This window comes from Paenibacillus xylanivorans (genome assembly GCF_001280595.1).
GTDB classification, from domain to species: domain Bacteria; phylum Bacillota; class Bacilli; order Paenibacillales; family Paenibacillaceae; genus Paenibacillus; species Paenibacillus xylanivorans.
In genome coordinates, this window is sequence record NZ_LITU01000068.1 from 60,055 (window position 1) to 117,725 (window position 57,671).

Sequence of the window (57,671 nt, forward strand, 5' to 3'; positions counted from 1 at the left end):
AGCGGCTGTTTTGGCATAATCCAGCATCGGGATATGAACCGGCAGATCACACCAGAGGAACAGCCCTCCATCGGGATGGGTAAAGGTGATGGACTCACCCATATGCTCCTGCAATTTGTCAATCATCAAGGCAGACTTCCTGCGATAAATTTCACGGATACTGCTAATATGCTCTGCATAGTTATACTCAGTCATGAACTTGTATGCCAGAATCTGCGGCAGCATGGCTGTATGTACATCCTCTCCCTGTTTGGCAACAACCATCTTCTGAAGAACCTCGGAAGGAGCCAGAACATAACCAACACGCAGGCCAGCGGACAGAATCTTGGAGAAAGAGCCTACGTAAATAACCAGACCTTCATCATCCATCGATTTGATCGTAGCTACATCTTCTCCGCGAAACCGAAGTTCTCCATATGGGTTATCTTCCAGAATCATGACACCATACTTCTTGGCAAGATCATAAATCGCCTTGCGCTTCTCCAAGCTTGTGGTAATGCCTGTAGGGTTTTGGAAACTCGGAATCACATAGATCAGCTTTACATTCTGCTCGGTTTGCAGAGCATGCTCCAGCTTCCCGATATCCATACCGTCCGTCTCCATCGGAACACCAACAAGGTTGGCGCCTGAAGCCCGGAAAGAGTTCAGTGAACCGATAAAGCTTGGGCTTTCACAAATAATCGTATCCCCTTCATTACAGAATACTTTACAAGCGAGTTCAATTCCCTGCTGTGCTCCAGATACGATGAACAGTTCATCCGAGGCTTTGCCCGTGTCAAAGCCTGACTTCAGGTGTGTAGTCAATGTATCCCGCAGCGGGGCATAGCCTTCGGTAATTCCGTATTGCAGTGCTGTTACCGGGTCCTGTTCCAAAATCGATTGGGTGAATGTCCGAATCGCCTCAATAGGAAAAGTTTCCGGAGCGGGATTACCCGCAGAGAACGGAATTACATTTTGACCCGAAGAAGCCTTCAGGATCTCACGAATAATGGATGGCTGCAATGCAGCAATCCGGTTGGAAAATGAATAGTTCATCTTAGAATAATGCCTCCCGAATTCAAGTCTGACTCTTGTCTCTATAACCACAATTAGATTCTATTATACGAGTATTTGGCAGATTTCTAAACGGTCTCGTTAAAATTGGCAGAGAACAACAAAAAGAGGCTGACATAAGCCGCCCCATGTTCTTATGGATTTCACCTTCCTGCCATCTATGATCGATGGACCAGATTGATTTCTGATAACCGTGTTGCCTTCACCAAATAAGTTGCCAGACCTGGGACCATCCGGGCCAAACCAGGATAGAATTTGTTCGTTTTGGCAAAAGCCAGCTTTTGAATTCTCCGTGCCCTCCAGAGCAGTCGCGTGAATTCGCGATTAGCTTCCTTCGAATATTCGTGCTGCCACTGCGTGAAGCTGATCTTCCCTTGAAGATATCTGTCAGTCCATTCAGCGCATAACAGAGCGGAACGAAGGGCAATGGACATTCCATCACCACACAAGGGAGGTATCATTAGCATGGCATCACCAATATGAGGATATTGGGACCATGGTTCAGGAACATTGGATAGATGAAGTGGTGCAATCGAGACCTGTGTTCCTGGGACTGGGCTTCCCTCAACAAGCCTCGCCGCCAATCTTTCGTTGGTCAGGGATGCAGCCTGCAAAATATCCTTTACAGACTTACCGCTTCCCCGCACCGTATCAAGTGTTAGCAATGCAGCGACATTTGCGATACCATCCTCAATCGACGAAATGCCGACATAGCCTCCCTTGCAAAAATACAACTCTACCCGTGGCGGAATGGTGATCCCACGATAGTGCGATTTAACACCAACATATGCTGTTTTATCCCGCAGCTGGGCTGACGAGGTCATCCCGCGCGGCTTTTTGGAGCCATGGGCTCCAATAACGGTTTTGGCTCTATACTTAATCCGGTCATTTCCTTGTTTGGCTTCGACTACATAGCTGAGATCATCTAACTGCTGAATGTTGGTTATCGTTGCTCTCGTAACGATTTCAACGCCTGCGGCTGTGGCCTGCTCGTGTAAAATCCGATCCAGCTCATATCGGCTAATGCCATAGGCCAATCCCGGCAAAGGCGCCTCGATCTCCCCGCCCTGAGGCATAATGATCTTGGCATGATCCATGGTACTTGGTTTTACCTCTTGATCACCAAGGTGGATACCCAGATAATCCAGCATCTCCTTTGTCTCAGGCGACATAAATTCACCGCATGTTTTGTGACGTGGAAACTCCTGCCGATCCAGGAGTAGTGTCCGATGCCCTTGCTTGGCAAGCTGCATCGCAAAGGTACTGCCGGCAATACCCGCTCCGATGACTATGGCATCTATTGGTTTAGACACGTAAGAACACCCGCCTTTCATTGTCCACTATGATAACAGCCTATTGATGTAACGAGCTATGATAGTGTCCCAACATGGGGAATCACAACGGAATAGCGGAATAAAGGCTTCCATTCATAAGTCATCGTGTCATGATTCAACTGCTGTTTCAAATCCCGCCAATCCTTTCCCGTGAAGCCTTTTGCAACAGACAGCGGTCCATCATGACGAATATACCGATTGCGTGAGATCATTCGAGTGGTAATCCAGACGGCCGCATAAGATACAGGATGCCGATGGATATCGTTAATGACAACGCCATATTTGGAGGCACGCAGCATATGAGAGACCATATCAATCAGTTGCTTTCCCTCGAAATGATGGACAAATTGCGAGCCGGTCACGATGTCTGCTGAGGCATCTGGCAATTCCCTGACATCGATACGCCGAACCTTGATTCTGGGTTCATTTCGGAAGAGATTTCTCGCTTCCTCACATGCCTCCTCTGTCAGGTCGACCAGAGTAATCTCAAGCTTAATTCCTTTTTGCTCCGCCCAATGCAATAGCTTCTGGTTTACATCCCCTGAACCTGCTCCCACATCAAGAAGAGTCAGCGTAGAAGGACTCCCAATCGCTCTCCATAACTTCTCCACCCCTGCACGGGTTGGACCGGGAGCAGCGAATATTTTGTTCAGCCGTCTCAAATGTTTGAGCGCTTCGCTCAATTCTTTTCCACCCGTGGAGAAATCGTCCATCAACTCGTCTTCCCTTGCCCGTACGGATAGTGTTCTAAAGAAGGACATGATTCCGCTCCTTTACAGCTATTTATTGTGAGTGATTCTATCCAATTAACAATTATCCCCTCTAACGAAGCCTTACAATCGTAAGAGCGGAGATATGTTATTTTACGAAGATATCCCAGATCTCAGAATCCTTAATTCAATGACACTCTAGAATGAACAACCCCAAGGCTGTATCACTGGATAAAAATATAAACAAGTCGCCAAAATTGGCGACCTCATGGGTTAGAGTTATTTCTTGATCATTTGTCCCTGATTCTCATTATCGTTGGCACTTTCTTTAAAATAGATTTCGTTCAGAATGTTGACACGAACGTTAATCTTCTGCTCCAGCTTCGGAAACCACTTGGTTTTCCATTTCTTTAAATTTTCCTCCGTCAGTTGGGGTCGAAATATCATCCCTATGCCGAGTACATCCGATTTTAAGGATTGAATCTTTCTCACGGTTCTATTGAATTGTTGGCTCAACTGCTCCTGCATTTCTTTTTCAATTACTCCATTGCCTTTTCCTTCAGGGCTTTCCGTAATGACCACATCAAGAACAACATTCGTCTGAATAGACGGGCCTTTCTCCGACCACTGGGTCTGATGTTTAATATGCGCGTCCTGAATAAGAACACTTGTGTTCTGTGCCACTTCAATCGTTCCCCCCGAATATTTCCCTTTGAACAAATTAAACAAAAGCGTCTCTTCCTTACTCAGCGTTCCTACCATGCGGTCATCCCGCATGACAGCCGTGCCTTTGAAGGTAAACAAGGTTCGCTCGCCGTTTTTGAGCATGGGAATGGCCATGTCTTCCGTATATGAGTTTTGGTTTTGATAAGCTTCCCATATTCGAACAATAGATTGATTGGGCGTCCATCCGGCATCCTGGCTAAAAAAGTCGTAGGAAGAAATTTCAGGTGTTGGTGAGATCTGATGATACATCGTCTTCTCAAAATCACCATCAATTACCCCTACCAAGCCTTTGATCGATATATCGTTCGCTCTTACAGCAAAATTGATGATGTTAACAATCCCCTGCTCTGCGACCTGTCTGTCGATTAACAACAACCTTAGATGTACCAATTCGATGCTTTTTTCAGAATCGGTTCGTATCAAATCGATAGCTTTACTGATGGATTTCGACTCTTTTTCAAGAATTTGGGTCCTACCTGACGCATCCGGTATTTGGAGAATGACCTTGTATTTTTCAGTACTGCCTTTACCCACTCCCATGACAACAGGAAGATATTGTTTATTAATATCCTTTGTATCCCAACATCCTGGAAGCAACAAGAGCATAGCTAGGGTTACAAACCATGTCTTTGCACTACGCATGTTCATGTACCCACCTTCTTCCGCTGCCATTGCGCCGCCAGGAATACAATGATCGGAAAACCTAAAACGCTATAAACGCAAAAGTAAGAATTCAGATACAGGTATGAATTCAATGCGTTCATATCCGGTATCCACAGACTAATCAGGTACAAGGAGACGCACGCTAGGGAGAGAATCCATAGTCTGTTGATCTTCGGCATAAATAGCTGTTGCAGTATGAATACCAGAATCCAGAGTAAAACGGAAACCTTCAAAACACCCAACGCACTGGAGGCCACCACGTAAAAGCTGGGGAGCCAATCAAATACAACCCATTCCAGATCAATGGTATCCGACGCCATAAGCATGGGATATTGCAAATGGACTACCGTTTCCTGTCCAAATACAAGAAGCGGAACATACACAGACCCCAAAGCGAATACAAAAATGACACCGACGGCAGCAGCAGCCTTACCAAAGCTAATGCGTTGCTTCGAGGGAATCATGCCCAGGAACAGGAATCCAGCTGAAATGACCGTACATACATAGAAGTCAGAATTAGAAAAAAATGTCATCTCGCTATCCCAAATCGGAAAAATATAGCTAATCCTAAAATTTTGGATACTGATTAGCATAGAAAAAAAGATGAATGGCATCAAAAGGATACACAATCCTATGCTCGCCCGGATGATTACATTAAGTCCCTTCCAAACGGCATAGAAACATATCACGATGAATAGAGCCCCTGTCGCTGCTGGCGGTGTTCTCTGTAACAGTACAGCTTTAATTTCACCCGCCTGGAAATACATAAGCAAAAACAACTCGATATATAGAAAGATGAGCAAAGGCAAAACGATTAGCCTCGTTCCCCAATTACCCAGTGAATCTTTACAGATGTCTACCACTGTTCTTCCTGGGAACTGGGACAATGCTTTCAAGTAGAGCCACAGAACCAGCAGCTCAGCCAGAAAAAGGATTGTAATGGGAATCCAGTGCCCTTTTGAAGTCGCAGAGATGATGCGTTCGGGGAAGATAGCAAAGATCGAAGCGAGATGAAGCAGAACAAACAGAGTCAAAATCTGAGCTTTATTCATCTGAAGCTTTTCCTTTCACACTTAAACTTAAGTAAGGAACGGAGCAAGTGCTCAACGAGGCAAAATACAAGATAATCCAAATCATTGCCGCCTCAAGACCCCATATCCCAAAAAAGGAACTGATGAGCATGACAATGTATTTATACATTCGTATACCCGTCGTATTCATGTAACCTGCCAGCACAAAATTAGCAATCGCAGAGGCAACAAGGATAATAATCAATAGATTACTGACAAGTTTAGCCTGAACAATCGCTTGTCCTAACAGAATACCGCCAATCATCGTTATCGTAGGACCAATGTTTTTGGGAAGTCGAATCGTAGCCTCAATAATCATCTCCAGCAGCAGCATAACCAGGAGCATTTCGATCAACGAAGGATACGGAACCCCTTCTCTGCTCTTGGCTACCGTTATGGCGAGTTGTATTCGCAACAATTCCGGATTCACCGAATTCAGCACAATATATAGACCTGGAAGCATGACAGCCAAAAGTGCGCCAATCGCCCGTACGGTTCGTAAAAACACCTGAAACAGATATGGATAGTTAACGTCCAGCGTTGTTGACCACAAATCCGTTATGATCACCGGGAAAGCAAAAGCAAACGAAAACTGGTCAATCAATATGACCACTTTTCCGTTCATCAAATTCTGTACCATCTCTCCTGGCAACTCCGAAGAGACGTACGTTGGTGTTAATGAGAATTTCGGATGCCCCAATATACTCATCAGGTCCCTTACCGTAGTCAATTCCTTGTCCTTATTTTGATCCAGCTTATCCCGGATAGACGCAATGACCTTAGCTTGAGCAACACCCTCCAGGTATACCATGGCAATTTTCTTGGTAGACCGCGTTCCTGTTTCTCGTCGTTCAATAACCAAATCATCGGAGATCATCTTTTTCCGCAGCAAACCGATGTTTTTATTAATATCTTCTGTAAAAGCATCGTACGCAGATTGAAGGGGATTCTCACTCTCCGGTGCACTGACAGATCGCGAAATGTCAGTATGCTCCGGTTCCATGACAGCTGCCATTCCTTCTGTGCTGAACAGAACAAGCTTTCCATGCAAAATATGGTCGGATATCTCATCCATTGACATGGAGGCCTCTTCTTCAAACGGACTGAACATATTTTGAAATGATCCGTTCTCATTGCCACTCGCCGCCTGGTTAATTGCAGACAAAGTTGTCGGAAAATCGACAAGGGTCTCCATGTAATACGCTCTGAATTCCTGATCGGCGATAACCACGTTCTTGCTTAAGAAATCCGAGCTCTTTTTGAAATGTTCAGAGAGTTGCTTTTCTATATCGTGAAGATCTTGTTCATGGATTCGCTGCAAATTTTACCACCTCTTTTGAAGTAGTATGTCGTTCAGAAAAAAGTTTATTCAGAAAGGCACCTTGATTTATGCAGTAGTCAGAAAGGCTTTTGTACTGGAAACCAAAATTTAATATAATGTTATAATGCACCAACGGGTGGGAGGATAAGATATGAACAAAGAAGAACAGGTCTCAGTGGGTTTCAGGGACTTATATAACAAGATCGTTCGGCTTAATAAGGATAAGATGGAAGACAGTCTTAAGGGTTATAAGCCCTCTGAAGTGCATTGCATCGAATACATTGAAAAAAATGTAGATTCCAATGTGACTAGACTTGCGGAGTCCTTTTATATGACTCGCGGTGCCATAAGTAAATTAACAAAGAAGCTCATACAAAAAGACCTTATCGAAAGCTACCAGAAGTCGGATAACAAGAAAGAAATCTATTTTAGGTTGACGGAGCAAGGGAAAGCCATTTATCAAATCCATGAGGATCTACACAGCGAGTTTCAACAGCGAGATAAAGCCGTGTTTGAGCAGGTAACCGAGGAACAATTCGACACTATGCTTAAATTCGTGGACAAGTATAATCGGCATTTGGATGCAGAGATCAAGAAATTGGGTGTAGATATCAAGTCGGAATAAATCTGAATAATGAAAGTAAAACTAATAGCAGCCGGACTCTGTGGAGAGAAGGCTGCCTTTTTTATCGTTATTTTTTTGTTGACAAGGAAACAAAGTAGAGATACGATGATAATGTTTCCAAGGAAATAAAACCACGGATTTTGAGGGGAGAATTTAATGTTCAAATTACGATCAACCCATAAAGAAAACGCAGAACAAACCATAGACAAACATGCTTTACTATTTGGTCTTATCTCTGTATTTCTTTGCGGAATAGGTTTCAGTATCATAGCACCTGTCGTCCCATTCTTAGTACATCCTTATATAAGCAGTCCGGGTGAGCAAGCGATCGTTGTTACGCTGTTGACCTCTGTTTATGCCTTCTGCGTGTTTTTTGCGGCCCCCGTACTTGGTGCTCTGAGCGACAAATATGGCCGTCGTCCATTGCTCTTGGTATGTCTTTTGGGTTCTGCAATCGGGTACTTGGTTTTTGGCATAGGAGGTGCTCTATGGGTACTATTTGCGGGACGCATCATTGAGGGGATAACAGGCGGGAGCATAGGTACGATCTTCGCATATTTTGCAGATATCATTCCTCCAGAACAGAGAACCAAATACTTTGGATGGGTGAGCGCAGTTGTAGGTGTAGGCACCGTTATTGGTCCGACTGTAGGCGGATTACTGGCGAAGATTGATTATTCCGCACCCATGTATTTTGGAGCAGTCATCACTTTAGTGAATGTTATATATGGATTCTTTTTTATGCCTGAGAGCCTTGACAAGAAAAATAGATTAAAAGAAATTACTTTTGTAAGACTTAATCCATTCATACAGCTTGCAAACCTGCTTTCCATGAAAAATTTAAACAGGCTACTCATCTCAGCGTTCTTACTTTGGATACCCAACGGATCATTACAGGCCGTTTTTTCTCAATTTACAATAGATACTTTCAGTTGGAAGCCCGCACTAATTGGACTTATGTTCTCGATTATGGGTGTCCAGGACATCATCTCACAAGGGTTCATCATGCCAAAGCTGCTGAGAAAACGTAGTGATAAACAAATAGCCATTCTTGGAATGATTGCAGAGATTATAGGTTACAGTCTTATTGCGCTATCTACTTTGTTCTCCTTCTATCCTCTTTTTATCGCTGGCATGTTTATATTTGGTTTTGGCGATTCAATCTTCGGGCCTTCATTCAACGGGATGCTCTCGAAGTCCGTTGATTCCAGTGAACAAGGAAGGGTTCAAGGAGGTAGCCAATCCATTCAGGCTTTAGCAAGAATGATTGGTCCTCTCATTGGAGGTCAAATCTATGTATCACTTGGTCATGCCGCACCCGCTGTCATGGGTGTGATCCTTATAGCAGCAGCAATACCTGTTTTGTATAAAAGAACGCTTGTAAATATTTAAAATGCCTATTTTCATTAGGCAAGTAACTTATTGATCTGGTGGTCGAGACACCATCTAGAACATACCATAGGGTTTCAGAACTTAGGTACAAGTTCTGAAACCCTATTTGTCTACAATCCGTCACATCCTTTCATCAGCTAGTCTGCCTTTCCAAACTCGAGTACATAGATGGATGAAGGACGTAATACATAACCACGCTGCCAATCCTCGGTCAAAACAATACGTTCTGTGCACTTGATATGATCTGGTTGAAACACGGAGTTGATATTATTGTACGAATCGCTGGTAATCTCATATAAGTTCGCATCTTCTCTTACATCGAAAGCTTGTAGATCCAGCTTACACCGTATCTCCTCCAAGCTTCGGTTCACAATAAACAGGGTGACCAAGCTACGATCATCATTCGTTCCGGCTACAATGTCCAGATCGGGAAGTGCGTCTAGATCTACAGGCGTTTTTTTGTTTGAAGCTACAGAGAATGTTCCACATTCGGTCTCCACGGGTAGAATATGATGAATATCCCGATTCGCGTAAAGCTTTAATACTTCATAGGTTGGAGTTCCATAGATCGTAAGCGGACTTCCACTCCACCCAGCCTTCTTACCACAATATTGATCGGCATAGAAATCCCCGACACGAATGCACCCCCCAAGCCAACCATTGACCAGATCGGAGAAACTTCCGATATGCACGCTATCGCTGCAACGAATCATTTCATTCAGATTGGCCGCATTTGCCACGGCGGCGCCAAGGGTGTGTTCGTCTGGCAATCCTTTTCTCACAGTATTTGGATAATACATCGTGTTATATTCGGTGATCGCCAGCTTCACATGTTGATGTTTGATATCGGAATGGATGACCTCCGTTGTCTGGTGGATATAGTGCCTGGTCCACTCGGGATAACTCGCCATCGCTTTATACCGATCCTCAGCCGGCGTATCCCGATTCATGCCAAAGGGACCGTAGCCATGATACAAATGTAACGTTAAATAATCGATATGTTCACCTGCCAGAGCAAGCACGGTTTTATTCCAATCCTGCTCGTAATGTCCACAGGCCAGCAACACAATGGAAGCATCTACCTCCTTCATCGCCTTTGCAAACTGTACGGTCCGCTCCGCAAATTGTTCGGCAGAGCAAGCACCCACTTGCCATTGCCCCCAAACCTCGTTGCCGATCTCCCAGTACTTGACGTGATACGGCTCAGGTGATCCATTCTTCGCCCGAAGAGCCCCCATCGGCGTATCCACACTTCCATTACAATATTCAATCCATTGGGCGGCCTCTTCAGGTGTACCCGAGCCATCGTTCACACAAATCAGAGGTTCTACTTGCAGTTCTTGGCAAAATCGAATAAATTCATCCGTTCCGAAATATTTACTGGTCCATCCTCCCCATGCCTCGTTGTACATAACGGGTCTCTCCAGCACCGGACCGATGCCATGCTCCCAGTGATAGGCGCTAATGTAGTTACCTGCGAGTCTCATCATGCCTGCGTTTAGTGCTCTGGTCATCTCTACCACTTCATGTTTCACTAGGGCAATATGATCGACAGGCAATAGAGACACATGATCAAGCCAGAGCATTCCAGTAGAGACGTGATCGACCCATCTTGGATGCTCTGCCGGAATATAGACCCGAATCTCTGCATCAGGACAAGCGCGCACGATCGTCAGCCTTCCTTCATAATCCCGCCAGTTATGGCTGTCCAATTCGACTTTCACCTGACCAAGCACTTCTTCCGTATGCCTATCGACCGCTTCAACTATCAAGTATTGTAGTTCGATGGAAGCTCGCGCAACAATATGGACGGTGTAATCCATCGGCCCTTTCAATGCGGACCTCTGGGCAATCCCCGCATACGCTTCATCATCACTTAAGATCCGAATACGCTGAGCGCGACCCGAATGTCTGAGCGCCGGGGCTTCCATCGCAAATTGGGTATTTCTCCCGTTCGTGTAAGCCTGCCAGCTCCCCGATACAGAAGTTCTTGATTCAGCTTCGCTTTCAAAGTCCATATCCTTCAATGGAAATGCAAGCATCGCCTCCATATGGTCCCGAATGTCTTCCACAAAATGTCCAAACAAATAAGGGTTGACCGTATGCTCGCTTACGCGACTACAATCTATATTAATTCTGGCGTTTGATTTCAACATAACTCCTCCATCATTGTGGTTGATATGGATTTAGCCTTTAATCGATCCAATCATGACCCCTTTCACAAAATGCCGCTGTACGAAAGGATACATCAGCAGTACAGGCAAACTGGAGACGATAATTACTGCATACTTGATGCTCTCCGCGAGCAGGATTTTGTCCTCCAGTCCAATATTGCCGTCCACGGCATCGGATTGGCTGATCAGCAGAATTTCGCGTAGTACCAATTGAAGTGGATGAAGATTTTCGTTACGAATATAGATGAGTGCGTTAAAAAATGAATTCCAGTGTCCTACAGCATAAAACAGTACCATCACGGCCAGAATCGGCTTGGACAGGGGCAGAATAATGCTCAGAAGCAGCCGCCAATTGGAGCACCCATCCATGTGGGCAGCTTCCTGAAGTTCCCAGGGTATACTCGACTGGAAATACGTTCTCATCACGATCAAATTGTACGTGGCGATCGCGCCGGGAACAATCAGTGCCCACATCGTATCCACCATGCCCAAATTTTTGATCAATAGATATGTTGGAATTAACCCGCCACTGAAAAACATCGTTAGCGTGATAAACACCATGATTATATTACGCCCAGGAAGGTCAGGTCTCGAAAGGGGGTATGCGGCCAACACAGTCATGATAATGTTAATCACGGTGCCCACGACCGTATAAAATATCGTATTGCGGTACCCCATCCAAATCTTCTCGTTGTGCAAAATGTTTGTGTAGGCGTCCAAAGTCAGTCCTTTGGGCAACAACCAGACTTCTCCGTTCAATACTTTTGTGGGATCACTGAACGAAGCGCTAACGATAAAAATCAGCGGGTACAGCACAGCGATGATAATGACTGAGGCTATGATGTATACGATTACATCGAAAATTTTTTCATTTGAACTGGATTGTAATGTCGCCTGCTTGGACATGGGACCTTGCCCTCCTTTACCATAAGCTCGTCTCAGACGTCTTGCGCGCAATCCGATTGACCAGTAAAAGCAACAACAGATTAATGATTGAATTAAAAAGCCCGATAGCAGCTGTATAGCTGTATTCTCCCTTAAGGATCCCTGTCGTATAGACAAACGTTGAAATGACATCACTCGATTCCAGATTAAGATTGTTTTGCATCAGCAAAATTTTCTCAAACCCAACGTTCATGAAATGACCGATATCCAAAATGAGCAAAATGATGACAACAGGAGCAATGCCGGGTAGCGATATATGCCATATACGCCGCAGTCTTGACGCTCCATCCATCTTGGCAGCTTCATACAGATGCGGGTTCACACCGCTCAAGGCTGCAATATAGATGATGGATTGCCAGCCCATGTTCTGCCATATATTCGAACTGATAAAAATGGTCTTGAACCAACCCGCTTCCTCTAGAAAACGGATCGGTGTACCTCCGAATGCCTCAATGAGCAGGTTGACTGGACCTGTATGGGGCGAGAGAAACACATTCAGTATACCAACGATAACGACTACTGAAATAAAGTGAGGAATGTACGTTATATTTTGCAGCCACTTGCTGAAGGTTTTATTGCGAATTTCATTAATGATCAGTGCCAGCAGGATTGGAATCGGAAAGGCAAGCAACAAGGAGAACAGGTTAATGGAAAGCGTGTTCCATAGAAGCCTCCAGAAATAATATGAATTGAAAAATCGTTCGAAGTGACTGAAGCCTTCCCAGCTGCTGCCCAAAATCCCTTTGGCCGGATTGAAATTTTTGAACGCAATTTGCAGTCCATACAACGGGGCATAGTGAAATACCAAATACCACGTGACAGGAAGAAGCAGCATAAGGTATAGATCCAATCTTTTGCCCATTTGCCTTAGCAGGCCTGAACTCTTTTTCGAATGGCTTCGTGGCATCGTAATCGTTGTATCCGTTTTGACGCTTTTCATGGGCATCTGCTCCTCATCCATGATGTTTCAGCATTATTTCTGCATCTTGTCATAGGCATCCTGATACAACTTCTCCAGCTCCTCGATTCTCATCTTTTTGAGCGTGGACTGGAATTGCTCCCATTTGTCGAAGCCAAGCGCACCCACGATAAATTTAGTACTTTGTTCTTCGTAATATTTGTCGATATCATTTCGCAAAATATTGACTTCCTGGGCGGTTTCCTCATCAAACATTGGAGCCGCATAACGAACTTTTGGCATGAACGGATCAAGCTTTTGCTGCGCCTCCTGCACCTGCGGTGGATTAATAAAAGAGGCAACCTGTTCGCTGATGAGATGTGGCGCGCCTCCTCCTGCGTAAGGCGTGATTTTGGCCTGATTGCTGATATCCTTCAAGAAGTCCTCTGTATAGTAGGGAATACCATCTTTAATTTCATAATGCTCGCCTTCTCTTCCGAATCTCAACAGCGTAGAACCCTCATCACTGTAGAAATAATCAATCCAACGCATCGTGACTTCCGGATATGGATTGACGGATGTGATCGCAAAGGCTCCAAAATCCCTGGCAATGGGCAAAGCCTGACTCTGCAATCGGTCACCCTGCGGACCTTCCAGTGGGGCGATACCGGTATATTGGTCTTTTATCGACAAAAAGTTATTGTTTGTCTGGTCAAAGAAAAATCCTGTATTTCCTGATCCCTGCTTGGCCAGGTATTGTGCTTCCGTGTGTGAAAATATTTCCTGATCCAGCAGCTTCTCCTTATACAGCTTGTTTAAATACATCAGCATTTCTTTATTCTGGTCACTACCCATCCAGATGCTTACCTTGTCATTTTCAATATTGATGTTATATCCAAGCTGTGAATCCAAACCGAATGATCCGCTCATCGCGCTCACAACAGCCAAACCTACACGGGCTGTCATCGGGAGTTCATCCTGTTTGCCGTTCCCATTCGGGTCACCGTCACGGAAGGCAAGCAGTACGTTGTACAGTTCTTCGGTCGTCTCCGGCACTTCCAGATTAAGCTTGTCAAGCCACATCTGATTAATCCATTTCTTATCCGTCCTCGCCGCACTGAGCGTAACAATCCCCGGAATCGTATAAATGTGACCTTCCGGTGTGGTGATGCCTGCACGAATCTCGGGGTATTCTTCCATTAATTTTTTCAAATTCGGAGCGTACTCGTCGATAAGTTCTTCCAACGGAATTAACTGGCCCCCAGAACCGTAGCGGATGGCTTCAAGCGGGGAAAGACCTGAACGGAACAAGGCATCAGGTAGCTCATTTGATGCAAACAACAGATTTTTTTTCTCTTGAAAACCATCTGTTGGCGCTTCAATGAATTCCACTTTCACATGGCTCAATTTCTCGTAATCCTGGAAAACTGGCATCTCCTTGAAAGGGCCATTTACGGGTGCGATTCGGGTAAACATCTTGAGGTTTACCGGTTGGTCCACAATCGGAAACCCGGTCGTATGAACGTCGTTTTTCGATACCTCTGGTGCAGATTCGTTAGTTGTTCCACCGGAACTGCATCCAGCCAGCATCAAACTGGAAGCGATCATCGTCATAATCACATTTCTTCCCCAGCGTTTACGCATAAAGTTGCGCCCCCCAATTCTTTATCACCAAATGTAATTTGTAAGCGTTTGCCTTTGGTGTGTGCTCATTATAATTCACCAGGCATGGGAGGTAATTACAATAATATGACCCTTTACTCCACATATTTTACAAGTTTTGAGTTTTGTTCATATCGGCATCGTTTCCCGAGTGTAAATCCGGGAGCTTTATATTGTTCTTCCTTTTTCCCGGATTGCTCAAATACGCTTGCGGTGTCAGTCCCGTTATTTCTTTGAACACTTTAAAAAAATAGTTGTGCGTCGTAAATCCCACTTGTATGCTTATTTCTTTGATCGAGTATCGACCGCTTTCCAGCAGCTTGCACCCTTCATCAATCCGGACACGATTCAGATATTCCGAAAAAGTTCGCTGCGTCTCCTCCTTGAATATTCTGCTTAAGTAGGAGGCATTCAGACCAATGACATTTGCAGCAAGCTCCAATGTAACATAACCCGGATACTTCTCCAGGATGAAATGGATAGCCTGCGTGACATGCCGAGAATATGACCCAACCACACGATGTTGATTCAGCAAATGAAACAAGCTGGAGAAGAAGGATTGCAGGCCTTGCTCTAGCTCTCTCATATTTCTCATTCGACCAAGCTCGCTTCTTGAAGGAAGATTAGCTACCGCTGGATCTGTGGAAGGCAAGCAGCTCTTCCATGCTTTATCCCCCGTTTGCATGAGCTCACTGACAATCATCTGAACCGTATGTGAATGAATAGGCAGGTGTTCTATCGAAGCAATAATGGAGGAAATCAATTGGTGCACGCCTTGCTTGTCAAACCTTTCTATGGACATCAGAAGCTGCTTGTGCTCCTCGATTGTCAGAGAAACACGCTGACGTTGATGGAATTCATCTGAACGCTTGTCTGATGAATGTTTGTCCAAACATGGGCTTTCTTCTGGGACGGTATAGCTACTGAACGTTTTCGACGAAGATCCATCGAGTGCGCTTTCGGCTGAGCAGTAGCTGGATGCCAACTGGGACAGACTGGTGCATACATGTCCCACAGCGGTTACACATTGCAGATTCAGGAACAGTTCCAATACATGCTGAATCTTCCGCAATTGTCCGTCTATCTCACGCTGCATGATCTGCTCGCTTCGTTCCCTGAAAGAAAATACGATAACATATCGCCCTTCCTCTACGTACACCGCTGTCCGCTCATGAATATCACCCAGGCCCTGCTGCATCATTTCGACGACTTGCTGAACCAGTCCATTGGTTTGTACGTCACTGAATGACTCTGTCAGCAGTAGAAACGGAACAATCTGTAAAGCTGTTGCTACATATCTAGACGCATGCGCATATAGATTGTCTTTCTGGGAAAAATCTTCAGATCCGTACGTTTCCTTCATCCGCCTTTTGAGTAAATACAGCAAATAATGGCGGATAACCTCCGGATTCAATTTCTCTGCTTCCGCCCTCTCGGCGACGTGTTTCTCTCGCAACCGATCTTCCTGCTGCAATTCCAATACGGCTTTATTCAAGATGTTGAGCAGCGTCGAATCGTCCAATCGATGCTTGAGCAAATAATCAATGGAGCCGTTGTTCAGGCAATCCCGCACGTAGTCATAATCATCATAACTGCTGAGCATTATGGTCTTAATCCACGGAAAACGTTTCTTGATTTCCCGATTGAGCTCTACACCGTTCATTTCAGGCATATCTACATCAATAATCACAATATGCGGTGGCGACTGCTCAATCATCGTTAAAGCAATTAACCCATTATGCGCCTGACCGCATAATTCGAATCCATAGTCAGCCCAGTCCAATAACGTCCATAGATTATGGCGTACCAAGGGTTCATCATCGACGAGTAGCACCTGAAACATGGCTTATATCACCTCTCGTTTGGTATTTCTAATACTTTTCTCCAGTTTGGGGAGCCGAATCTCAGCTTTGGTGTACAGCCCCGGTTCACTGCACAAATGAACACCATACGAGTCGCCGTACGTGCGAACAATTCGTTCGTGTACATTACGTACTCCCATTCCACTAAAACGTGATGTCTCGCCGTTAGTACCTGTACCTTCCAGTAAATACTCCTGTTGCTCCTCCGTGATCCCCTTTCCGTTATCCACCACATCAATATTGAGATGGTTTGCATCTTCATATACCCGTATCAACACGAATCCATCCTGTTCGAGCGGTCCAATACCATGAATAATTGCGTTTTCGACCAAGGGTTGCAGCATCAACTTCAACACCCGGCAATCCAGCAATGCGTCATCCTCAATTTCGGTAATCAGTCGAATCGGCTTCATATATCTGTACTTCATGATGGAGACGTAGTGCTCAACATATGCCAATTCTTCTCGTAGTGTAAGAAATTCGCTTGAATTTCCGAGGACACTTCGCATGAGCTCAATCAACGATCCCGACACCTCTTCAATGTTTGGCACTCCATTCAGCCTGGCCAAATACTTGATTGTATTGAGCGAGTTGTACAAAAAGTGAGGATGGATTTGTGCTTGAAGCGCAGTCAGTTCAGCTTCCCGCTTTTCTTTCTCGCTGAGGTGGATTCCTTCGAGCAGTCGTTTCAATTCTTCCACCATGCTGATAAAGACAAGGTATAGTTGTCCCGTCTCGTCTTCGCTTTTGATCTCTTTTTGGGGTAGTGTAAAATTGCCATCCTTCACAAACATCATCAGCGATTTTAGTTTCCGAATATTCAGGGTAATTCGGGAAGAAACTTGCAGTGAAACAATCAGAACAACGACAAACACGATAATGGACACCTCTGCCAGCAGTTTGCGCAGCCTTACAGATTCGGTCAAAAGGGAATCCATCGGAATTAATGCAATAGTACTCCACCCAGTATAGTCGGATTGACGGCTGACAACGATATATTCTTTTCCATCAATGTATTGCCTGACCCCTTCACCATTTGTAGTGAATTGCTGATGAATCTTCTTAATTTCCTGGTATGAAGGAGCAAAAGATAAGTCAGCTTGGGTTTCATAGACGAATTCATCTTCCTTATCCAGTACATAGATCATGCTATCTGTAGTCGGCCTCACGTCATATGTTTTCTGGATAAACTCATAATTCAGGTCCACCATGACTACCCCAATGGGTGCCCGATCATAACGGATCTCCCGGCCAATGGTGATGGCATCTGACACTCCTGTCTGCTTGAAATATGCGTGCCTCGATCCATTTTGCAGCATATAATCCATCATTCGTGTTCCCAAAATCGTCCTGTCCAGCCAAGGCCCACCCGAGAAGAACACCTTCCCGTTCAGGCCCACAACAGCTATCCTTGAAATGTAAGCCTTATAATCAATCAGGGACGATAAAAATTCATCTATTCGCTTCTGCTCCTGGAACCACTCGTAACTGATCTCCTCATTCGGACTGAGTAAGGTGTCAATAACCGTGTTTTTGTTAGTTACCACGACGGTGTTCAGACGATCGATCTCCTCCAGCATCATGTTCAATGATTCATCTGCTTGCCTTATGCTGTCCGAAACTGACGTGATGGCATTTTGCATGATTGTCTCACGCATGCTCATATAAACAATGACCGTAATCGAAATGATGGATACAAGCGTAACGGCAATAAAAGCGATGAAAATTTTTCCCTGAATGCTGCGTTTCGGTGAAATCCATCTCTGCATTGTAGAGAGCTTCATTGTGGGAGTCTCCTTTTTCAAAATCAAAACAAAATAAGTAAGCGTTCTCCAAACTGGACATCGGTATGTTCAGGATCAGCTTGAGGTTCTCCGCATCATGATTGGAGGAACTTTATAATAGATTTTGAATGCTCTTGTAAATGAATATAAATTCGGATAACCCAGCGACAAAGCAATCTCCGTAATGGATGCATCTGTATCCTTTAGAAGCTGTTTGGCCTTATCCATTCGTATTCGCTGCATGAATTTTAACGGGGGCAGACCGACCTGACTGGTGAACATGTTGGAGAAGTACGAACGATGCACCCCCGCGAAGTCGGCCACCTGCTGCACGGAAATGCCCTCTGTTGCATGTAATTCCATGTAATCCATGCATTCATGTATCCAGCCCGCCAGTTCTGTAGGTTGTGCGTAATTGGTGTCTGGAACAAGACTGGCCAATAAGCCATATACCAGCCCGTGCAACTCCAGGGATACTGCTGGCTTCCATCGTTCCACACATGCCAATGCATGAATCAGACGTTCGGACGTTTCCTGAACCTGCGTAGAAAACATCTCTTTGCCGAACGGACTTTCTGGAGTCAAGCCAGCGAGCTCGAGTAATGGTTTGACTTTAGCCCCATCCAATGCCAGCCAGTTCATTTGCAGCGGAGATTCCGAGGGAAGCATGTGATAATAATAGGTTCTGCCGGGAAACAGACAAAAGAGATCATTCTTCTGCAGGTCCACCCGCTTGCCATCAAACTCAAACCTGACCATACCCTCATGCACAAAATGAAGACTATAACACTCGATACGTTTGGGACCAACTCGGTAGTTGGATTTGGCTATACTTCTCCCTGCCCTGACTGGCCAAATGTGTTCCTCTTTATCCAAATAACCCGGCTTATAGTAGATGAATTCCGCATACTCGTACTCATATTCCTGCATCTTGGCGAGTCCCCTCCTTTTCCTATTTTGTTTGATAATAACAAAATGACAACAAAAATATAACACCGGGCTATTTTTATAACTCGCTTTTTTCAATATTATCTTACTAGGAGGCGATTACACTTGTCGAGAACACCTAACATTTTGCTAATCACTAGCGACCAGCAGCACTGGAACACGATCGGAGCTTTTCAGTCTGAAATTTCCACACCCAATCTAGATCGGCTCGCCCGGCAAGGAACAACGTTTGATCGGGCATATTGCCCAAACCCTACCTGCACCCCTAGCCGTGCTTCCATGATTACAGGCATGTATCCCAGTCAGCATGGGGCCTGGACGTTGGGCACAAAACTGCTTGAAGACCGTCATACCGTCGGGGAAAGTTTCAGTGAGGCAGGATACCGCACCGCACTCGTAGGTAAAGCACATTTTCAACCTTTGAAATCCACTGAAGCCTACCCGTCGGTCGAAGCATATCCCATCCTGCAGGATTTGGAGTACTGGAGACATTTCCACGGACCGTTTTACGGTTTTGACCATGTTGAACTGACCCGTAATCATACGAATGAAGCGCATGTCGGTCAGCATTACGCGCTATGGCTGGAAGAACAGGGATGTACCAACTGGAGAGATTACTTCCTTCCCCCAACAGGAACGATGGATCCTTCCGTAACGTATACGTGGCCTATTCCTGAGAAATATCACTACAACACCTGGATCGCCGAGCGAACCAACTCCCTGCTGCAGCAATATACCAATGCCGATGATCCCTTCTTTCTATGGGCCAGCTTTTTCGACCCGCATCCGGAATATCTGGTACCGGAACCTTGGGATTCGATGTATGACCCGGATGACCTTACGATCCCCTCCATAACACCCGGAGAGCATGATCGTAATCCACCCCACTTTCAAATGACCCAGGAAGAGAATCCGAATTTTGAACATCTGGTTGAAACCGGCTTCGGCATTCACGGATACCGCTCGCATCATTATTATGAATATGGCGACAAGTCCCGGTTAACGGAGTATGACAAGAAAAAACTGGTCGGCGTGTATTACGGGATGATCAGTATGATGGATAAATATATTGGCAAAATTCTCGATAAGCTGGATGAGTTGGGCATTGCAGATGATACTATCGTCGTTTTCACAACCGATCATGGCCATTTCTTCGGGCAGCATGGTCTTCAGGCCAAGGGTGGATTTCATTACGAGGATCTTATCAAAATCCCATTTATCGTAAGATATCCAGGTGAGGTGCCTGCTGCGAGAAAATCAAATGCCATACAATCGCTGGTCGATCTGGCTCCCACCTTTTTGTCCCTTTGCAACATTGCCATACCCCATGCCATGACGGGCATTGATCAAAAGAAAGTGTGGCTTGGCGCCGAGGAAGCTGTTCGTAATCATGCTCTCTGCGAATTTCGACACGAACCCACGACGATTCATCAAAAAACGTATATCGAACAGCGTTATAAGATCACCGTCTATTACAATCAAACCTATGGTGAACTTTTCGATCTCGAAAAAGATCCCGATGAACGATTCAACCTGTGGAATGAACCTGAGTACACCCATCTTAAGGCAAATCTGCTGCTCAAGTATATCTGGGCTGAGCTTGGCAAGGAGTCCATGCCGATGCCTCGAATTCATCATGCCTGATGGAAAGGATGAGGGTAGCATCAAGAACCTGAAAGAACAATTTATGGTACTGACACAGCTTTTTTGGATTTTCTTCCGCATCGGTCCTTCCACCTTTGGAGGCGGATATGCGATGCTGCCCATTATTGAACGCGAAGTGGTGAACAAGAAAAAATGGATGCAAGAGGACGAGATCGGTGAGCTTATATCGCTTGCCGGCGCGGCTCCCGGAGGTGTGGGCGTCAATGCCGCTGCGATAATCGGACATCGCCAGGCAGGCATCGCGGGAGCTGTTTCGGCCGTCATCGGCGTGACATGTCCCACGTTTTTGATTGTGATCCTGATCAGCGTATTCGCCGTATTATTTCGTAACCAACTCAAAGTTGAAGCCGCTTTAAAAGGAATGAACGGTGGCATTATTGCCCTAATTAGCATGGCAGCTTATCGGACGGCCAAGTATTCCATCTTAGATACAACAACAGCGATAGCTGCCATTGTGACCGTAGCTGTGCTGTTGTTTGCAGGTATCCATCCCCTCTACCTTATTGTTTCGGGATTGATATGTGGTATGGCCGTAATTCGGATTAAGAAGCGATTGGGTCTTCAAGTAAAAATGGAAAAGGAATCTGTAACAGGAAGCTACCCGGAACTGGAATATTACATTTAAGAAAGACGAATCGGAGCGATTGACATGTACTGGGACCTGTTCAAGATGTTTATACGTGTAGGCCTCGTTTCATTTGGTGGAGGTTATGCCGTTATCCCGATCATTCAACACGAGGTCACGGAAAAAGGTTGGCTGACAAGCGCAGAATTCCAGCAAACCGTAGCGCTGGCCGGTATGGCGCCCGGCTCGATTGCAACCAATGCCGCGACGTTGATTGGCTATAAAACGGCAGGTTATATCGGAGCCACTGTCTCTACTGCAGGAATGATATTGCCCTCACTCGTCGTAATTGTACTACTTTCTGCCTTATTTTATCGGATGCATGACAATTCATGGGTCAAGTCATCTTTATATGGCTTGCGCCCAGTGACGACAGGACTCATTATCTATGCTGCCATTCATTTTGGTTATCCAAGTGAAGACGCAGGCATAAGCTGGGTATGGATTGCGACACTGCTTATTAGTGGATTTTGTTTGTTTCTCCTGTTCAAGTACAAGCTTCATCCCCTTCTGATTCTCATTGTTGCCGGAGCCGCTGGCATTATTTTATTTTAAAACCAGCATGGGGCCCAAGGAAGATTCTCCACCAACAAATGTCGGTTGCTACCCTTTTTTTTCAAACAGGATACTTCCTTTATTGGTTTTAAAAGGAGCAGCGCGATCACAGCATTAGCTGTCCTGGCTGCTCCCCTTCATTTTTTATTTTTACGATTGACGCAGATATAATCTGCTCGTTTCCTCCCAAATCTCTCCCGGCTCCAGACTAAATAATCCAGCTTCCTCAACCTGCATATCCAGATTCGGTGCATTCACGAGATTGATCTGGGGTTCGGGACAGAAAAAGCCTTCTTCCGCATTATTGTTCCAGATCATCCATTGTTTATAGGAGGTTCCCACATCGTAGATCAGTGTCATTCCACTCTTCGTATCCTGAAGCTCCATCCGGTTCCTTCCGTTTTGCGGTACAGCAGTGTAATGGTTATCCATTTCTGCAAAGAACGGATATACCCCGGAGTCACGCATCAGCTCTTCCTCCTGAAGCAGGGGCTGGAAACGTGTCGTTGGCAGCATACGTTGATCCAATTCCCATCTGTCTCCGATGGTCAGCTTGAGCTTGTAATCAGAAGCCGATCCTCCCGTATTAAACGGTGCATTGATTGAGGTATGAAAAGCGATTAGGCAAGGCATGCAGGAGTTTCCATGATTGCGAATCCTGACATGCTGCATAAGTCCATCACTGCTCAGCGAGTAGCGCAATGTAATACTGAATTGAAAAGGAAAGGTCACATACACGGGATGAGTTTCATCTACGGTAATAGACACCGACACATGGCTTTCCTTCTCGGTATGTCCATACTCATCTACAACCCAGGGCGTATTATACAAAAATCCGTGCAAATGATTTCCTGTTGCTTCCTCATTGACCGGGAACTGAAGTGTCTCTCCGTTCCAGGCAAACCGCCCGTCCTCATAGCGATTCGGGGGAAACAGGACGGGGATCCCATGAATCATCGGTCTTGTCTTGAATGATTCCATTTCTTCGGGTGACGGCTCATGAAGGAAGCGAAGCCCTCGCTCAAGATCACGAAAAGCGACCAGATTACCACCTATCTCCGGCAACATTACAGCCTCACTGGAACCAAAACGTAGGTAAATGGCCTTTTCCCCTTGAAAATCGCCTTCCCAGGAATTACTTGTCTCCCTTGTGTTCAACATGCGTTCCCCTCCTTATTCACCAGCGGACGATGGATATTGCCCTTCTATAATGGCACGGATCTGTTCCATCGGCATCTTGGGCTGTCTGTCATACGTCAGCAGACCGTTAATCTCCTGTTCTACATCCGTCAGCTGTGTGTAACAAAATCCTTCGACGACCGGAGAATTCAATAACGGCTGTACTACGGCATGCAACCGCCGGGCAAAATCCTCGTCATTTTCCGCTCCGGAGTAACCCCAGCCTTCCCAGTCACTTTTCTTATAACCGATTCCACCGAATTCGGTAATTAAGATAGGCTGTCCTTCATAATGGTAGCCACCCACGCTCAGATTCCGACTGCCCGGAAGGGCGCTTACCGCGTTTTCACGACTGCGATAGCGTTCCTCCAGAACTTCCCTTCTCCATTCATAATCATGAATGTTATACAAGTCGGTCTGTACCATCTCCCAGCCATCATTGGAAATGACCGGACGAGTGGAATCCAGCGATTTGGTCAAATAATACATAGACAAGGCGTGATACTGCTGCTCCTTGCTGGTCAGGATATGGGGAACGCCCCAGCTTTCATTAAGAGGTACCCAGACCACAACACATGGATGATTGTAGTCCCTTTCCAGCGCCTCCTGCCATTCGCGTGTTACCTGGGCAACATACTGTTCGGAGAAATCGTACGCATTCGCCATCTCTCCCCACACCAGCAGCCCCAGCTGATCACACCAGTACAGATATCTTGGATCTTCAATCTTCTGGTGTTTTCTGGCGCCGTTAAATCCCATTTCCTTCGTTAATTCCACATCACGCCGGATAGCCTCGTCACTCGGCGGGGTCAGATTTCCATCCGGAAAGTACCCTTGATCCAGAACGAGCTTCATATAATATGGACGGTTATTCAGAAACAGCTTGCCTTGTTCAATGGAGATCTTGCGCATGCCGAAGTAACTGTCGACCTCATCGACTGGTACACCGTCCACCAACACAGTGAAATGAATGTCATACAGATTGGGATGCTCTGGGGACCACAGCCTGCCAAGACCATGCTCGTTAAAGGTATGAAGACCGATGGTACGGGTCTCTGTCCTCCCGCCAATTCGATATTCATCCTCAGACAGCTGCTCCCCCTGATAAGCAATGTGCACACGCAGTCTAACATCCTGAGCGTCCCAATCCCTTGGATCAGTTTGTTCCCTTTGAAGATGAGCCGTAACTTTGATTTCGTTGCGATCGATATCGGGAGTCAGGCGCACCTTCTGCAGATGAACGGGTGCAACAGCTTCGAGCCACACCGATTGCCATATTCCAGTAGTGCGGGTATAGAAAATTTGGGCAGATTGCTCCTGCCAGAACTGCTTCCCACGCGGTAGCGTTACATCCCTGCTATAATCGATCGCTTGTACGGTCAGCACATTGCTTCCTTCCAGCAGAGCATCCGTAATATCGGCATGAAATGGCGTGTGTCCGCCCTCATGCCGAACCACCAGTTTCCCGTTTACCCATACAGAGGCTTCATAGTCCACGGCTCCGAAGTGCAGCAGCAGCCGTTTACCGGTGAAGTTCTCTGGAATGTCAAAAGTCCGTTTGTACCAGACATTATCGTGAAAATTGGAATCTGCTATCCCGCTCAGCTGACTTTGAAAAGCAAATGGCACCTGGATTCGGCGGCTGAATGCTTGTTTGCCTTCATTCCAATTTTCCGAACGTCCCTTGTTATGATCATCGAATTCAAATTCCCATTCCCCGTTCAAACTCATCCAATCCTTCCGCACAAATTGCGGCCTTGGATAATCCTGTCGCAGCATGATGTTCAGCTCTCCTGTTCTAAGTTGATCTCTAGCATATAGTCCAGACTTCATCCCAGATTGATTTTACGAATCTCTTCCAGTGGAACCTTCGGTTTACGGTCTTCCGTCAACAGGCCATTGATCTCCTGCTGCACATCCGTAAGCTGTGTGTAACAATAGCCAGAGATATAGGGAATGGATTGAATTGCCCCGGTGATGGAACGGAAACGTTCGAGGAAAGCTTCAACCGAATCCACTTGGTTTCCGTATCCCCAGCCTTTATCCGATTGGAAAGCAATACCGCCGAATTCACTAATGATGATGGGTTGGCCCTTGTACGTATATCCTTCAGCAAAAGCAAATTTCCATCGGTTAGATGCGATCTGGTTCGTTACAATCATATCCTTATCCTGATAGCGCTCCAGAAAAGCGTCTCCCGTCTCCACATAATCATGGAGGGTCAAAATATCTGATACCGTATGCTCCCATCCGTCGTTGGTAATGACCGGACGATACGGATCAATGGCCTTGGTCAGATGGTAAATGGATTGCGTAAATTGCTGCTGCCTTACCTCGTGACCAATGGTCGGTATACCCCATGATTCATTGAATGGAACCCAGGTAATTACGCATGGATGATTATATTGCTGAGGTACAATTTCCAGCCACTCTTTGGTGAAGCGGGTCACAGCCTCGTCATTGAATTCGAAGGTCGCCGCCATCTCTGACCAGACCAGCATGCCTTTCACATCACACCAATACAAAAAGCGTGGATCTTCCAGTTTCATATGTTTACGGATTCCGTTATATCCCATCTCGGCAATTTTATCGATATCCTCAATCAGTGCTTCCACTGAAGGTGGGGTCAAATGGCTATCCGTCCAATAGCCCTGATCCAGAATCATTCTTTGGTACAATGGAGCGTTATTCAGCAGAATCTGCCCGTTTTCAATCGATATCTTTCGCATGCCAAAATAGGACTGAACCCGGTCGCTTTCCTTCTCGTCCTCGTACAAAACAAACTCAATATCGTATAGGTTCGGTGATCCCGGTGACCACAACGACTGTTTCCACGGACCGCCAGCCTCGTGTTTCACGCTGGCCTCTATCGTCATCCAGGGTCTGTCGGGAGACAGGCTGATGGTTTGTACATGCTGTCCATTAAGCTCAATGCGTGTCTCCAGACGCAGGTTGTTCCTGCCTTCAATTCCATGCAGCTGAAAGTCCAATCGAATCATATGTCGATCGATATCCGGTGTCATTTTGACCGCATCAATTCTTGCCTCATTCACATATTCCAGCCATACACTTTTCCAGATCCCGGTGCTCTGTACATAAAAGCATTCAAAATTTTGATCCACCCAGCGTTGTTTTCCCCGAGGCTGCACTGCACTCTGGCTGTCCTCTATTTCAAGCACGATATTGTTCTCTGAACCATACGTAATATAAGGCGTAATGTCGAAGGAAAAGGCAGCATAGCCACCTTCATGCTCTCCGACAACAGTCCCGTTAACCCAGCATTTTGCTTTGTAATCCACACCCTGAAAATGAAGGATCGTCCTTTTTCCTCTGGCCTCCTGCGGGATCAACACATTTCTTCGGTACCAGACCCGTGGATGGAACGTCTCGATCCCGATTCCACTTGCTTTGGTTTCATAGGTAAAAGGAACAATGATTTGGGTCCCCTTCGGAAATCGTTCTTGATCATACCAGTGCTCGCTTTCGCCTACCTTGCCATCATCGAAGGAAAAATCCCATTCCCCGTTCAGATCCAGCCACTCCTTGCGGACAAATTGTGGTCTTGGATAATGTTTGCTATAAGATTTTGTAGTCATATTGTTCTCCCCGATCTCCTCTATATTTGGCTCGTTGGCCTGAAAAAGTGTTAACCCTTAATACCAGACATGCTGATACCTTTGACAATCTGCTTCTCAAAGATGACAAATAAAATAATGATAGGAACTGAAGCGACGGCATTGATAACCATCGGTTTAACATAATCCTCTGAGTACTGTCCCATCAGCGTGGGAATTCCCATTGGCAGTGTAAACAGATTATCGTCGGTGATCGAAAGAAAAGGCCAAAGAAAATTGTTCCATGAACCAATAAACGTCAGGATGGCCATGGAAGCCATCGCTGGCCGGGTCAGCGGCAGTACAATGCTGGTGAAAATCCGCCAAAATCCCCCACCGTCAATTTGTACGCTCTCCAACAGATCATTGGGAATTCCATCGAAGAAGCTTTTAAGTACAATAACTGCTACAGGCGAAGCCAACGCAGGAATGATTAATCCACTGTATGAATTCAGCAAATGAAGATCTTTGGCTACCTGATAAAGTGGAATAATGGTAGCTTCACCAGGAATCAGCAGCCCGCCAAGAATGAAAAAGAAAACAAATGTACGGAAACGAAACGGTACTTTGGACAGGGCAAATCCGGCCATGGCGGCGAAAATAACAGTCAGCACGGTCACAACCACCGCGACAAACAAACTGTTAACCACCCACTGTGACAGCTTTGTCGTTGTCAGAATCTCGTTATAGACGGCCAGCGAGTAAGGAGGTTTAAACCAGTCCAGGACTGTAATAATCTTCATGCCTTCTTCTTTAATGGAGACCATCAGCATCCACACAAGTGGGGCCGCAAACATAACCGCCATCAACGCAGAACCTATGCGATACAGCCATTTCATCAGTTTTCCGCCCCTTTCCGGTTAGTCATCCAGTATTGCAGCGCCGACAGCACCAGCAGGATCACGAATAAAATATAGGACATCGTTGCGGCATAACCAAGGTTGTTGTTCTTGAATCCAGTCTGATAGATTAATTGAATAATCGGACGTGTCTGATCCAGCGGTCCCCCGCCCGTAATGACATAAATCTGCATAAAGACCTTGTATGAAGCGATGATCTGCAACATGGTTATGGTTTTGGTCAATGGTTTCAAATAAGGAAGTGTAATCCTCCAGAATATTTGATTATCACTTGCACCATCCAGCCTTGCTGCTTCATAAATTTCATCCGGTATTTCCTGCATGGCGGAAAGATACAAAATAAAGTTAAATCCGACTGTCCACCACAAGGTAATTACGGTAATAACGACCCAAGCGAGCCCGGTTTCCGTCAGCCAGAAAATTTCGGAATTTTGAGGCAATAATTGGACAAGATGCAGGACGGAATTGACAAATCCCGTGTAAGGCTGAAATACGAATAAACCCAGATAAGCTGCGACGGCGACGGAGAGTACGCTTGGTATAAAGAAGATGATGCGGTAGAACTTTTGCAAAGACGATTTACGGTTGGCAATCATAGCCAGCAGAATCGCGAGTATAATCATGGTCGGTGTACTCAAGAAAACAAAAAAGGTAGAATGCCAGATCGCTTCCCAAACCTCTCTGTCCTGAAGAACTTTTCGGAAGTTATCCAGGCCAACAAAATCCATTTTCTTGATCAATGTCCATTTGTAGAAGGTCATCTCCACGCCTTTAATCATGGGCCAGATCGTAAATAAACCATAAACAATTAAGAATGGAAGCAGAAATACCAATGCCTGCAAATCCGCTCTCATTTTTTTGATCTTCATATGCGTCTCCCCTTTGATTGGCACACAAGCCGGCGATTTCTTGTCTACAGATGATGACTACGCACGGCTTGCGTGACCCGTCTTCCTTCTATTCGCTCAGTATTTTCTGAATGGCTGTCTCCATGTTGTTCATGGCATCCGCAGGGGTCATTTTGTTCATCCATACTTCATTCAAAAATTTAAAGGCAGCTTCATCGCGGATTTGTGCATTTTTGGTGGAATGTTTGCTGAATTTCACCACACTTGCCACTTCGGAATAATCGCTGCGGTATGGCAGATCCTTGAATTCCTGTTTTTCCAGTACGGAAGGCTTGGATGGAATATGTCCAGCTTTCGCCCAGACCTGACCATTGTCAGCAACCCAGTCAGCAAAGATCATTGCTGCCTTGCGTTTAGCTGGGTCCTCATCTTTAGTCAGTGGCAAAACAATCGTGTGAGAATCTCCCCATGTTGCTTCCTGATCGTAGAATTTCGGAATTGGCATGGCTCCAAACTCAAGTCCTTTGGTGGATTCCCATGTTCCTGTCGTCCAGACACCTGTCATGATAATGGCGGCTGTGCCACTTTGAAAATTTTTATAAAAGTCCGGATCATTTTTCTTGATATAGCCTTCGGTATAAAGCTTCTGGATATAGTCTGCGGCTTTGATGCCTTTCTCCTTATCAATGGCTGCGGACTTCAGATCATCCGACACCACGTCGTTGCCACCCAACTGGGAGTACAGCGACCACCACAAGCGATAAGGGTCATCATTATTATTGGACAATGCAAACGGGGTAGTTTTAGCAGGCAGCTTCTCTTTTAACGTTTGAAGGAAACTTACAAATCCGTCAGCTGATTGTTCCAGAATCGGTTTCCCGTCTTCACCAAGCAAGCCTGCATCTTTTAAAAGTTTTTTGTTGTAGAACATGATAAAGGGATGTGTGTCAATAGGGACCGCATAATGTTGACCTTCTACGGTAACCGCATCCAAAAGATTCTGGTTATAGGTGTTCCAATCCACACCTGCATCCGTAGCGGGAGTATCTAGCTCTGTAACTACTCCTTGATCAATCAGATCAGGAAGTCTGGAGGAATGGGAGATGCCAATGTCCGGTCCATTACCGTTACCAACAGCTGTAACGAGTTTCGTATAGTACTCGCCCCAGGCCAATTTGGTATTCTTGACTTCAATGTCCGGGTGGGTTTTGTTGAATTCATCGACCAATGTCTGCATATTGGCGCCATCACCACCATCGAACAGCGTCCAGAAGGACAATGTCACTTTTCCATCACCGGAGCCACTATCCCCAGCCCCGTTACTGCCTCCGCTACATGCACTTAAAACGGTAGAGAATGAGAGCAATAATATCAGTGCTAACCTGCCGATCTTCTTTTTCATGCGAGTATCCCCTTTACTCTAATTTGTAGATACAAACGATATAATTGTTTTGTTACATTATTACTGTATCTATAGGGGATTATATAAGGGTATTTCGCATGTGTCAACGCTTTCAAACATATTTAATGTAATTATTAATTAAAAAAAGGCCTTAGTTACATAATATCTGCAACCAAGGCCTTTCTCCCTTATGGCATTCTAATGAATAGCATAATGTACAGTCATTTTGATATTTTGGTCATAATCTCCAAATTGTCTTCCAAAGAGATTTACCCCTCCTTGATGAACGGCATCCGGTTTAATGCCAATCCGCACCCTTAATTTGTGGCTGTTCTGGAGGTTAAGCTGATCCAGATCTACTGCTGAAATTTTCTCCATATCCAGCGTCGTTTTATTTTTATCCACTCGCCATGTCTTTAATAATCCATACTGTGTTGACCATTCAAACCACCAAGCCGGGTTGAGCTTTCCGCGCCGATCTCCAAAGTCACCAGGACATGTCCACATGCCAATTTCCACACCGTTAATCCATACGGAGATATCGGAAGGCCAATTATGATCGTAGTTCGGTGCCTCAGAACACATCTCCATAGACAGTTCCAGTGATTCGATTACCGCTTCTCTCGGAATCTCCAGCGGCATCAAATATTCGACATATCCCTTGCGAAACCACATAATCTGCGCTCCAACATGCTTTGGATGAAAAAAGCTGGCAGGTTCATCCTCACGAATGATCATACCCTCGCCATTCGCCATGCCGCAGGTTGGTGACACTTCACAGTCACTATAGTGACCAATAGGCATATCCACTTCGTATACCTGAATATCACCTTTGGGAATTGCTTTCTCCAGATTAAGAGCAATATGAATATCATCGTAATTGCGACTGCATACCTTCATGGCCCCGCGAGAGGCGGGCAGCAGTTCCGTATTTATCAGCCGTGCCGCTTCCAAAACCTTGATATTACTGGCTACTGTCGATACCGGAAGTTTGAGAGCTTCCGCGATTTCTACTATATTCAGGTTTTGGGAAATCAGCAGTCGGAGAATATCCACTCTGGATCGGGTCGATAAAGCATGTGTAACCGTGACCAGCTCATCCGGATTATCAAAACTCAGCTCAAGCATTCGTTCACCACCTCTTATGTATTTATGAAACAGCAAATGTAATCGAATAGTTTAATTCAGTCGATAATATTGTAACAAATCATTTATTTTGTATCAAATTACTTTTTACTTCATCATTCTTCTTATTTTTCATACAATTTCTGGAGTGTCGCCTATCGTAATAAAACTTATAGCCTAACCCAAAAAATCCGCCATGTTTGGCGGATTTTTTGGGTGTATATGTTCCTCTTACCAATAAAAGATCCAACTCTTTGTGCTAAAAAGCGACAGGTAAGGCAGCCAAGCTCTGTGAACTTAGCGCCAAATGCCACTCAATGTTTTCCCGAGGAACATTAAGTCGCAGATTAGGCATGCGTCTTAACAATGTTGTAAAGGCGATATCTCCCTCCACACGCGCAAGTGGAGCCCCCAAGCAGGAATGAATGCCATGGCCAAAAGCAAGATGACGATTAATATGACGTGTAACATCCAGATTCTCTGGCTGTTCAAACTGAAGCTCATCCCGATTGGCAGATTTCAACACGGGGATGACCATATCCCCCTTTTTAATCAGTTGTCCTGCCAGCTCCATATCCTGAGTCGCAAAACGAGGACCAGCAATGGTTGCAGGCCCATTAAAACGCAGCAATTCCTCGACAGCAGACGGGGCCAGACTGAGATCAGCCTTGAGCTTCTCCAATTGTTCAGGATGATCCAATAACATCATTGCACCTGTAGCAATCAGATTGGATGTCGTCTCATGACCAGCAAAGATCAATAACGTTATCATGGATAACAGTTCCGGTTCACTGAGTCGATCGCCCTCTTCTTCTATAGCAATCAATTGACTAATCAAATCATCCGCAGGATGTTTGCGTTTCTCAGCTACCAGCTGTGCGGTATAGTCACCGAAAGCTTTGAGATGTTCCTCCACTCCCGGTTCACGCACTCCGAGGCCCAGACCATGTGCAATCGCGGAGGACCATGTCTGGATCTGCGGGCGATCTGCTTTAGGCACTCCCAGCATGTCGGATATCACATGGATCGGTAAGGGATAGGCGTAGTCCTTGACCAAATCCATCTCGCCCTGGGCTTGAACCTGATCCAGTAATTCATCAGCAATCTGCTGTACACGCGGGCGAAGACTTTCCATATATTTCGGCGTAAAGGCTTTGGAGACCAGCCGGCGTAATCTCCGATGATCAGGCTCATCTACAGAGAGCATCGATTTTCCGGTGAAGAACGTCGGAGGGGCATCTGGATCTGTGTTCTCTACATAGGCTTTCAGAATATTCTCATTACCGTCGATGGAGAGAGGGTCTACCGTGAAGTGGGCATGATCTTTGAGTACCTGTGAAGCTTCTTCCATTCGTGTGACCAACCACTGCCCGCGATCTGTACCACCCATTGGCAAAGATACTGGAATAACAGGACCTGTATCACGCAACTGCTTGATAAGTGAAAACGGGTTTTCACCACTATCCCCACTAAACAGGCTCAGCGCTGCTTGTTGTGAAGCATTAAGATCTAACTCGCTCATTATAACCACCCTTTCGCTTCGACAATTTTATTAGGTTAAATTAATGCATTTATCCAATCATCTACAGCCAACACATCGGCCTGTTGGGGGAATACACTCTCGACGAGAACACGATGAACTTCAGGGTCCCTGTCCAGACAAGCATCAGAAAGTACGGTCAGCGCGTAGTCCTTATCCGCCGCTTCACATAATGTAGAAAGAACTACTCCGCTTGTTGCGATACCACTGAGAACCAGTGTATTGATGCCATGGGATTGAAGGAGGTTTTCCAATTCACTTCCCGAGAATCCACTGACGCGGAACTTGTCCACAATGAACTCTTCTGGGAGCGACTGCACCGACTCATGAATGTCCATTGCCACTTTCATCGCCGGATTGGCTTCGTTTCCATCACCGCGGCTAGACTTTTTTCCAAACAACTTGTTGCGCTCACTTATTGGAGGAACTTCCTGGCGATGACCAACCTTCACAAAAATCACGGGTACGTTATGTCTGCGAGCTGCTTCTACCGCTTTCTGAAACGGCAACAGTGCATCCTCGTGCTTCGCATATTGCGATACAATGATATTCTGTATATCCATGACCAGAAGTGCAGCTTTGTTATGATGACTCTCCACAGGTTGCACATCCCTCTCATTTTGATTAAGATTAAGGGGAGAACTCTCCGCTTAATCTCTTCTTGATATTAAACGGAGAGTTCTCCCCTTGTCAAATTTTGGAGGTTGAAGGATAGGAAGTGACAGACAGTGGATAAAACCAATACAACCTCTCGTTCGGAACGACGGGATGCTGCTGAGAACCGCCAACGTATTTTGAATGTGGCTTTCAGATTATTCGAGATGCACGGTGTCGAGCGGGTCAGCATGAATCAGATCGCTTCCGAAGCGCAGATTGGAGCGGGCACCTTATACCGCCGATACCGCAACAAGAGTGAGTTATGTATGGACTTGATTAAAGATAACGCAGCGCTGTTCTTCGATGATGTGGAGATATATTTGCAGGAGAACGCACAACATCCACCATCTGAGCGCTTGCGTGGTCTGTTGACGTTGTTTATCCAGTTTAGAGAGAAAAATGCGGAACTGCTCTCGGGCATCGAGAATGCGGTATATCAGGGTTCAGACTCCAGAACCTCAAGTCCCCTATATGACCAATTGCATCAACAGCTATTCGAATTATTCGAAGAAATAGCAACAGAGACCGACGGATCGCAGTCCATCAGTCTGTTCAAAACGGACATCCTTCTGACCGCCATGAGCAATGATTCGTATCTGTTTCAAAAAAACGTACGCGGCAACTCTCCCGACCGCATTGTGGAGCAGCTCTGTTTAACGTTTCTTTAACGTATATGGGTATATGAAAATGCCAAAAAGCCTAATTCATGATCGGCAATCTGCCGCTTGAACTAGGCTTTTTTAGCATGAAGTGTGAATTTATAATGTTTTGATATACCATGCATCACAAGCAAAATGTTCCGTTGCATTTAACGGTGCCTCTAATGGAATAAAACCGCTCTTGATATAGAATTTGTTGGCTGCGACCATGTTGCTAAGCGTTTCAAGATAACATTGTTCATAATGGTACTTGGCAAAGTCTAGGGAAATCCGAAGCAAATCATATGAAATCCCGGTTCCTCGTGCTTCTTTCAAAGCATACATCTTCTGCAATTCACAAATATGTGGAAATCCATCAATCGGTCCGATGCCGCAACCAGCTACAATGGTTGAGTTATCCTCAACCACCCAATATCTGGAGCCCTCCCGTTGATAAAGGTGATAAAAATCGCCCAAATTTGGATCAGCCCACGCCGTTCCTGTCTTATTGGCCTCAAATTCGATCAGGCAACTTCGAATCAGAGACTCTACTTCTTGATTATCTTTTTCCTCTATCTCTCTAATGAACATGCAGTAAGCCTCCGCATCATGAAATAATTGCCGCTCTTAACTGCACAAATTATACTACAATTCTGATGGAACATCCTACAATTCAACTATAATGATACGGAATCACTTGTTTTAGCAGACGGTAACTGCTTAAATTTCAACAAACGTCTCACATAGATAATGAACAATAGAAAAGAAATCATAACCGACAAGGCACTAACCATAAACAATATGTGATAGCTCATGTATTCGGATACCAGACCCAGGACCATGGCACCCAGTCCGATACCAAGATCGGTCGCCGTCGAAAAGAAAGCATTGGCTGCCCCTTTCCGATCCTCGGGTGCCAGGCGAAGCGTTATGGCCTGTAGAGCTGGCTGAGCGGAACCGAAGCCAATCCCGTACAGAACCGCTGAAACGAGCACGCCAAGTAAACTGGTTGAGAAGCTCAGCACAATCAATGCGAGAATCGCAATGATAAGAGCCGGAACAATGACTGCTGTCTCTCCTTTCTTATCGGACAGCTTCCCGGCAATGGGCCGAGACAGCGCAAGTGTCGCGGCGTAGACCAGAAAGAATGTGCCGGAATTGACTTTGATCTGCTCGGCAAACAAAGGCACAAACGTAGTAATCCCGCCATATGCAATAAAAAGAAAAAAGATTGGCGCCATAACAGGCAAGACTGATTTTTCGAAGATTTGGATTTTCTTTTTATTCGTGTGTGGTTGAAATGGCATTTTTGCTCCCAGCGTCAAAAGTAAGGCCACTACAGACAAACCAACAGCAAAGAGAAACATCGTCTGATATGATGTACCTTGCATAATCCCCAGACCAATCATGGGGCCAACCGCCATTGCCAGCGTCATAGACGTACTAAACCACCCCATGCCTTCCCCGCGCCGAGCGGATGGAATCATATCCGTGACGGCTGTCATCATGGAAGTCGTGGAAACGGCCCAGCTCATTCCATGCACGATACGTAGTCCAATCAGCATGATGATTCCACCAACCCAGTTATACATATACATCGCCAATATAAACAGAAGCAAACCCCCGATCATAAACGGACGTCTGCCGAATCGATCCAGTAGTCCACCGACAAAAGGACGAAGAACGACGGAAGATAACATTAACGCTCCCATCGCCAAGCCCACCTGTTTTTCATTGCCACCCATCTCTTTAATGAAAAGAGGCAGTGTGGGATACAGCATATAAAATGCAGTAAATAAAAAAAGCAAACCCAGCGTCATCAGAATAAATGACTTCGTCCATAAGCGCTGCATCATTCATCCCCCTCACTTTAGTTATGATAACTATGTTTTGATCTGCTTTTGTATAAAAACACATATTGATATATTAATGAACATCTGTTAATAATTATAGACGGAATAAGAAAGCTTACCATTGTTAATTGAACGCATTATGTTAATTAGTGAACATTTAACATACAATTGTTCATTATCCTTAGAAAGTTTGGTGAGGATCACATGACCAAAGTGGATCGAAGAATTCGAAAATCACAAGAAGCCATCAAAGCAGCCGTGATTGAGTTGATGTCAGAAAAAAATTTTGATGATATTACCCTACAGGATATTTCCGATAAGGCGGACGTAAGCAGAGGCACCATATATCTTCACTATGTCGATAAGTATGATTTGTTGGACAAGCTCATTGACGGGCATATCAAAGAATTAAGTGAAATTTGTCATTCGGTTGCAGATTTGGATTGGAAAGAATCCATCGTTCCCTGGTTTACCTACTTGGAACAACATTACCTGTTCTTCTCTACGATGATGGCCAGTAAGGGAGCCGTACAATTTCGCAACCGTCTGGTTGAGTTTCTTAATGAAGACTTCAAGGAGGAAGTGCACTTATCTCAGGCCAGAAAATCCGGATTAAGTGAAGATATCATTCTCCAATATGTAGTCATGTCTTATGTCGGGGTCGTTGAGTGGTGGATCAAGAACGAAATGCCTCATTCACCTGAGGTCATGTCCGAACAAGTAGGAGCATTAATCCAAATGAATTTGGGATAACGTGCACTTGGGATGCATACAAAATAGCGGTAGTCATAGGATACGAAGTTAAAATCCTGGGACTACCGCTATTACTTTTCGCAAGGTGCTGCATTTTCTGGCTTCGCGCCGACCGACTGCTCACTGGTATCATCTTTTCATGTGACCTAATTACGATATGGATTCCAAAAGACTCTTGGACAGGGTTTTGACAACCATATCGTACGAATGGTCAATCATGACAAAGATATCCTGCTCCGACAAGGAACCATCGAGAATAATGGTGTTCCAATGCTTTTTGTTCATATGATACCCCGGTCGAACGGATTCATGCTGCTCTCTCAGGTTTTCCGCAATGATCGGATCACATTTTAGGTTCAAGCGAACATTATCCGCCTTGTCCTCAAAAATAAGTGCAAACATTTTCCCTGCAATTTTAATCACTACCGGATTAACTCCGAAGGGATAATCCTTGATGGCACCTTTTTTCTTCAAACAGTAATCTATGATCTTATTCTCCAACTCAGTACCTCTCCTTTGCGTAGAAGACAAACTTATCCTACCCAATCTAATGATACCGAATGTACGTTTGCATGTAAATCAGCTTTTTGCATCATTCAACTCAACTCGCTCCAGGGATTATCTCTCAGGAGGGTTCCTTGATCGCTATAATACGTAACCGGCTTGTGTCGAGCAACCATTGACCTTCCCGCTCATAATGTGGGTTAACCTGTGCCTCAATGGATTGATAGATTGACTCTTTGTCTGCGGAGGAAACGTCATTAAAGAAATAATCAGCAAAACTGTTCAGCCAATTCCGTAGTCCTGCTTCTCCTTTGAGCGGAGCAGGCTTGTCGAAATGCTGAGCGAATGTGACACGGAAGCCGTTTTGCTCCAGCAGGGTGGCATATTCACCAATAGTGGGATGATACCAGGGATTCCGTCCTGCCCACGTATAGCCATGCAACTCCAGAGCCTCCTTCATAGCCGTGGTCAAGATGGCGATATTTCCACTTCCAGCAAATTCAGCCACAAATCGTCCGCCTTCGCGCAGGGCCAACCAGATTGATCGGGTCAAAGCCGCTGGACTATTGATCCAGTGTATAACTGCATGGGAAAATACAGCGTCAAAGGGTACATCTGTCCGATATTGTGAAGCGTCTTTCACCTGAACATTCAAGTCAGGGTACTTCTGTTGGGCAAGCTTCACCATTCTCTCCGATAGATCGATACCTGTCGGTATCGCTCCGGCAGCTGCAATCTTTGCTGTCAAATCTCCATTGCCACTACCGATATCCAGAATACGTTCCCCGGATTGTGGCTGTAATAAAGACAAGATATCCACTCCCAGATTAGATAAGAAATCCGTTGATTGAATATATGGTACTGAAGTGTGGTCCTTTTTGAATTGTTCATCAGACATGAGCTCAATCCCCTTTATAGATCTTAGATATCTATAATAACTTTAATAATTCTAGCCTGTCAACTTACGTTCTTAAGACAGTATTATAGATGGACCGCTATACGATAATGATGTGACACAGCTTCTACAGATATACAAACAAAAAAACCTATCTCATGATAAATCATGTGATAGGAATTCATTTGAACTAAGCATTAGATACCCTGGCTGTCTTCACTTTCTGAACCTCGTACATATTCACGGTAGTGCTAATTAAATATTCTGGTTTCTCCTGTCCTCTTTTCTCGCGGTGACCCTTAATATGCACATCACTCTTCTCCCAATTCTTCCATGCTTCTTCCGATTCCCAACGAATCAGCACCATTACTTCTTCATGTTCTTTACTCTTTTTGTTAACCATCACACTGAAATCAATCAGTCCCGGCATTTCCTCTACAGGGCTTGGGGCACTGAAACGTTCCACCAGTTTATGACTGTGACCTTTTTCCACTACCATAACGCGAGTTTGAATGAACATGAATTACGCCTCCTGATTGCCTCAAGCTCTTGCATGCATGCAAGAGCTTGTGACTTTTTTTAACTTCCACTCTATTATTCTATTCTTATTGAAAATGATTATCAATATCGCATCCATTTTGTATTCACAAAAAAACCTCCTCCATGAAATGGAGAAGGCTTCTTGCTCATTTTTTAAGAGCTTTATTCACTTTGCTGCTCTTGGTTTACTATGGTTGGTGCTATTGTTGTTTGGTTTACTATGGCTTGGTTTACTGTGATTGGCTTTGCCACTCTTTTTAAACCACTCGGATTTTGGCTTGCGAGCAGGATTCGCTTTTGCCTTCGCAGGTTTATCGGCTGCGGGTTTATGGGCTGCAGACTTCGATGTTTGATTCGATTTCACAAATGAAGGGACACTTGTCATTGGATAAGGATGATTTTTCACTTCAGGAATGGTTTTCTTGATTACTTTCTCGATATCCTTCAGGAATGGAAGTTCGTCCTTTTCACAAAATGAAATCGCCATTCCGCTATGTCCAGCTCGGCCCGTACGACCAATTCGGTGGACGTACGTTTCTGGAATATTAGGCAGGTTGAAGTTGATTACATGTGAAAGCTCTTCAACATCAATACCCCTTGCCGCTATATCTGTCGCTACCAGCACCCGGGTAACTCCGCTTTTGAAATTATTCAGAGCTCTTTGACGCTCGTTCTGCGATTTGTTGCCATGAATAGCCTGGGCCGTAATGTTCACTTTGGACAAATCGCGAGTTACACGGTCAGCTCCACGCTTCGTACGGGTGAACACCAGTGCCGAAACGATGGACTTATCCTGCAAGATATGATTCAACAAACTTTGTTTTTTTCCATTTTCTAAAAGATACACAGACTGTTCAATTCGATCCACTGTGGAGGATACGGGTGTAATTTCTACTTTTACCGGATCAACCAACAGCGTTTTTACCATTTTTGTAATTTCCGGAGGCATGGTAGCTGAGAAGAACAGAGTCTGTTTCTTGCTCGGCATCTTGGCGATGATTCGCTTCACATCGTGAATGAAGCCCATATCCAACATACGATCTGCTTCATCAAGAACCAGTATTTGCACATGTTTCAGATCAATACGCTTTTGATTGACCAAATCAATCAGTCTTCCGGGCGTTGCAATAATAATATCTGCACCTTGATTGAGTGCACGTTCCTGAACTTTTTGCGAAACGCCACCTACGATAGCAGCACAACGAATATCCGTGTATCGGCTATAAGCCTTAATGTTATCCGAGATCTGAATCGCCAGTTCTCTTGTGGGTGTTAGAATCAATGAACGAATATGACGTGCGGCTTTGGGGCCGTTCGACTTTTCGCTTAATAATTGAATGATGGGTACAGAAAATGCTGCCGTCTTCCCTGTCCCTGTTTGCGCACAGCCAAGCAAATCTCTGCCTGCCAATACGGCTGGAATCGCCTGTTCTTGTATAGGTGTCGGGGCAGTATAGTTTGCTTTGCTCAAGCCTTCCAAAATTGCGGGTATAATATTCAAGTCTTTAAATGTCATTAGGTCTCCTTAATTTACGCAACAAATATTCATTTGACGTATTTCTCATTTCAAAACGTAACACATAAGGATAACATTAAAAAACGCATCTGTATATTATCTTTTCAAGATATTCTAACAAATCTTTTTGACCACAAAGCTTAACCGACTCCATCTTCACATATTAATGTTTTCTTTAGCTTCTAATATCTTATGATTTCATTCGTTGGATCAAGCTTATTGCTATGAGATTTATCACTATTTCATAAATTATATACTTATTATAATTCCAAATGACATAAATAATTCAAATTTTTCCATTACATAATATGGTATATTATACTTGTTCACTGGTACATATAGAGTGAATAGTAAATAGAAAGGAGTTTTATATAAAGTTACAGTTATATTTAATAAAATCTCACTTTCTCTTATGTTAGAAGAAATCCCTTTTTGACAACAACTAGAGATTATTAATACTCAAAAAGTAAAGTATTCTAATCCTAATTAAAAAGGAGAATTTCAAATGTTAAAAAAATTTATTGCAGCTTCTCTAATCGCCACAACGTTACTTCCAGCTTCTGGAGCTTTTGCAGCTCAAGATGTAAGCGATACAGCAATCATTCCATTATCCACGCCTGCGGTTGTTCAGCAGTCACCTAATTCAGAAGTTAGCATAATGGCTTTGTCATCCTACTATAAAGTAAATGATTATTCTAATTTCCGGAAAACTCCGTCACCTACTGGTGTGAATATTGGCTCACATGTTTACGGCGATATGGTCTACGGTGGGACTGAAAGCGTTCTTGTAGATGGGATGACTTATCTATATGTCTACAGTTATAAATATCAGGCATGGGGATGGATACAGAATTACTATCTTGATAAAATTGTACAACCTTAAACTAAAACCTTTTAAATTTCAGAAAAGCGTTAAGTTCAAGAGTGAAATCTTGAACTCAACGCTTTTCTTTTCTCGTTCATTCAATCAATTAACTCACCAATTTCAATCCTACCGCTGATCCGAGCACCATGGCAATACACAGAATCCTTAACGCATTTCGAGGTTCTCCATAAAATATCATACCAAGAATGGCTCCCCCAGAAGCGCCGATTCCGGTCCATACGGCGTATGCTGTTCCCATCGGAAGAGTCTTCATCGCCAGGGATAGGAACAGAAAGCTTAATCCAAACCCTGCAACCAAGAGCACGATAGAAATCAGGTTACGATCTTTGTGCATTTTATTAATCATCAAAACCCCAATCATTTCAAAGACACCTGCTAAAATTAGATACACCCAGTTCATGATTCATGTACCTCCTTTGTTTTTCCTTTGCTAAGCATTTTAAGACCGATTACACCCAGTAAAAGAACACCAATGAGTACCATTTTCCTGGTTTGCATCTCTGCACCAAACAAAATAATTTCTGCCAGAACAGTCCCTGCAGTACCGAGACCAACAAACACTGCATACACCGTTCCTACATCAAGTGAGCGGGAAGCCGCAATCATCAAGGTGAAACTGACAATAATGGCGATCAATGTAGCCCCCCATTCCAGAAAACCACTGGCATGTTTCAATCCAATGACCCAACCAACTTCAAATAAAGCTGCAATAACGACGGACAACCAGGTTTTGTTCATTTCTGTCACACTCCTTATCAAATATTGCTACGTGTATTATTAGTTACATGAAGCCAAAATAAAAAAGCCCGGGAAACAAACTGCATTAAGCAGTTCATCTCCCAGGCTTTTGTCCCTCCGTGACACAACCAACAGGCTGTGAGTTTTCTCTCGGACCAGACCGACACAACTGTCGCGGAACCCTAGAAAACATTCGAATATTCTGATGTGACTCCAATTATACACATTTCTTTTCGATTGGCAACCCTTTGGCACATTTGCAATTTAAGCAGGACAATCTTATTTTAGTTACTAGGTTAGAGGGACTTACATCCCATATACTTTGTGCGGTACATAGAATTCCTCCAAGCTTGCAATTTCCTGCACATCCAGCTTCACGGACAATGCAGCGACGGCATCCTCCAGATGATATTCTTTCGTTGCACCGACAATCGGTGCTGTGACACCTTCTTTTTGCAGAACCCAGGCCAGTGCCACAGTTGCTCTGGAAACACCCCGTTTGTCCGCAATATCGGCGACAGTCTCCACAATGGTACGATCGGCATCAACCATCCCTGCAGCTAGTCGGTCTCCTGCCTCGTCGTTCGATGAACGGGCTGTTTGTTCATTCCAATCCCGTGTAAGTCTTCCTTTGGCAAGTGGACTCCAGGGAATGACGCCGATTCCTTCTTCTGCGCAAAGAGGTAACATCTCTCTTTCCTCTTCTCTATACAACAAATTAAGTAAATTTTGCATGGAGACAAATGGGGTCCAGCCATTGCGTTCCGCAGTATACTGAGCCTTCATAAACTGCCAGGCGTACATCGAAGAAGCTCCAATGTATCGGGCTTTACCCGCCTTAACAACATCATGAAGGGCCTCCATGGTTTCTTCAATTGGAGTACCACTGTCCCAACGATGGATCTGATACAGATCCACATAATCAGTCCCTAGCCGCTTTAAGCTATTATCAACCTCATTCATAATAGCTTTTCTCGATAAACCTGCGCCGTTCGGCCCCGGCTTCATGCGGAAGTAAACCTTTGTTGCGATAACAACCTCATCACGACGAGCAAAATCCTTTAAAGCACGACCCACAATTTCTTCGCTTGTACCATCCGAATATACATTGGCTGTATCAAAGAAGTTAATACCCAAGTCCAGCGCTTTTTGGATAAAAGGACGACTCTCTTTTTCGTTCAGCGACCATGGAGCGATCCCGCGTTCAGGGACTCCATAGCTCATACAACCAAGACATAATCTCGAAACGTCCAATCCGGTACGGCCCAACTTCACATATTCCATGTTCATACACCCCTTTACTTCGTATGGGAAAAGATATTTGTCTTGGTCTGATTAATTCTTGTGTCTTTGCGTTTTAGTCGTTCCAAAGGACAGGCATCTGAAGTTAATTTCATCCAATAAATGAGGTACAACTCTTTGAAAGCCGGATTTTCTTCCCAGTTGATCTGTGACTCCAATCTCTCGATTAAAATTTGCTTCAACTGCTTCAATAATTGCTTGTTCAACCCTTCACCCTGCTTTCTGTCCAACTAGGGAGATCAGAGACCCGTTCTTCTCTCCAACTCCTCTGTATATCTGGAACCCATCAGGGTAATTTTTGAAGCTGCATCATTAATGTCCTGTACATCCTCGGGTGTAAGTTCAATGTCCGCCGCACCCATATTTTCATTCAGTCTACTCGACTTGCGCGTTCCTGGAATCGGCACGATCCATGGTTTTTGGGCAAGCAGCCAAGCAAGTGCGATTTGTGCAGGCGTGGCTTGGATTTTCTCCGCCTTCTCTTTCAACAGATCAACCAGCACCTGATTGGCCTCCAACGCCTCTGGTGTGAAGCGTGGAAGAATATTGCGCAAATCACCCTGATCGAACGTCGTTTTCGCGTTAAAGCTCCCCGTAAGGTATCCTTTACCCAAAGGACTAAAAGGAACGAAACCAATACCGAGTTCCTCAAGCGCGGGAATCAGCTCTTCTTCTGGACGTCTCCACCACAGTGAATATTCGCTCTGCACAGCTGCAAGCGGCTGAACTGCATGTGCACGTCGAATCGTGTTCACTCCGGCTTCCGATAGCCCCCAATGCTTTACTTTGCCTTCACGAATCAGATCCTGCACAGCTCCGGCAACTTCTTCAATCGGCACATCCGGATCGACACGGTGCTGGTAAAACAAATCAATAGCCTCGATCTTTAGTCGCTTAAGAGACTCTTCGGCAACTTTCCTGATCTGCTCAGGACGGCTATTCATCCCGCTCTGTTTGCCACCCTGAATGTCAAATCCGAACTTCGTCGCTATAACGACCTGATCGCGAACAGGCGAAAGTGCTTCACCTACGAGTTCTTCATTGATATATGGACCATAAACTTCAGCGGTATCAAAGAAAGTTACACCGCGTTCAACAGCTTCCCGTATGACCGAGATCATCTCGGTTTTGTCCGAAGCCGGACCATACCCATAGCTCATGCCCATACAACCAAGCCCCATTGCCGATACTTCCAATCCGCTATTTCCCAATGTTCGTTTTTGCATTATACAAACTTCCTTTCTTCGCTTGATTTCATAAGACCAAATTACTTGAATTTATTTCCCCGATTACGATCAAACTGGATTATTCAGCCTGTAAGCCTAATATTATTATGCCGAACTGAGGGAGCGAGGCGGTATATCATTTGTCTTAATTGATTGCCTGATCCTATCAGACCCACTTTTGTCTAAGGTCATTAAATCTTATAATGAAGCAAGAACAACTTCCAAGGAGGATTTGTATGTCCGATAACGCAGTTCAGCAGAAACAAGAACTCACCGAACTAATCAGGCGCCACTCCATTCATAATAGCTCCAAGGAAACGGCAATCCCTTCCCTGTATGTCTATCAGCATTCCAGTATTAGCGAGCCTGCTTACCGGGTTTACAAGCCTTCATTTTGTGTTATCGTTCAAGGCTTGAAAGAAATCTTGCTGGCACAGGAAAGATTCGAATACGGACCCTCCAATTATCTGATTGCTTCCATGAACCTGCCGGTGATTGGTCAAATTATAAAAGCTTCCTCTGATATGCCTTACCTGAGTCTTAAGCTTGAGTTTACACAGAGCCAGATTCTTGAAGTGTTGAACGATTGTGATATTAAGGTCACGTCCAAAGAAAACGCCCGACGTGCCCTATTCGTTGGACAGATGGAGCCATCCATTCATGATGCTGTACTGCGGTTGGTTCGGCTGCTGGATACACCGGGAGAAATCCCGTTCCTCGCCCCACTGTATACGAGGGAAATTCTGTACCGGCTTTTGCAGGGACCCTATGGAGCCGAACTGGCCCAGATTGCAGTGGAAGGCAGCAGCAGCTACAGGATTCGGGAAGCCATTGAGCATATTGTTCGACATTGGGAGCAGCCTTTTCGAATCGAAGATCTTGCGGAGACAGCCAATATGAGTGTGTCCTCGTTCCATCGACATTTTAAAGAAATTACCGCCATGAGCCCGCTTCAGTTTCAGAAGCAGTTAAGGCTTCAGGAAGCCCGTCGGCTGCTCATGGCGGAGTCGGCTGATGCTGCTGATGTAGCGTTCCGGGTTGGTTACGAGAGTGCGTCGCAATTCAGCCGGGAGTACTCCCGCATGTTCGGAGCGCCGCCGAGAGCAGATATCAAACGTTTGAAGGAAAAATATGATCACGTTATGAGTGAATAAGCACGCAAGCTGAAAAGTTGAGATGCTATAGAAATGGATAGCCACAAGGCTATCCATTTTTCTATTGAATGAGAATACCCAATTCTATTCCCTCCCTTATATTGACAACTTGTGAGATATGGAACTATAATCCATACTAAACCAAGTTACATAGAATGTTTTATAAAGGAGAGGTATTGGATGGCTAATGTTCAGACTTTCAAAGCTACTGCCCATCTACAAGATGGGGTTAAAGTGATCACCAAAGTGAGACAATTTGAACTGATCATCGATGAGCCAACAAGCCTCGGTGGTACTGACTCGGGAATGAATCCTGTAGAAGCTTTACTTGCCTCCCTTGGCGCATGTCAATCCATTGTGGCCCGGGTTTATGCCTCCAATTTTGATGTCGTCCTTGATGATTTCAGAGTTGAAGCTGAAGGTGATCTGGACCTTGACGGATTTTTCAACCGATCTGATGTACGTCCCGGTTATTCCGATATTCGATACACGTTCTATATTAAAACAAGCTCATCTGAAGAAAAGGTTGAATCGTTTGTACAATTTTTGGAAAGCAAATGTCCAGTAGGTGATACCCTTACGAATCCGGTGAAAACAAAGCTTAATCGCGTCATTATTGAAAATGGTATATCACTGTAAGAAAATAATTTAACCAGACACAGAAAGGCTGCTCCCCAACAAGTTAAACTTGCTGGAGAGCAGCCTTTCTGAAATCCTAATTTTATTTTGTCAATTGAATAGCTCTTTGGATAAGTGTAGCCGCTTCAGCGCGAGTCGTATTCCCTTTCGGTTTCAGCGTTCCATCTGGATAACCATTAACGAGACCATTGGCAATGGCTGCGGCAAGTGCTGAACGAGCCCAACCGGATATTTCAGCGACATCGGAGAAGCTGATGTTGCTCTCTGTATCAGCGATCTGTGCTGCACGAACGACCATCGTCGCAATTTGCTCGCGGGTCACCAATTCATCTGGACCAAAGGTATTATCACTATATCCATTAACAATACCTAGACCTGCCGCAGTGGAAATCGCTTCTTGTGCCCAATGGGTGGTGGTATCCACAAATCCTTTGACAGAAGAGCCTTGTAAATTTAAAGCCTTAATAACAAGAGTAACAAATTCGGCTCTGGTAATTTTGTTATCCGGTCTGAAGCTGTTGTCCGGATATCCTTGGATCACACCGCGTTCAACCAGATCCATAATACTTCCGGAAGCCCAATGTCCTTCGAGATCCGTGAAGTTTTTGGTTCCTTCCGGAGTTGGCGTTACCGTTTTATCGGATACCAGAACAGCAAACTTGGTAAAATGATTAATGGTTCCAGATACCGTTCCATTCATTTGGTCCACTTGCAAATGTTCAAGCGCAATCCACTTTTGAGTTTGCTCGTTGAACCAATACAATCCCACAACCGATTTGTCAAAGTTCACCTTGTTCTTGTCGAATGGCAAGGTAACGGTCACCGGTTTGGTGAAGTCCCCGCTCTTGCTCGCCGTAATCTCATAGACATCCCCGATCAGTTTCAATGTGGAATCAGTGAACAGATTCGAGGTTTGGTTTACTTTATTTACGGAAATTACGATGCTGCTATCCATCGCTCCAGCTGGCACATTGATTTGAACCCCGCTCAGGCTCAACGATCCACCATTCACAGTAATCGTTCCACTATTGGCAGTGGTACCCGTTTGATTATCATTCGTTCCTCCAGTTGGAATAGAAGGAGTCGAAGGCGTTGATGGAACCGTGGTGGAATCTCCGGCTCTGACGACAGTTAAACTGTAGGTCTTACTGGACCCATTACGTGCTTTTACCGTAATTGGAATTACATTTTTCCCAACAGATAACCCATACGATTGGCTTATTCCGTTTACATAAGGCTCGCCTTTGGCTGACAAAGTTGCCTGGCTATCCGTAGCCTTCGCCGTAATACTGATGGAGTCTGTTGCTTTTTCAACATTCAGACTGTACGCCGTAATTGCAGGATCAAATGCTGGACTCAAAGAACCTTGATCAACGGATAATTCATCCAGTGTAGAAACGTCGATCAGCTTCCCGGTTCGCATATTCTCCTTTATTAGCGCAAAATCGGCTGCGACCTGATGCGAGTAATCCTCAGACGCATTAAGAATAAAGTTCTGCAACTCATCCCAGATCGGTACAATATTCGTTACAAAACGTTCCTCAAAACGGTAGTTCAACTCATCGGTTACCTTGTCCAGGCGCGAGCTTGCATAAGCGTAAGCCTTGGCGGCATCGATCAAATACTGCTCCAACTCTTCCTTGTTCTTGAATGGCTTATCCGTGTAATCACCTTTAAAAGGTGAAACTTCCTTAATCAGGTACGAACGATTCATTGCTTCGAGCACACCCAGATAAGAATCGGGATCGACTGAAGTTTTAAGGTAGGCATCTTTCGAAAGATTGGCGTCCCGAGTCTGCTCTTTTACGTCGAGCAGAATATCGTCCGTATTGGCCTCACTCGATCCTTCGATCAGCACATTATAGCGTTCAACCCCAATGCTGCCAATTCCCTGATGAATACGGCGCACAATATCCTTTATCTTAAAGTAGGCATTGAATTCATCGTCGCTCAGGTTCGGGAAATTGCTTCTGACTTGCAATTTGTATGCTTCCCAAGACGCTTGCAGGGAAGATTTCTCCACATCCGTTGCCACCTCAAACTTGTCCGAATTGCCAGCGATGTTTAATTTCCCATCAAGCGCCCGCTTACCGAGTAATTTTTGCAATGCTTCCTCATAAGATACTTTGGAGACTTTGTCCATGACCTCTTTCGTGTAAGGCGTTACATTGCTTTTGGTCAGCTTGGTGTTTTTCGGGCTGAGTTCGTTATTAATTTCAATCAGAGTATCCTTATAGGTCTTCAGGAAAACGCGAGATACTTCCCGGAAATCGGCATCCTGCAGATTGGCAATCGCAGAGCTGTCTTTTTCGTATTTGACTACATAAATACTTGTAACAAAACGAATCAGATCGTCATAAAAGCTTCCGATTCCGGATGAATCCACATCGTTCAAACTGAACACCATCAGATTGGTACTGTCGTTAAAAGTCCCCACATTCTGAATATGGGCGTCTCCTTGCGTGTAAGTAAGAATGTCTTTCTCATTCCAGCCCGGAATTACTGAATTTGGAGAAGGAATAAGACCCGCTGCAAGATCAGCCTTGAATAAGGAATGTGTACCGCGCAGGAAGGTATATTCGTTCGCTCCCATTGCGTCACTTCCATATTTATATTCTTTGGTGGCAGGGTCATTAAAACCTATATTGTCCGCTATGATGCTGTCTTCAACGACATGTTTGCGATTCTCATCAGCAAGAAGCGGTTGACTGTACCGAAGCAGAGGGACGCTGATCACTTCCGAAGCCAGCCAGTCCGTATCCTGCACAGCCTCAGCCATTAACGTCACATTCAGCATGACCGTGTTCATGACAGCGGAAGCGGATGTTCCCGAAATGGAAAGCGTAATCGTATGATCACTGCTTCGACCCTCAGCCTTAATATTCCAGTCTCCTTCAGGGAGCCCCGTCACACTGTAAGCATTCAAATCCAGCACACCATCCACGGGTACGCCGGCACTAAGATTGAGTTGAATCGTGGTATTCAAGTCCTTCGCGCTGTCCATGCGAATGTTGGACGATGTAGTGTCCAGTGTTGCTACAATCTTATTGGATGGCGTGAATTGAGCCATTGTTACGATATTACTTCCTTGATACACCGTTAAAGATGCGGTTGGTTTGTGAACTTGGTTCCACGCATCAGGATGAATCTCAAATGTCAGAAGGCTATCTGATATCACATTCCCGGTGCCATCTCCAGTTATGGTTACTTCGATCTGATCCCCGTTCGCACTGGCTTCAGCAGAGAATCCTGCCGGTAGGCCAAGCACACTGAAATCATCGGATGTCCAGGGTCCCTGCTTAACCAAGCCTCCAAATGCATTCAACGTAATCTGGTTATGTACAGGATCTACGCTCGAAGCCGATTGCATCTCTATACTTTGATTACTTTCCAGAATGACATAGGCGGAAGTTGTGCTTGAATTGCGAGCCTTTGCGCCTTTGACCTTCTCGAAGTCATTTCCGTTATTCCGAGTGTCCCAGTTGTTTCCACGATTCGGAAATGCAGCTGCTGTAGTGCTCTTCTCCGGATTCAGCGGATCGAACACCAATCGTTGCATGGTGCTCTGCTTGCCCGCTTCTAAAGCCGGACTTCCCCAAGAAGCATCCGCACTATATCCAACAAAATCAATCACATGTTCCTGTAAAGAATCATCCATCGGATTGTTAACCGCCAACAATTGTGTCGTATTTAACAAGACCAGCTTTCCGCTGTTGTTGCCTAGTTTGAATGAAACTTCGGTGGCATCCGGCTGCGGAAGCTGCTCTCCAACGTTGCCATTGCTGCCAAGCGCAATTAGATAATAGCCATAGGCCGGAATCTGGGCAGTAGTTGTACCCAACTGAGCAACCTTCCAATTATTTTTTTGGTTATCAGCAAATTGTATGGACCAGCCGTTCAGCGAAACTGGCTCTGCTGTCGGATTATATAGTTCTACAAAGTCGTTGCCGTACACGTCGAGCACGTCGTCTTTCTTGCCTCCATAAAATTGGCTGATTACCACGTTTTTCGCCAGATTACTGGTGTTAAGGTTCTCTGATGCTGCCGCATATCCAATTCCTGCAAATGTCCAGAATGATTGAACAATCATTACCGTTGCAAGCATGATCGCCATCCAGCGCTTATTGATGTCTTTCAAGTTGTCTAACCCCTCTCCCATATAAAAAGCTCACGCTAGTATATCAACCCAATGTAAGAGGACAGTTAAACTAAAAAATCATAATATTAAAATTGTAAAACCCTTGAATACGTAAAAATCACAACAAATGTATAGGGTGGATGATATTTAAATAAAAGCAAATTAAAAAAGCCGCGACTGCTCGCGGCCCCTAGCTTACTGGAGGCGGGAATCTGAATTCCTGCTACCTCTTAAGAAACATTTCCATACCATTTATACGTCATAGCGGACTTGCCTGGAATAGTGACAACAAAGCTTTGGCTGCCCCATTGGATCTTCACATTTTTCGACGAACTGGAAGAATTGTAGGCGACAACCACTTTGGAACCGTCCGGATTGCGGAAAGCCACATTTTTGACTTCAGATCCGGTGTTGCTGTCAATGCGGTATGCGTTTGGTACCACAAATTTACTAAAGTGCCCCAACAAATAATATTGTTTGTGATACGTGACAGTATTCTCAGGAGCATCGTTACGGTTGTCTGAGTTGCGGATTGTAATCATGCCTTTATTGGTATTGTTCGGTGAAAGCAAGGCTGGACCGTCTTTTTGATCCAAGGCAGCATTCCATAGAATGATCGATTTCGACCAGTTTCTCGTAATATTAATGAACTCGTTCATCATATTATCGAAGCCCGATGAGGTCCCATTCTGCGGATCATTCCAGTTACCAAAACCACCTTCTGTGAACCAAACTTCCTTGTCCGGGTGATTGTTATGAATGGAGGTCATTGTCGAACCGTCACCGCTGTCATAATGGTGGAATGCGCTGCCTGATACGTAGCTACCCTTGCTTGCGTTCTTCAGATTCGTAATGACCTGGTTCGGGAAGTTCCAATCCAGAAAGTTATGGTCGAATGCAATAATTTTGGTGTTGATTCCGGCATTGCGGAGCGTTGGTCCAAGATAATCACCTATAAAGCCAGTCTGATCCTGTACATCCATACCCATGGAAGGATAGTGGGATGGCTCGTACATTGGCTCGTTTTGCAACGTAACAGCATAGATGGGTACGCCTTCAGCCTGGTAGGCTTCAATGTATTTTTTGAAATAATTCGCATATGTGCCGTAGTGCTCCGCTTTCAGTTTGCCACCGTTCAGATTGTTGGAATATTTCATCCAGGCAGGCGCACTCCATGGGGAACCCATTACTTTGATATTAGGATTCTTAGCGATTGCCGCTTTGACCATGGGCAGAATGTAAGCCTTGTCCCGATCAATCGTGAATTGGCTGAGTGAAGTATCATTTGGTGTATCGGCATAGGTGTAGGCTGCCCAGGCAAAATCGGAGCTGCCGATCGGTTGTCTCAATAAGCTGAGCCCGATTCCTGTGTTGCCAAACAGCTTCTCCATTACTTCCGCACGCTTGCCGTTATCCAGCTTGTAGTTCATGAGCCATGCGGAAGCATCCGTTAATGACACGCCAAAACCATCCATTTGCTGATACGTTTTGTTTTCGTTTACGGTTATGGTAACATCCGCATTGCCTGAGTTGCTGCTGAAGTTTTTGGATGCGATTTTGGTGAGCCTAGCATCCGTTCTTAACCCGACAGCCGGTTCGGAATTGGGGTCTGAAGTTGAAATCCATACCTCCACCTGTTCACCCGCTGCATGCGCAGTCTTAGGCATATACGAACCCGTAGTTACCAGAAAAGTGGACAACAACACTAACACGCTCTTTTTCCAGATCTTCATACACATATCTCCTTTGAATGATTCTTATTTGAGCTGCCAACTATCAAATTCCACAAAATGAAATCGATTTCATTTTAAAAAGCATAAAGTCCGTTTTTCAGGTGTCACATGTATTAGTACTTACACCTCCTTTTTGAAGGGTATCGGAGAAAGATATAGATCAAAAATCTTGTAAGCGTTAACAAAGATATTTATACACTTTATTGGAAAAAATTTCAACAGTAAAATTTCATTTTTTATTTAAAATTGTTAAAAAAGCATTACTCGCCTGGATTTACGCTCATTCTCATCCTCATTTCCCCTTGTTTGGAATCATATAATACAAAAATGACGTACTCTGGAGGTATCCGTGGAATGGGCCATGTACTGAGCGCAATTGATGAGGAAATTGGGCGGATGACGACTTCCTTGCTTCAACAGCAGCAACAAGACGGTTCCTGGCATTTTTGTTTTGAGAACGGTACGGTAATTGATGCTTATGTCATCATTCTCTTTCGAATATTAGACGTTCCGAATGAAGCGCTGATCCGGCAGTTGCATGATCGTATCCTTAACGAACAGCAACAAAATGGGTGCTGGAGACTATACCCTGATGAAGAGGAGGGAAATTTATCTGCATCGGTTGAAGCCTATTACGCCCTGCTATACTCCGGGTACAGCCAGAGTACGGACGAGCCAATCCAGAGGGCCAAACACTATATTCAGTCCAAAGGAGGTATCGGGAAAGTTACGAGTATTTTGACCAAAGCGATACTTGCCGCTACCGGACAAATGAAATGGCCCTTATCCATTTCGATGATCCCACTGGAGATTCTGATGTTCCCTACCTATTTTCCCATCAACTATTTTGAATTTTCCGGTTACTCCAGAGTTCACCTTACCCCCATGCTCATTATGGCAGACCTGCGCTTCGCCCTCACCATACCAGATGCTCCCAATCTCTCTGATCTGACCGACTTACGAATTGTTGTAGATGAGTCAACTTCCCGAGGATATCAGGAAATGCAGGACGACATTCAAACTGGGAAAAACAGACTCCTCGGCAATCCTCGCCACATCCACGACACTGCAAGAACTAGGGCGGAACAGTTCATGATAGAGCGAATCGAGTCCGATGGCACATTATACAGTTATGCCAGTAGTACAATTCTCATGATTTTTGCCTTATTGGCCCTAAAATACGATAAGCAGCACCCCCTGATTACAAAAGCCATAACCGGACTCACTGCAATGCAGTGCCGTTCTTCTGATGGTAAAACGACGATTCAAAACTCCCCATCTACCGTGTGGGATACGGCCCTAATCACCTACGCATTGCAGGAGGCTTCCATTACCGATGACCATAAGGTTATTCAACGCGCGGCCTCCTATTTGCTTTCCCGTCAGCAAGATAATACAGCCGACTGGAGCATTCATAATCCGAATACAGTACCTGGAGGATGGGGATTTTCAGAGTCGAATACGATCAATCCAGACGTGGATGATACAACAGCAGCTTTACGGGCAATCCGAAGCTTGTCCACTACTCTTCCAACATTTCAGCAATCCTGGAATCGCGGACTGAATTGGGTTCTGTCCATGCAAAATAAAGACGGTGGCTGGCCGGCATTCGAAAAAAATACGAACAAGGAAATGCTCACCTGGCTCGCCATCGACGGTGCCAAATCTGCAGCTACAGACCCTTCGGAGGCTGACTTAACGGGACGTACCCTGGAGTATCTTGGAAACTTTGCCGGGCTTGATACTAGGCATGAATGGATCAAACGTGGAACGAAATGGCTCATTCGAAACCAGGAGAAGGATGGCTCATGGTACGGAAGATGGGGCGTATGTTATATCTACGGAACTTGGGCTGCATTAACCGGCCTTACGGCAGTCGGACTACCTGCAAACCATGATACAGTGCAAAAAGGAGCCCAATGGCTCTTAAGCATCCAGAACTCCGACGGTGGATGGGGGGAATCCTGTCATAGTGACCGACTTCTACACTATGTGCCATTAGGGGAAAGCACTCCCTCCCAAACCGCTTGGGCCCTTGACGCCCTTATCTCTGTCCAACCCAAACCCACACCCGAGGTGAATCACGGCATCCTAAGGCTTATTGCATCCATACGCGAAAACGATTGGAAAACCTATTATCCAACTGGCGCTGGTCTCCCCGGCAACTTCTATTCCCATTATCACAGCTATACATATATTTGGCCTCTACTTACGCTAAGTCACTACAGAAAAAAATATGGGACATCTTAAAATCTCCCTTTGGCAGTTACTGTCTTGCCGTATTTCAGATCCAGATCAATGTTCACCCTTTCCTCCTTTGCTTAACCTAAAAAAGCAGGGAACTCATTGAGCTCCCTACTTTTTTTGAAAAAAAATTTATTGAATGATCAAATTAAACCCACTTTGAATCTGATTCACATTTGGGTTGGCAATGTTGCTGGTTGTCAGATTATTGAATGTGGCAGAGCCATTGCCTGTATAGGTGTAAATTGCTGCACCTTTATGCGGAGTTGTGAACCTGGATGTCTCAATTCCGTCCAGACCAGTACCATTAATATTGATGTTATTAAACACAATGTTCTGGAATCCGCCGCCGTATCCGAATTGAACGGCACTGCGCTGCGTATTCAGGATGTCAATATTGGTAAACGTTACGTTCTTAATGGAATCGTTGGAGGCTTCAAGATCAATAGCTCCCCGTTCTCCATTGTACAGATCTTTGCTTGTGCCGCTGTTAATGATTGTCGTATCGGAGAACAGAATACCTGTGTTATTTTGGAAATGGTATCCAGGGAAAACGGTGTTCATTCGGATCGCCGAACCGCCAACCGTGTCAACAATGAGGTTGTTGGTTGCCTTATGTCCGCCACCACCGAAAAATGCAATGCCTGCTGCGCGCCAGTTATTCTCAATCGTGTTGAACGAGAATGTGTTGTTCACACCAGCAGGAGCGCCATTCACGTTGCTGGTCCATACAGCCAGACCATCATCACCATTGTTGCGGACGCTGCTGTTGCGAACAGTCGAATTACTTGTGCCTTGGGCGAAGTTGACGCCGTCCGCAAGGTTATTCCGAATACGACTGTTCTCTATTACCAGCCCATCAGCAATTATTGCAGGTGTATGGGCGTAATCTCCTACCCAGAAACCGCATTCAAAGTGTTCGACCCATACATTGCTGAACTTAGAATCCTTGCCGAAATTGTCCATAAACCCTTTGTAGACTGCGTTTTCGTGATAGCGTGAACGCAGCATGGAATTCATATAGATATTGCTGAAATCCAGTTTGCCCTGCACTCGGAAAGAAATCCCGCCAGAGGCTGCATTGGGGTTGGTAAACTGGATATTGGTATGCCAGATGCCTGCGCCCACAATGGTGAGGTTATTAATCATATTCGTCGGTGTGCCAATCTTCCACATATTGCTGAGATGGAAGGTACCTTCCGGGATATATAACGTCTTGCCTGTGGAAACCGCGGATTGGACCGCCGCTTCGAATGCGGCAAGATCATCTTTCCCATCGTTTGCAACCGCACCAAAATCGATTACAGAGACGGAGTTAGCCGGGCGCGGGATCACAGCCTGAACGGGTTCGATTTCGAGAAAATCCACACCGTACTCCAGGTTATCTCCATTGTTTTTCTGAATACGAATGGTGTCCCCGGCTTTTAGAGGTGTATCCAGTTTCCAGTGCACTTCATCAAAACGAAACAACGGACGTCCTGCACTTGGCGCATCTCCCGGCTGATCACTGGAAAAGTACTGCCAGTTGTAGTAGGAGGTCAAGGGAACCGTTTTGGCCTTGGAACCGTTAACATAGACCTCTAGTGCACCGTTAAGACCCATGCCATCTGCGGAATCCGGCATCGTGAACCGCATGGTTACACCTGCGCCTCCCTCCCCTTGTCTAACCGTCCATTGTGCATAAGAACCGTTCGAAGGAAGAGCGATATATTTTTGCCCAGATGCTTCCGAAGCCGTTAGAGCCTGATCGAAGGTCGGTGCGGACTTCAGTGCGGCACTGCCGCCACGCGTAGCATCTTCCGTATCATAACGGGTATAAGGCATGCTTGCACCACGGGCAGAATATACGTTCAAACTTGTTGTAACAACGTTATTCGTTTGTTTCACCGGAGCTTCATTATTATCCACTGCAACGGTAGTTGTCACATTGTAATTACCAGTTGCAGCAGTCCACGTTCCAACATTGACATTGACCGAAGCTCCCGGTGCCAATGTGCCGTTATAGGAACCACTATACGTCTGAAGCGTTGCTCCAGCAGCGTTCTTGAGAACCACTGTAACTCCGTGCACACCGCCTGCGGAGGCCATGTTTCCCTGATTTTTCAGATTAACCGTAAACGTTACTGTACTATTTGCTGTAGGGTTTCCAGGACTCCAAGAGACCGTGCCTACCAGATCAGAACTTGTAATCGGCGCAACCACCAAAGAAGAGGAGTGAGTGTAATTGTTGTTCCCTTCATTCTCTTCGATGATCTGGTTATTCTCATCCACCTTGGCGCTAAGCGTATATGATGCAGCTCCTTTATTACCTGCATTAAGCGAGACCGTTGTCGAATCCCCTGCTTGCAAAGCAGCTACTGGTGACGAACCAGCCAGTTCGTTGTTCAAATAGAAGTTGACACTAGAAGATGGAGAAGCAGCAGAGCCAATGTTTTTGACGATAGCATTAAGGGTAATAGGGCTGTTCTCCACTGGAGAAGACGGAGACCAGGACATGCCTGTAATCGTCAGATCAGGATTCGGTGCAGGTGTGCCAAACACTTGAAATTCAGCAATTTGCCCCGCAGGAGCTCCCGAATTGGCCGTAATGTTCAGTTGTACACGTTTAACCGTTGCTGAAACGGGAATCGTTACCGTGTTGCCGGAAGCTGGGTTGAATGTGTACGATTGTGAGGATACCAGATTGCTGAACGTTGTCGTGTCCTGGTTATGTCCGAGCACTTGAATGGTCTGTGTACGCGTGCTCCAGACTGAATCCGGGTTAAGCTTCAGCACGATGGATGTAATCTTATGATTCGAGCCAAGATCCAGAGTGAGTGTACTTGGAGTGCTGCCGCCTTCCCAGTACGTATTGATATTGTTATCGTTTGCATTCGCAGCTACGAAGTTTAAGGTGCTGGACGATGCAGTAATCGACTTACCAATGGCAATGTTGCTTCCCTCTGTAGGAATTGGAGGATCCACAGGATCGGGGCCAGGTATAGTTGGTCCCTCACTGCTCGGTCCGTAGATTTCAAATGTGGACAGTTGAGCTGCCGGCCACTCGGAATTGCCCGTTACGCTTAAACGAACGTACCTTGTCTCGACAGCAGGAAAATCGATAGTAACCGAGTTCTCCCCAACGGATGGATTAAATACATAATCCGCAGAACCCACGATATTCGTGAACGATGAACCGTTCTCGCTGCCTTGCACGGTTATCGTTTGGGTTCTCTTTTCCCACACTGTCGGAAGCTTCAACACGATTTGGTCAATGTTGGTGTTGCTTCCTAGATCCACTTGAATCCATTGGGGGAAAGCGCTGTTGGTACTTTCCCAATAGGTCGCTTGGTTGCTGTCAATCACATTGGTCGGACTGTATGTTTGGTTGTACCCGCTCGCGGTAACACTCTTGCCTTGTGCTAGGTCCGGTCCTCCGGCTGCTGATACAGGAGTTGGGGATCCTACAGCCAGAAATAAATTCGAGACTAGTAGGGTCAATACGAGTGACCATACGATATACTTGTTGCGCATTAAATTCCTCCTCAGGTTATTAGCAAAATTTTTATTCAATGAAATGAACGGTTGAATTCCAGCCTTGGTAAAAGCTTTTTGCCTATCTTTTCCCCATGTAGGAACCTCCTTGATTCGTAATGAATTACAATCTGCCTTATTTTTTCTCTGCGCCGATCATCA

The 57,671-nt window shown here is 45.2% G+C and carries 47 protein-coding genes and 1 riboswitch; of the genes, 11 read left to right on the forward strand and 36 right to left on the reverse strand.

What is annotated here, in order from left to right; translation table 11 throughout:
* From AMS66_RS18805 to AMS66_RS18830, 6 genes are all read right to left on the reverse strand, one after another.
* Positions 1-1,035 (reverse strand): aminotransferase-like domain-containing protein (locus tag AMS66_RS18805; RefSeq protein ID WP_236703513.1); only part of this gene is annotated, 1,035 nt, incomplete at its 3' end.
* Positions 1,036-1,211: 176 nt separating this feature from the next.
* A complete protein-coding gene (locus tag AMS66_RS18810; protein WP_053782255.1) occupies positions 1,212-2,366 on the reverse strand; it encodes an NAD(P)/FAD-dependent oxidoreductase in 1,155 nt (384 codons plus the stop codon).
* A gap of 56 nt (positions 2,367-2,422) precedes the next feature.
* The gene (locus AMS66_RS18815) at positions 2,423-3,148 is read right to left on the reverse strand and encodes an SAM-dependent methyltransferase (protein WP_053782256.1); all 726 of its coding nucleotides are present in this window, start codon (positions 3,146-3,148) and stop codon (positions 2,423-2,425) included.
* 228 nt (positions 3,149-3,376) lie between these two features.
* Positions 3,377-4,465, reverse strand: a complete 1,089-nt coding sequence (locus AMS66_RS18820) for a Ger(x)C family spore germination protein (protein ID WP_053782257.1) — start codon at positions 4,463-4,465, stop codon at positions 3,377-3,379.
* 2 nt (positions 4,466-4,467) lie between these two features.
* Positions 4,468-5,538: a GerAB/ArcD/ProY family transporter gene (locus AMS66_RS18825; RefSeq protein ID WP_053782258.1), complete on the reverse strand. Its 1,071-nt coding sequence runs from the start codon at positions 5,536-5,538 to the stop codon at positions 4,468-4,470.
* The gene (locus AMS66_RS18830) at positions 5,531-6,877 is read right to left on the reverse strand and encodes a spore germination protein (protein ID WP_053782259.1); all 1,347 of its coding nucleotides are present in this window, start codon (positions 6,875-6,877) and stop codon (positions 5,531-5,533) included. The genes AMS66_RS18825 and AMS66_RS18830 overlap by 8 nt, the downstream gene beginning before the upstream one ends.
* Positions 6,878-7,028: 151 nt before the next feature.
* Between AMS66_RS18830 and AMS66_RS18835 the strand changes: the two genes are divergently transcribed.
* Both AMS66_RS18835 and AMS66_RS18840 read left to right on the forward strand, forming a co-directional pair.
* Positions 7,029-7,502: a MarR family winged helix-turn-helix transcriptional regulator gene (locus tag AMS66_RS18835; protein ID WP_053782260.1), complete on the forward strand. Its 474-nt coding sequence runs from the start codon at positions 7,029-7,031 to the stop codon at positions 7,500-7,502.
* 156 nt (positions 7,503-7,658) lie between these two features.
* Positions 7,659-8,894, forward strand: a complete 1,236-nt coding sequence (locus AMS66_RS18840; protein ID WP_053782261.1) for an MFS transporter — start codon at positions 7,659-7,661, stop codon at positions 8,892-8,894.
* A gap of 137 nt (positions 8,895-9,031) precedes the next feature.
* On the opposite strand, the gene AMS66_RS18845 is transcribed toward AMS66_RS18840, so the two are convergent.
* The 7 genes from AMS66_RS18845 to AMS66_RS18875 form a co-directional block, all read right to left on the reverse strand.
* A complete protein-coding gene (locus tag AMS66_RS18845; protein WP_053782407.1) occupies positions 9,032-11,047 on the reverse strand; it encodes an alpha-L-arabinofuranosidase C-terminal domain-containing protein in 2,016 nt (671 codons plus the stop codon).
* A 33-nt stretch (positions 11,048-11,080) separates the two neighbouring features.
* A complete protein-coding gene (locus tag AMS66_RS18850) occupies positions 11,081-11,974 on the reverse strand; it encodes a carbohydrate ABC transporter permease (RefSeq protein ID WP_053782262.1) in 894 nt (297 codons plus the stop codon).
* A gap of 16 nt (positions 11,975-11,990) precedes the next feature.
* Positions 11,991-12,953: an ABC transporter permease gene (locus tag AMS66_RS18855; RefSeq protein ID WP_053782263.1), complete on the reverse strand. Its 963-nt coding sequence runs from the start codon at positions 12,951-12,953 to the stop codon at positions 11,991-11,993.
* Between the two features lie 33 nt (positions 12,954-12,986).
* Entirely contained in the window at positions 12,987-14,555 is a 1,569-nt protein-coding gene (locus tag AMS66_RS18860; RefSeq protein ID WP_053782264.1) for an extracellular solute-binding protein, read from the reverse strand.
* 127 nt (positions 14,556-14,682) lie between these two features.
* Positions 14,683-16,416, reverse strand: coding sequence for a response regulator (locus AMS66_RS18865; RefSeq protein WP_053782265.1), 1,734 nt, complete (start codon positions 16,414-16,416; stop codon positions 14,683-14,685).
* A gap of 3 nt (positions 16,417-16,419) precedes the next feature.
* The gene (locus AMS66_RS18870; protein WP_053782266.1) at positions 16,420-18,219 is read right to left on the reverse strand and encodes a sensor histidine kinase; all 1,800 of its coding nucleotides are present in this window, start codon (positions 18,217-18,219) and stop codon (positions 16,420-16,422) included.
* A gap of 75 nt (positions 18,220-18,294) precedes the next feature.
* The gene (locus tag AMS66_RS18875; protein ID WP_053782267.1) at positions 18,295-19,149 is read right to left on the reverse strand and encodes an AraC family transcriptional regulator; all 855 of its coding nucleotides are present in this window, start codon (positions 19,147-19,149) and stop codon (positions 18,295-18,297) included.
* 123 nt (positions 19,150-19,272) lie between these two features.
* Between AMS66_RS18875 and AMS66_RS18880 the strand changes: the two genes are divergently transcribed.
* Genes AMS66_RS18880 through AMS66_RS18890 form a run of 3 tightly spaced genes read left to right on the forward strand, consistent with a single transcriptional unit; the run spans position 19,273 to position 22,012 of the window.
* Positions 19,273-20,811, forward strand: a complete 1,539-nt coding sequence (locus tag AMS66_RS18880) for a sulfatase family protein (protein ID WP_053782268.1) — start codon at positions 19,273-19,275, stop codon at positions 20,809-20,811.
* A complete protein-coding gene (locus AMS66_RS18885; RefSeq protein ID WP_053782269.1) occupies positions 20,804-21,457 on the forward strand; it encodes a chromate transporter in 654 nt (217 codons plus the stop codon). Before AMS66_RS18880 ends, AMS66_RS18885 begins: the two co-directional genes overlap by 8 nt.
* 24 nt (positions 21,458-21,481) lie before the next feature.
* Complete coding sequence (locus AMS66_RS18890; RefSeq protein WP_053782270.1) at positions 21,482-22,012, forward strand: chromate transporter; 531 nt, start codon at positions 21,482-21,484, stop codon at positions 22,010-22,012.
* Between the two features lie 150 nt (positions 22,013-22,162).
* Here the strand turns inward: AMS66_RS18890 and AMS66_RS18895 are convergent, their stop codons facing one another.
* From AMS66_RS18895 to AMS66_RS18935, 9 genes are all read right to left on the reverse strand, one after another.
* Positions 22,163-23,173, reverse strand: coding sequence for an aldose 1-epimerase (locus AMS66_RS18895; RefSeq protein WP_053782271.1), 1,011 nt, complete (start codon positions 23,171-23,173; stop codon positions 22,163-22,165).
* A gap of 12 nt (positions 23,174-23,185) precedes the next feature.
* Positions 23,186-24,970 (reverse strand): glycoside hydrolase family 2 protein, encoded by a 1,785-nt coding sequence (locus AMS66_RS18900; RefSeq protein ID WP_144424538.1) that lies wholly within the window; start codon positions 24,968-24,970, stop codon positions 23,186-23,188.
* A 50-nt stretch (positions 24,971-25,020) separates the two neighbouring features.
* The gene (locus tag AMS66_RS18905; protein ID WP_053782273.1) at positions 25,021-26,787 is read right to left on the reverse strand and encodes a glycoside hydrolase family 2 protein; all 1,767 of its coding nucleotides are present in this window, start codon (positions 26,785-26,787) and stop codon (positions 25,021-25,023) included.
* 50 nt (positions 26,788-26,837) lie between these two features.
* Positions 26,838-27,644, reverse strand: a complete 807-nt coding sequence (locus AMS66_RS18910; protein ID WP_053782274.1) for a carbohydrate ABC transporter permease — start codon at positions 27,642-27,644, stop codon at positions 26,838-26,840.
* Positions 27,644-28,534, reverse strand: a complete 891-nt coding sequence (locus tag AMS66_RS18915) for a carbohydrate ABC transporter permease (protein WP_053782275.1) — start codon at positions 28,532-28,534, stop codon at positions 27,644-27,646. Before AMS66_RS18915 ends, AMS66_RS18910 begins: the two co-directional genes overlap by 1 nt.
* Before the next feature lie 88 nt (positions 28,535-28,622).
* Entirely contained in the window at positions 28,623-29,915 is a 1,293-nt protein-coding gene (locus AMS66_RS18920; RefSeq protein ID WP_053782276.1) for an ABC transporter substrate-binding protein, read from the reverse strand.
* A gap of 198 nt (positions 29,916-30,113) precedes the next feature.
* The gene (locus AMS66_RS18925; RefSeq protein WP_053782277.1) at positions 30,114-31,043 is read right to left on the reverse strand and encodes an ArsR/SmtB family transcription factor; all 930 of its coding nucleotides are present in this window, start codon (positions 31,041-31,043) and stop codon (positions 30,114-30,116) included.
* Between the two features lie 256 nt (positions 31,044-31,299).
* Positions 31,300-32,562, reverse strand: a complete 1,263-nt coding sequence (locus AMS66_RS18930; protein ID WP_053782278.1) for a cytochrome P450 family protein — start codon at positions 32,560-32,562, stop codon at positions 31,300-31,302.
* Positions 32,563-32,597: 35 nt separating this feature from the next.
* Positions 32,598-33,179 (reverse strand): cysteine hydrolase family protein, encoded by a 582-nt coding sequence (locus AMS66_RS18935; protein ID WP_053782279.1) that lies wholly within the window; start codon positions 33,177-33,179, stop codon positions 32,598-32,600.
* Positions 33,180-33,308: 129 nt separating this feature from the next.
* Here AMS66_RS18935 and AMS66_RS18940 point away from each other — a divergent pair, with 129 nt between their 5' ends.
* Complete coding sequence (locus tag AMS66_RS18940) at positions 33,309-33,905, forward strand: TetR/AcrR family transcriptional regulator (RefSeq protein ID WP_053782280.1); 597 nt, start codon at positions 33,309-33,311, stop codon at positions 33,903-33,905.
* 90 nt (positions 33,906-33,995) lie between these two features.
* Here AMS66_RS18940 and AMS66_RS18945 read toward each other — a convergent pair whose 3' ends face one another.
* Together AMS66_RS18945 and AMS66_RS18950 are read right to left on the reverse strand one after the other, a co-directional pair.
* Positions 33,996-34,466 (reverse strand): GNAT family N-acetyltransferase, encoded by a 471-nt coding sequence (locus AMS66_RS18945; protein ID WP_053782281.1) that lies wholly within the window; start codon positions 34,464-34,466, stop codon positions 33,996-33,998.
* 86 nt (positions 34,467-34,552) lie between these two features.
* Entirely contained in the window at positions 34,553-35,728 is a 1,176-nt protein-coding gene (locus AMS66_RS18950; RefSeq protein WP_053782282.1) for an MFS transporter, read from the reverse strand.
* A 204-nt stretch (positions 35,729-35,932) separates the two neighbouring features.
* Between AMS66_RS18950 and AMS66_RS18955 the strand changes: the two genes are divergently transcribed.
* Positions 35,933-36,481 carry a TetR/AcrR family transcriptional regulator gene (locus AMS66_RS18955; protein ID WP_053782283.1) on the forward strand — a complete coding sequence of 183 codons (549 nt, stop codon included), beginning with the start codon at positions 35,933-35,935 and terminating at the stop codon, positions 36,479-36,481.
* Positions 36,482-36,631: 150 nt separating this feature from the next.
* Here the strand turns inward: AMS66_RS18955 and AMS66_RS18960 are convergent, their stop codons facing one another.
* The 4 genes from AMS66_RS18960 to AMS66_RS18975 form a co-directional block, all read right to left on the reverse strand.
* Positions 36,632-36,982: an MmcQ/YjbR family DNA-binding protein gene (locus tag AMS66_RS18960; protein ID WP_053782284.1), complete on the reverse strand. Its 351-nt coding sequence runs from the start codon at positions 36,980-36,982 to the stop codon at positions 36,632-36,634.
* 124 nt (positions 36,983-37,106) lie between these two features.
* Positions 37,107-37,883, reverse strand: a complete 777-nt coding sequence (locus AMS66_RS18965) for a class I SAM-dependent methyltransferase (RefSeq protein WP_082350785.1) — start codon at positions 37,881-37,883, stop codon at positions 37,107-37,109.
* Positions 37,884-38,070: 187 nt separating this feature from the next.
* On the reverse strand, positions 38,071-38,400 hold the full coding sequence (locus AMS66_RS18970) for an antibiotic biosynthesis monooxygenase (protein ID WP_053782285.1): 330 nt from the start codon (positions 38,398-38,400) through the stop codon (positions 38,071-38,073).
* A 186-nt stretch (positions 38,401-38,586) separates the two neighbouring features.
* Positions 38,587-39,936 (reverse strand): DEAD/DEAH box helicase, encoded by a 1,350-nt coding sequence (locus AMS66_RS18975; protein WP_053782286.1) that lies wholly within the window; start codon positions 39,934-39,936, stop codon positions 38,587-38,589.
* 505 nt (positions 39,937-40,441) lie between these two features.
* Here AMS66_RS18975 and AMS66_RS18980 point away from each other — a divergent pair.
* A complete protein-coding gene (locus AMS66_RS18980; RefSeq protein WP_053782287.1) occupies positions 40,442-40,819 on the forward strand; it encodes a hypothetical protein in 378 nt (125 codons plus the stop codon).
* A gap of 88 nt (positions 40,820-40,907) precedes the next feature.
* Here the strand turns inward: AMS66_RS18980 and AMS66_RS18985 are convergent, their stop codons facing one another.
* The 5 genes from AMS66_RS18985 to AMS66_RS19005 all read right to left on the reverse strand — a co-directional run bounded on the left by AMS66_RS18985 (position 40,908) and on the right by AMS66_RS19005 (position 44,088).
* A complete protein-coding gene (locus AMS66_RS18985) occupies positions 40,908-41,222 on the reverse strand; it encodes a DMT family transporter (RefSeq protein ID WP_053782288.1) in 315 nt (104 codons plus the stop codon).
* On the reverse strand, positions 41,219-41,560 hold the full coding sequence (locus AMS66_RS18990) for a DMT family transporter (protein ID WP_053782289.1): 342 nt from the start codon (positions 41,558-41,560) through the stop codon (positions 41,219-41,221). Before AMS66_RS18990 ends, AMS66_RS18985 begins: the two co-directional genes overlap by 4 nt.
* A 96-nt stretch (positions 41,561-41,656) precedes the next feature.
* Positions 41,657-41,757, reverse strand: a riboswitch (guanidine-I (ykkC/yxkD leader).
* A 109-nt stretch (positions 41,758-41,866) separates the two neighbouring features.
* Positions 41,867-42,844 carry an aldo/keto reductase gene (locus AMS66_RS18995; RefSeq protein WP_053782290.1) on the reverse strand — a complete coding sequence of 326 codons (978 nt, stop codon included), beginning with the start codon at positions 42,842-42,844 and terminating at the stop codon, positions 41,867-41,869.
* Positions 42,845-42,858: 14 nt separating this feature from the next.
* A complete protein-coding gene (locus AMS66_RS19000; protein ID WP_053782291.1) occupies positions 42,859-43,092 on the reverse strand; it encodes a hypothetical protein in 234 nt (77 codons plus the stop codon).
* Positions 43,093-43,101: 9 nt separating this feature from the next.
* A complete protein-coding gene (locus tag AMS66_RS19005) occupies positions 43,102-44,088 on the reverse strand; it encodes an aldo/keto reductase (RefSeq protein WP_053782292.1) in 987 nt (328 codons plus the stop codon).
* Between the two features lie 236 nt (positions 44,089-44,324).
* On the opposite strand from AMS66_RS19005, the gene AMS66_RS19010 reads away from it, so the two are divergent.
* Together AMS66_RS19010 and AMS66_RS19015 are read left to right on the forward strand one after the other, a co-directional pair.
* On the forward strand, positions 44,325-45,242 hold the full coding sequence (locus AMS66_RS19010) for an AraC family transcriptional regulator (protein ID WP_053782293.1): 918 nt from the start codon (positions 44,325-44,327) through the stop codon (positions 45,240-45,242).
* A 180-nt stretch (positions 45,243-45,422) separates the two neighbouring features.
* Positions 45,423-45,881: an OsmC family protein gene (locus AMS66_RS19015; RefSeq protein ID WP_053782294.1), complete on the forward strand. Its 459-nt coding sequence runs from the start codon at positions 45,423-45,425 to the stop codon at positions 45,879-45,881.
* An 82-nt stretch (positions 45,882-45,963) separates the two neighbouring features.
* Here the strand turns inward: AMS66_RS19015 and AMS66_RS19020 are convergent, their stop codons facing one another.
* Complete coding sequence (locus AMS66_RS19020) at positions 45,964-50,019, reverse strand: S-layer homology domain-containing protein (protein WP_053782295.1); 4,056 nt, start codon at positions 50,017-50,019, stop codon at positions 45,964-45,966.
* A gap of 230 nt (positions 50,020-50,249) precedes the next feature.
* On the reverse strand, positions 50,250-51,752 hold the full coding sequence (locus AMS66_RS19025; protein ID WP_053782296.1) for a glycoside hydrolase family 30 protein: 1,503 nt from the start codon (positions 51,750-51,752) through the stop codon (positions 50,250-50,252).
* A gap of 354 nt (positions 51,753-52,106) precedes the next feature.
* On the opposite strand from AMS66_RS19025, the gene shc reads away from it, so the two are divergent.
* Positions 52,107-54,002 carry a squalene--hopene cyclase gene (gene shc / locus AMS66_RS19030; protein ID WP_053782297.1) on the forward strand — a complete coding sequence of 632 codons (1,896 nt, stop codon included), beginning with the start codon at positions 52,107-52,109 and terminating at the stop codon, positions 54,000-54,002.
* Between the two features lie 126 nt (positions 54,003-54,128).
* Here shc and AMS66_RS19035 read toward each other — a convergent pair whose 3' ends face one another.
* The gene (locus AMS66_RS19035) at positions 54,129-57,509 is read right to left on the reverse strand and encodes a discoidin domain-containing protein (protein ID WP_053782298.1); all 3,381 of its coding nucleotides are present in this window, start codon (positions 57,507-57,509) and stop codon (positions 54,129-54,131) included.
* Between the last annotated feature and the right edge of the window lie 162 nt (positions 57,510-57,671).

What these genes read in the sequence shown, in the direction of transcription:
- AMS66_RS18815 (WP_053782256.1), bottom strand. Translation starts at nt 3,148, where the DNA reads ATGTCCTTCTTTAGAACACTATCCGTACGGGCAAGGGAAGACGAGTTG.
- AMS66_RS18820 (WP_053782257.1), bottom strand. Translation starts at nt 4,465, where the DNA reads ATGCGTAGTGCAAAGACATGGTTTGTAACCCTAGCTATGCTCTTGTTG.
- AMS66_RS18825 (WP_053782258.1), bottom strand. Translation starts at nt 5,538, where the DNA reads ATGAATAAAGCTCAGATTTTGACTCTGTTTGTTCTGCTTCATCTCGCT.
- AMS66_RS18835 (WP_053782260.1), top strand. Translation starts at nt 7,029, where the DNA reads ATGAACAAAGAAGAACAGGTCTCAGTGGGTTTCAGGGACTTATATAAC.
- AMS66_RS18840 (WP_053782261.1), top strand. Translation starts at nt 7,659, where the DNA reads ATGTTCAAATTACGATCAACCCATAAAGAAAACGCAGAACAAACCATA.
- AMS66_RS18850 (WP_053782262.1), bottom strand. Translation starts at nt 11,974, where the DNA reads ATGTCCAAGCAGGCGACATTACAATCCAGTTCAAATGAAAAAATTTTC.
- AMS66_RS18855 (WP_053782263.1), bottom strand. Translation starts at nt 12,953, where the DNA reads ATGAAAAGCGTCAAAACGGATACAACGATTACGATGCCACGAAGCCAT.
- AMS66_RS18860 (WP_053782264.1), bottom strand. Translation starts at nt 14,555, where the DNA reads ATGCGTAAACGCTGGGGAAGAAATGTGATTATGACGATGATCGCTTCC.
- AMS66_RS18865 (WP_053782265.1), bottom strand. Translation starts at nt 16,416, where the DNA reads ATGTTTCAGGTGCTACTCGTCGATGATGAACCCTTGGTACGCCATAAT.
- AMS66_RS18870 (WP_053782266.1), bottom strand. Translation starts at nt 18,219, where the DNA reads ATGAAGCTCTCTACAATGCAGAGATGGATTTCACCGAAACGCAGCATT.
- AMS66_RS18875 (WP_053782267.1), bottom strand. Translation starts at nt 19,149, where the DNA reads ATGCAGGAATATGAGTACGAGTATGCGGAATTCATCTACTATAAGCCG.
- AMS66_RS18885 (WP_053782269.1), top strand. Translation starts at nt 20,804, where the DNA reads ATGCCTGATGGAAAGGATGAGGGTAGCATCAAGAACCTGAAAGAACAA.
- AMS66_RS18890 (WP_053782270.1), top strand. Translation starts at nt 21,482, where the DNA reads ATGTACTGGGACCTGTTCAAGATGTTTATACGTGTAGGCCTCGTTTCA.
- AMS66_RS18895 (WP_053782271.1), bottom strand. Translation starts at nt 23,173, where the DNA reads ATGTTGAACACAAGGGAGACAAGTAATTCCTGGGAAGGCGATTTTCAA.
- AMS66_RS18900 (WP_144424538.1), bottom strand. Translation starts at nt 24,970, where the DNA reads ATGCTGCGACAGGATTATCCAAGGCCGCAATTTGTGCGGAAGGATTGG.
- AMS66_RS18905 (WP_053782273.1), bottom strand. Translation starts at nt 26,787, where the DNA reads ATGACTACAAAATCTTATAGCAAACATTATCCAAGACCACAATTTGTC.
- AMS66_RS18910 (WP_053782274.1), bottom strand. Translation starts at nt 27,644, where the DNA reads ATGAAATGGCTGTATCGCATAGGTTCTGCGTTGATGGCGGTTATGTTT.
- AMS66_RS18915 (WP_053782275.1), bottom strand. Translation starts at nt 28,534, where the DNA reads ATGAAGATCAAAAAAATGAGAGCGGATTTGCAGGCATTGGTATTTCTG.
- AMS66_RS18920 (WP_053782276.1), bottom strand. Translation starts at nt 29,915, where the DNA reads ATGAAAAAGAAGATCGGCAGGTTAGCACTGATATTATTGCTCTCATTC.
- AMS66_RS18925 (WP_053782277.1), bottom strand. Translation starts at nt 31,043, where the DNA reads ATGCTTGAGCTGAGTTTTGATAATCCGGATGAGCTGGTCACGGTTACA.
- AMS66_RS18930 (WP_053782278.1), bottom strand. Translation starts at nt 32,562, where the DNA reads ATGAGCGAGTTAGATCTTAATGCTTCACAACAAGCAGCGCTGAGCCTG.
- AMS66_RS18945 (WP_053782281.1), bottom strand. Translation starts at nt 34,466, where the DNA reads ATGTTCATTAGAGAGATAGAGGAAAAAGATAATCAAGAAGTAGAGTCT.
- AMS66_RS18950 (WP_053782282.1), bottom strand. Translation starts at nt 35,728, where the DNA reads ATGCAGCGCTTATGGACGAAGTCATTTATTCTGATGACGCTGGGTTTG.
- AMS66_RS18955 (WP_053782283.1), top strand. Translation starts at nt 35,933, where the DNA reads ATGACCAAAGTGGATCGAAGAATTCGAAAATCACAAGAAGCCATCAAA.
- AMS66_RS18965 (WP_082350785.1), bottom strand. Translation starts at nt 37,883, where the DNA reads ATGTCTGATGAACAATTCAAAAAGGACCACACTTCAGTACCATATATT.
- AMS66_RS18970 (WP_053782285.1), bottom strand. Translation starts at nt 38,400, where the DNA reads ATGTTCATTCAAACTCGCGTTATGGTAGTGGAAAAAGGTCACAGTCAT.
- AMS66_RS18975 (WP_053782286.1), bottom strand. Translation starts at nt 39,936, where the DNA reads ATGACATTTAAAGACTTGAATATTATACCCGCAATTTTGGAAGGCTTG.
- AMS66_RS18980 (WP_053782287.1), top strand. Translation starts at nt 40,442, where the DNA reads ATGTTAAAAAAATTTATTGCAGCTTCTCTAATCGCCACAACGTTACTT.
- AMS66_RS18985 (WP_053782288.1), bottom strand. Translation starts at nt 41,222, where the DNA reads ATGAACTGGGTGTATCTAATTTTAGCAGGTGTCTTTGAAATGATTGGG.
- AMS66_RS18990 (WP_053782289.1), bottom strand. Translation starts at nt 41,560, where the DNA reads ATGAACAAAACCTGGTTGTCCGTCGTTATTGCAGCTTTATTTGAAGTT.
- AMS66_RS18995 (WP_053782290.1), bottom strand. Translation starts at nt 42,844, where the DNA reads ATGGAATATGTGAAGTTGGGCCGTACCGGATTGGACGTTTCGAGATTA.
- AMS66_RS19005 (WP_053782292.1), bottom strand. Translation starts at nt 44,088, where the DNA reads ATGCAAAAACGAACATTGGGAAATAGCGGATTGGAAGTATCGGCAATG.
- AMS66_RS19010 (WP_053782293.1), top strand. Translation starts at nt 44,325, where the DNA reads ATGTCCGATAACGCAGTTCAGCAGAAACAAGAACTCACCGAACTAATC.
- AMS66_RS19015 (WP_053782294.1), top strand. Translation starts at nt 45,423, where the DNA reads ATGGCTAATGTTCAGACTTTCAAAGCTACTGCCCATCTACAAGATGGG.
- AMS66_RS19025 (WP_053782296.1), bottom strand. Translation starts at nt 51,752, where the DNA reads ATGAAGATCTGGAAAAAGAGCGTGTTAGTGTTGTTGTCCACTTTTCTG.
- shc (WP_053782297.1), top strand. Translation starts at nt 52,107, where the DNA reads ATGGGCCATGTACTGAGCGCAATTGATGAGGAAATTGGGCGGATGACG.
- AMS66_RS19035 (WP_053782298.1), bottom strand. Translation starts at nt 57,509, where the DNA reads ATGCGCAACAAGTATATCGTATGGTCACTCGTATTGACCCTACTAGTC.